At 47.6% G+C, this 57671-nt stretch carries 52 protein-coding genes, 4 tRNA genes, 1 rRNA gene and 3 pseudogenes (1 of these 60 running past the window's edge); 45 read left to right on the top strand and 15 right to left on the bottom strand.

Annotation, left to right across the window (positions count from 1 at the left end):
- The 6 genes from AC2TDN_RS18675 to AC2TDN_RS18700 all read left to right on the top strand — a co-directional run.
- Nucleotides 1-113, top strand: a 23S ribosomal RNA gene (locus tag AC2TDN_RS18675); the annotation flags it as partial.
- 119 nt (nucleotides 114-232) lie between these two features.
- Nucleotides 233-309, top strand: a tRNA-Met gene (locus tag AC2TDN_RS18680).
- A gap of 40 nt (nucleotides 310-349) precedes the next feature.
- A tRNA-Asp gene (locus AC2TDN_RS18685) sits at nucleotides 350-426 on the top strand.
- Between the two features lie 30 nt (nucleotides 427-456).
- Nucleotides 457-531: transfer RNA gene (locus AC2TDN_RS18690), tRNA-Gln, on the top strand.
- Between the two features lie 7 nt (nucleotides 532-538).
- Nucleotides 539-613: transfer RNA gene (locus AC2TDN_RS18695), tRNA-Gly, on the top strand.
- Nucleotides 614-694: 81 nt separating this feature from the next.
- Complete coding sequence (locus tag AC2TDN_RS18700; RefSeq protein ID WP_484689694.1) at nucleotides 695-1288, top strand: P-loop nucleotide/nucleoside kinase family protein; 594 nt, start codon at nucleotides 695-697, stop codon at nucleotides 1286-1288.
- Nucleotides 1289-1299: 11 nt separating this feature from the next.
- On the opposite strand, the gene AC2TDN_RS18705 is transcribed toward AC2TDN_RS18700, so the two are convergent.
- Complete coding sequence (locus tag AC2TDN_RS18705; RefSeq protein WP_484689695.1) at nucleotides 1300-2682, bottom strand: DUF5808 domain-containing protein; 1383 nt, start codon at nucleotides 2680-2682, stop codon at nucleotides 1300-1302.
- A 10-nt stretch (nucleotides 2683-2692) separates the two neighbouring features.
- Nucleotides 2693-3088 carry a GntR family transcriptional regulator gene (locus AC2TDN_RS18710; RefSeq protein WP_482067698.1) on the bottom strand — a complete coding sequence of 132 codons (396 nt, stop codon included), beginning with the start codon at nucleotides 3086-3088 and terminating at the stop codon, nucleotides 2693-2695.
- Nucleotides 3089-3284: 196 nt separating this feature from the next.
- Here AC2TDN_RS18710 and AC2TDN_RS18715 point away from each other — a divergent pair, with 196 nt between their 5' ends.
- From AC2TDN_RS18715 to AC2TDN_RS18755, 9 genes and pseudogenes are all read left to right on the top strand, one after another.
- Nucleotides 3285-4289: a Gfo/Idh/MocA family protein gene (locus AC2TDN_RS18715; protein WP_484689697.1), complete on the top strand. Its 1005-nt coding sequence runs from the start codon at nucleotides 3285-3287 to the stop codon at nucleotides 4287-4289.
- 304 nt (nucleotides 4290-4593) lie between these two features.
- Nucleotides 4594-5803: pseudogene (locus AC2TDN_RS18720) on the top strand (RtcB family protein).
- A gap of 257 nt (nucleotides 5804-6060) precedes the next feature.
- On the top strand, nucleotides 6061-6861 hold the full coding sequence (locus AC2TDN_RS18725) for a nucleotidyltransferase domain-containing protein (RefSeq protein ID WP_484689699.1): 801 nt from the start codon (nucleotides 6061-6063) through the stop codon (nucleotides 6859-6861).
- 13 nt (nucleotides 6862-6874) lie between these two features.
- Nucleotides 6875-8140, top strand: a complete 1266-nt coding sequence (locus tag AC2TDN_RS18730) for a class I SAM-dependent methyltransferase (protein ID WP_484689701.1) — start codon at nucleotides 6875-6877, stop codon at nucleotides 8138-8140.
- 5 nt (nucleotides 8141-8145) lie between these two features.
- Nucleotides 8146-10731 (top strand): metallophosphoesterase, encoded by a 2586-nt coding sequence (locus AC2TDN_RS18735; protein WP_484689702.1) that lies wholly within the window; start codon nucleotides 8146-8148, stop codon nucleotides 10729-10731.
- Nucleotides 10732-10764: 33 nt separating this feature from the next.
- Nucleotides 10765-10944, top strand: a pseudogene (locus tag AC2TDN_RS18740) (EAL domain-containing protein); the annotation flags it as partial.
- A gap of 272 nt (nucleotides 10945-11216) precedes the next feature.
- Complete coding sequence (locus AC2TDN_RS18745) at nucleotides 11217-11495, top strand: hypothetical protein (protein WP_482067692.1); 279 nt, start codon at nucleotides 11217-11219, stop codon at nucleotides 11493-11495.
- Between the two features lie 134 nt (nucleotides 11496-11629).
- Nucleotides 11630-12439, top strand: coding sequence for an adenosylmethionine decarboxylase (gene speD / locus AC2TDN_RS18750; protein WP_482067691.1), 810 nt, complete (start codon nucleotides 11630-11632; stop codon nucleotides 12437-12439).
- Nucleotides 12440-12472: 33 nt separating this feature from the next.
- Nucleotides 12473-12616: pseudogene (locus tag AC2TDN_RS18755) on the top strand (NAD(P)-dependent oxidoreductase); the annotation flags it as partial.
- Nucleotides 12617-12691: 75 nt separating this feature from the next.
- Here AC2TDN_RS18755 and AC2TDN_RS18760 read toward each other — a convergent pair.
- Nucleotides 12692-13576 carry an SDR family oxidoreductase gene (locus AC2TDN_RS18760; protein WP_482067690.1) on the bottom strand — a complete coding sequence of 295 codons (885 nt, stop codon included), beginning with the start codon at nucleotides 13574-13576 and terminating at the stop codon, nucleotides 12692-12694.
- A 138-nt stretch (nucleotides 13577-13714) separates the two neighbouring features.
- On the opposite strand from AC2TDN_RS18760, the gene AC2TDN_RS18765 reads away from it, so the two are divergent.
- The 6 genes from AC2TDN_RS18765 (at nucleotide 13715) to AC2TDN_RS18790 (ending at nucleotide 20894) form a co-directional block, all read left to right on the top strand.
- The gene (locus AC2TDN_RS18765) at nucleotides 13715-14668 is read left to right on the top strand and encodes a helix-turn-helix transcriptional regulator (protein ID WP_484689705.1); all 954 of its coding nucleotides are present in this window, start codon (nucleotides 13715-13717) and stop codon (nucleotides 14666-14668) included.
- Nucleotides 14669-14816: 148 nt separating this feature from the next.
- Nucleotides 14817-16049, top strand: a complete 1233-nt coding sequence (locus AC2TDN_RS18770) for an aminopeptidase (RefSeq protein ID WP_484689707.1) — start codon at nucleotides 14817-14819, stop codon at nucleotides 16047-16049.
- A 248-nt stretch (nucleotides 16050-16297) separates the two neighbouring features.
- Nucleotides 16298-17359 carry a Delta(5) desaturase DesA gene (desA, locus tag AC2TDN_RS18775; protein ID WP_484689708.1) on the top strand — a complete coding sequence of 354 codons (1062 nt, stop codon included), beginning with the start codon at nucleotides 16298-16300 and terminating at the stop codon, nucleotides 17357-17359.
- Nucleotides 17360-17510: 151 nt separating this feature from the next.
- Nucleotides 17511-18629 carry a sensor histidine kinase gene (locus tag AC2TDN_RS18780; RefSeq protein WP_482067686.1) on the top strand — a complete coding sequence of 373 codons (1119 nt, stop codon included), beginning with the start codon at nucleotides 17511-17513 and terminating at the stop codon, nucleotides 18627-18629.
- Between the two features lie 28 nt (nucleotides 18630-18657).
- Complete coding sequence (locus AC2TDN_RS18785) at nucleotides 18658-19257, top strand: response regulator (protein ID WP_482067685.1); 600 nt, start codon at nucleotides 18658-18660, stop codon at nucleotides 19255-19257.
- 194 nt (nucleotides 19258-19451) lie between these two features.
- A complete protein-coding gene (locus AC2TDN_RS18790) occupies nucleotides 19452-20894 on the top strand; it encodes a nicotinate phosphoribosyltransferase (protein WP_482067684.1) in 1443 nt (480 codons plus the stop codon).
- A 610-nt stretch (nucleotides 20895-21504) separates the two neighbouring features.
- Here the strand turns inward: AC2TDN_RS18790 and AC2TDN_RS18795 are convergent.
- A complete protein-coding gene (locus AC2TDN_RS18795; protein WP_484689711.1) occupies nucleotides 21505-22470 on the bottom strand; it encodes an acetylxylan esterase in 966 nt (321 codons plus the stop codon).
- A gap of 131 nt (nucleotides 22471-22601) precedes the next feature.
- On the bottom strand, nucleotides 22602-23039 hold the full coding sequence (locus AC2TDN_RS18800) for an Lrp/AsnC family transcriptional regulator (protein WP_484689713.1): 438 nt from the start codon (nucleotides 23037-23039) through the stop codon (nucleotides 22602-22604).
- Between the two features lie 158 nt (nucleotides 23040-23197).
- Here AC2TDN_RS18800 and namA point away from each other — a divergent pair, with 158 nt between their 5' ends.
- Nucleotides 23198-24226 (top strand): NADPH dehydrogenase NamA, encoded by a 1029-nt coding sequence (gene namA, locus AC2TDN_RS18805; RefSeq protein ID WP_484689714.1) that lies wholly within the window; start codon nucleotides 23198-23200, stop codon nucleotides 24224-24226.
- 104 nt (nucleotides 24227-24330) lie between these two features.
- On the opposite strand, the gene AC2TDN_RS18810 is transcribed toward namA, so the two are convergent.
- The 3 genes from AC2TDN_RS18810 to AC2TDN_RS18820 form a co-directional block, all read right to left on the bottom strand.
- Nucleotides 24331-26787 carry a beta-propeller domain-containing protein gene (locus AC2TDN_RS18810; RefSeq protein WP_484689716.1) on the bottom strand — a complete coding sequence of 819 codons (2457 nt, stop codon included), beginning with the start codon at nucleotides 26785-26787 and terminating at the stop codon, nucleotides 24331-24333.
- Between the two features lie 149 nt (nucleotides 26788-26936).
- Complete coding sequence (locus tag AC2TDN_RS18815) at nucleotides 26937-27131, bottom strand: hypothetical protein (RefSeq protein ID WP_484689717.1); 195 nt, start codon at nucleotides 27129-27131, stop codon at nucleotides 26937-26939.
- A gap of 148 nt (nucleotides 27132-27279) precedes the next feature.
- The gene (locus AC2TDN_RS18820) at nucleotides 27280-28326 is read right to left on the bottom strand and encodes a SepM family pheromone-processing serine protease (protein ID WP_484689719.1); all 1047 of its coding nucleotides are present in this window, start codon (nucleotides 28324-28326) and stop codon (nucleotides 27280-27282) included.
- Between the two features lie 163 nt (nucleotides 28327-28489).
- On the opposite strand from AC2TDN_RS18820, the gene AC2TDN_RS18825 reads away from it, so the two are divergent.
- The 5 genes from AC2TDN_RS18825 (at nucleotide 28490) to AC2TDN_RS18845 (ending at nucleotide 34931) form a co-directional block, all read left to right on the top strand.
- On the top strand, nucleotides 28490-28873 hold the full coding sequence (locus tag AC2TDN_RS18825) for a (deoxy)nucleoside triphosphate pyrophosphohydrolase (protein ID WP_482067676.1): 384 nt from the start codon (nucleotides 28490-28492) through the stop codon (nucleotides 28871-28873).
- Between the two features lie 23 nt (nucleotides 28874-28896).
- The gene (locus AC2TDN_RS18830; RefSeq protein ID WP_484689720.1) at nucleotides 28897-29808 is read left to right on the top strand and encodes a Gfo/Idh/MocA family protein; all 912 of its coding nucleotides are present in this window, start codon (nucleotides 28897-28899) and stop codon (nucleotides 29806-29808) included.
- Between the two features lie 16 nt (nucleotides 29809-29824).
- Entirely contained in the window at nucleotides 29825-30619 is a 795-nt protein-coding gene (locus AC2TDN_RS18835) for an alpha/beta hydrolase (protein WP_484689722.1), read from the top strand.
- Nucleotides 30620-31065: 446 nt separating this feature from the next.
- The gene (locus AC2TDN_RS18840) at nucleotides 31066-32751 is read left to right on the top strand and encodes an ATP-binding protein (protein WP_484689724.1); all 1686 of its coding nucleotides are present in this window, start codon (nucleotides 31066-31068) and stop codon (nucleotides 32749-32751) included.
- Nucleotides 32752-33026: 275 nt separating this feature from the next.
- A complete protein-coding gene (locus tag AC2TDN_RS18845; RefSeq protein ID WP_484689726.1) occupies nucleotides 33027-34931 on the top strand; it encodes an ATP-binding protein in 1905 nt (634 codons plus the stop codon).
- Nucleotides 34932-34964: 33 nt separating this feature from the next.
- Here the strand turns inward: AC2TDN_RS18845 and AC2TDN_RS18850 are convergent, their stop codons facing one another.
- Both AC2TDN_RS18850 and AC2TDN_RS18855 read right to left on the bottom strand, forming a co-directional pair.
- Nucleotides 34965-35213, bottom strand: a complete 249-nt coding sequence (locus AC2TDN_RS18850) for an NHLP leader peptide family RiPP precursor (RefSeq protein WP_482067671.1) — start codon at nucleotides 35211-35213, stop codon at nucleotides 34965-34967.
- Between the two features lie 115 nt (nucleotides 35214-35328).
- Nucleotides 35329-36261, bottom strand: a complete 933-nt coding sequence (locus AC2TDN_RS18855) for a hypothetical protein (protein WP_482067670.1) — start codon at nucleotides 36259-36261, stop codon at nucleotides 35329-35331.
- Nucleotides 36262-36636: 375 nt separating this feature from the next.
- On the opposite strand from AC2TDN_RS18855, the gene AC2TDN_RS18860 reads away from it, so the two are divergent.
- From AC2TDN_RS18860 to trhA, 8 genes are all read left to right on the top strand, one after another.
- A complete protein-coding gene (locus AC2TDN_RS18860) occupies nucleotides 36637-37206 on the top strand; it encodes a hypothetical protein (protein ID WP_484689727.1) in 570 nt (189 codons plus the stop codon).
- 81 nt (nucleotides 37207-37287) lie between these two features.
- The gene (locus AC2TDN_RS18865) at nucleotides 37288-38370 is read left to right on the top strand and encodes a Gfo/Idh/MocA family protein (protein ID WP_484689729.1); all 1083 of its coding nucleotides are present in this window, start codon (nucleotides 37288-37290) and stop codon (nucleotides 38368-38370) included.
- 285 nt (nucleotides 38371-38655) lie between these two features.
- Nucleotides 38656-39369 (top strand): hypothetical protein, encoded by a 714-nt coding sequence (locus AC2TDN_RS18870; protein WP_482067667.1) that lies wholly within the window; start codon nucleotides 38656-38658, stop codon nucleotides 39367-39369.
- A gap of 185 nt (nucleotides 39370-39554) precedes the next feature.
- Entirely contained in the window at nucleotides 39555-39884 is a 330-nt protein-coding gene (locus AC2TDN_RS18875; RefSeq protein ID WP_484689730.1) for a LapA family protein, read from the top strand.
- 25 nt (nucleotides 39885-39909) lie between these two features.
- On the top strand, nucleotides 39910-40833 hold the full coding sequence (locus AC2TDN_RS18880) for a TRM11 family SAM-dependent methyltransferase (RefSeq protein ID WP_484689732.1): 924 nt from the start codon (nucleotides 39910-39912) through the stop codon (nucleotides 40831-40833).
- A 32-nt stretch (nucleotides 40834-40865) separates the two neighbouring features.
- Nucleotides 40866-41069: a hypothetical protein gene (locus tag AC2TDN_RS18885; protein WP_169087202.1), complete on the top strand. Its 204-nt coding sequence runs from the start codon at nucleotides 40866-40868 to the stop codon at nucleotides 41067-41069.
- A 391-nt stretch (nucleotides 41070-41460) separates the two neighbouring features.
- On the top strand, nucleotides 41461-42156 hold the full coding sequence (locus tag AC2TDN_RS18890) for a lipase family protein (RefSeq protein ID WP_482067663.1): 696 nt from the start codon (nucleotides 41461-41463) through the stop codon (nucleotides 42154-42156).
- Nucleotides 42157-42235: 79 nt separating this feature from the next.
- Complete coding sequence (trhA, locus tag AC2TDN_RS18895; protein ID WP_484689734.1) at nucleotides 42236-42880, top strand: PAQR family membrane homeostasis protein TrhA; 645 nt, start codon at nucleotides 42236-42238, stop codon at nucleotides 42878-42880.
- 115 nt (nucleotides 42881-42995) lie between these two features.
- Here trhA and AC2TDN_RS18900 read toward each other — a convergent pair whose 3' ends face one another.
- Complete coding sequence (locus AC2TDN_RS18900) at nucleotides 42996-43811, bottom strand: lipase family protein (RefSeq protein ID WP_484689736.1); 816 nt, start codon at nucleotides 43809-43811, stop codon at nucleotides 42996-42998.
- Between the two features lie 147 nt (nucleotides 43812-43958).
- On the opposite strand from AC2TDN_RS18900, the gene AC2TDN_RS18905 reads away from it, so the two are divergent.
- Nucleotides 43959-44927 carry a Gfo/Idh/MocA family protein gene (locus tag AC2TDN_RS18905; protein ID WP_484689738.1) on the top strand — a complete coding sequence of 323 codons (969 nt, stop codon included), beginning with the start codon at nucleotides 43959-43961 and terminating at the stop codon, nucleotides 44925-44927.
- A gap of 502 nt (nucleotides 44928-45429) precedes the next feature.
- Here AC2TDN_RS18905 and AC2TDN_RS18910 read toward each other — a convergent pair.
- Nucleotides 45430-46602 carry a magnesium transporter CorA family protein gene (locus AC2TDN_RS18910; RefSeq protein ID WP_484689739.1) on the bottom strand — a complete coding sequence of 391 codons (1173 nt, stop codon included), beginning with the start codon at nucleotides 46600-46602 and terminating at the stop codon, nucleotides 45430-45432.
- Between the two features lie 255 nt (nucleotides 46603-46857).
- Between AC2TDN_RS18910 and AC2TDN_RS18915 the strand changes: the two genes are divergently transcribed.
- A complete protein-coding gene (locus AC2TDN_RS18915; protein ID WP_482067658.1) occupies nucleotides 46858-47412 on the top strand; it encodes a hypothetical protein in 555 nt (184 codons plus the stop codon).
- Nucleotides 47413-47511: 99 nt separating this feature from the next.
- Here the strand turns inward: AC2TDN_RS18915 and AC2TDN_RS18920 are convergent, their stop codons facing one another.
- Both AC2TDN_RS18920 and AC2TDN_RS18925 read right to left on the bottom strand, forming a co-directional pair.
- A complete protein-coding gene (locus AC2TDN_RS18920) occupies nucleotides 47512-48738 on the bottom strand; it encodes an NAD(P)/FAD-dependent oxidoreductase (RefSeq protein WP_484689741.1) in 1227 nt (408 codons plus the stop codon).
- 78 nt (nucleotides 48739-48816) lie between these two features.
- The gene (locus AC2TDN_RS18925) at nucleotides 48817-49686 is read right to left on the bottom strand and encodes an AraC family transcriptional regulator (protein ID WP_484689743.1); all 870 of its coding nucleotides are present in this window, start codon (nucleotides 49684-49686) and stop codon (nucleotides 48817-48819) included.
- A 204-nt stretch (nucleotides 49687-49890) separates the two neighbouring features.
- On the opposite strand from AC2TDN_RS18925, the gene AC2TDN_RS18930 reads away from it, so the two are divergent.
- From AC2TDN_RS18930 to AC2TDN_RS18945, 4 genes are all read left to right on the top strand, one after another.
- Nucleotides 49891-51063: a galactokinase gene (locus AC2TDN_RS18930; protein ID WP_482067655.1), complete on the top strand. Its 1173-nt coding sequence runs from the start codon at nucleotides 49891-49893 to the stop codon at nucleotides 51061-51063.
- 46 nt (nucleotides 51064-51109) lie between these two features.
- Nucleotides 51110-52096, top strand: a complete 987-nt coding sequence (galE, locus tag AC2TDN_RS18935; RefSeq protein ID WP_482067654.1) for a UDP-glucose 4-epimerase GalE — start codon at nucleotides 51110-51112, stop codon at nucleotides 52094-52096.
- Between the two features lie 32 nt (nucleotides 52097-52128).
- Nucleotides 52129-53718, top strand: a complete 1590-nt coding sequence (locus AC2TDN_RS18940; RefSeq protein WP_484689746.1) for a UDP-glucose--hexose-1-phosphate uridylyltransferase — start codon at nucleotides 52129-52131, stop codon at nucleotides 53716-53718.
- Nucleotides 53719-53938: 220 nt separating this feature from the next.
- Nucleotides 53939-54388, top strand: coding sequence for a hypothetical protein (locus AC2TDN_RS18945; protein ID WP_482067652.1), 450 nt, complete (start codon nucleotides 53939-53941; stop codon nucleotides 54386-54388).
- A 116-nt stretch (nucleotides 54389-54504) separates the two neighbouring features.
- Here the strand turns inward: AC2TDN_RS18945 and AC2TDN_RS18950 are convergent, their stop codons facing one another.
- Nucleotides 54505-54732: a DUF1128 domain-containing protein gene (locus AC2TDN_RS18950; protein ID WP_482067651.1), complete on the bottom strand. Its 228-nt coding sequence runs from the start codon at nucleotides 54730-54732 to the stop codon at nucleotides 54505-54507.
- A 152-nt stretch (nucleotides 54733-54884) separates the two neighbouring features.
- Between AC2TDN_RS18950 and yyaC the strand changes: the two genes are divergently transcribed.
- From yyaC to AC2TDN_RS18970, 4 genes are all read left to right on the top strand, one after another.
- Nucleotides 54885-55466, top strand: coding sequence for a spore protease YyaC (gene yyaC, locus AC2TDN_RS18955; RefSeq protein ID WP_482067650.1), 582 nt, complete (start codon nucleotides 54885-54887; stop codon nucleotides 55464-55466).
- Nucleotides 55467-55481: 15 nt separating this feature from the next.
- Nucleotides 55482-56339: an alpha/beta fold hydrolase gene (locus AC2TDN_RS18960; RefSeq protein ID WP_484689749.1), complete on the top strand. Its 858-nt coding sequence runs from the start codon at nucleotides 55482-55484 to the stop codon at nucleotides 56337-56339.
- Between the two features lie 25 nt (nucleotides 56340-56364).
- Complete coding sequence (locus AC2TDN_RS18965) at nucleotides 56365-57000, top strand: DUF6483 family protein (protein WP_482067648.1); 636 nt, start codon at nucleotides 56365-56367, stop codon at nucleotides 56998-57000.
- 85 nt (nucleotides 57001-57085) lie between these two features.
- A protein-coding gene (locus tag AC2TDN_RS18970; protein ID WP_484689750.1) for a class I SAM-dependent methyltransferase crosses the window boundary here: on the top strand, nucleotides 57086-57671 show its start. 620 nt of this gene lie beyond the right edge of the window; only the first 586 of its 1206 coding nucleotides appear in the window; its start codon is at nucleotides 57086-57088; its stop codon lies off the right edge, out of view.

Here is a 57671-nt window from a genome sequence, read left to right on the forward strand (position 1 = left end):
TGAGATTTCCCAGTATGTAAGACCCCTTGAAGACGACGAGGTTGATAGGTTCGGGGTGGAAGCACAGCAATGTGTGTAGCTGACGAATACTAATCGGTCGAGGGCTTATCCTAAAAGGTTTGCATGGACCCATACATCCGGCAGACAACAGTTAAAAAGGTTTTCAGCAAACCTAATCTTTCGTATCCAGTTTTCAGGGCGCAAGTTTGTTCTGAGTATATGCTTAAATTGACGCGGGGTGGAGCAGCCCGGTAGCTCGTCGGGCTCATAACCCGAAGGCCGCAGGTTCAAATCCTGCCCCCGCAACCAAACCAAGGTTTCACCTTCGGATTTATCCGAGCTTACATATGGAGCTGTGGTGTAGTGGCCCAACATGCCTGCCTGTCACGCAGGAGACCGCGGGTTCGAATCCCGTCAGCTCCGCCATTTTAACTAAAAAGCACGAAAAATAGATGTTGGGGATTAGCCAAGCGGTAAGGCAACGGACTTTGACTCCGTCATTCTCAGGTTCGATCCCTGAATCCCCAGCCATTCATTTGCGGAAGTGGCTCAGCGGTAGAGCATCGCCTTGCCAAGGCGAGGGTCGCGGGTTCGATTCCCGTCTTCCGCTCCAATTAACACATCCAAAACACCTTGCGCTGCGAGGTGTTTTTTTGTTATGTATAAGAGAATACGGTTGATGAGGGAGGTTGCCATGCGTAAATTAGTATTTTTTGTAGGAGGAGCTGGAGCAGGCAAGACGACGCTCGCGAAGGCAGTAGCGAAGAGGAGAGGCGTGGCCATTCTCGATATGGATACGGTGTTGCGGCCGGCTGCAGTAGCACTCATGACGCAAGCTGGTCTTGATCCGAGCGACCGGGACTCCATCGCCTACAAAACGCTTTGCCGAAATTTAGGCTACCGGATTACGATGGATGCTGCGCTAGAGAACATCGCTAATGACGGGGATATATTTGTTATTGGACCCTTTACGAAGGAAACAGAAACCCCGAATTGGATCGAGCAGGAGCTCGCTGCAATAGGGGCCTCGTTATTAGATGTTGATGTGAAGGTTGTTTTCGTTTATCTGCGGGATGATAAGCTCCATTTCGATCGAATCGTTCAGAGAGGCTCAGCTTTGGACCAGTACAAGTTGGACAACTGGAATGAGTTTAGCCGTTCATTAGTTAGAAGAGAGCTGAAATGGAATCTTCCAGCGTCTTCCGTTCTTTATTTTGACAACTCAAATGGACTAGATGAGCAATCGCTGGCAGAGCTGGAGCGGTTCGTATACGATGGCTCCTGCTAGCCTGCTGATGGTTAAGGCTTGCGAGCAGCGAGCTCATCGTAGAGCGCTTGAGTCTTAGCGGCGTCCTTCTCATTAAAAATAACGTATAGATCGTCCAGCTGGACGAAAATGTACGGCGGTGAGTTTTTGAATACATATAGCTTGGCTGCGCCAAGCTTCTCTAATGAGAAGCTGCCTCTGGCATATTCGGCCGTTGCCGTGCCATTTGTACGGAAGCCGCTAGGGAGCTCGTTCTCAAGCGTCAGCCCCTTCACAGCGCTCATATCGAAGCTGTAATTGTACAACGGGTATTCAATCGAAACGTTGCCGCTCTCTTCAATCGTAAGCGCTGGGGACGTATGGTCGGACTGCACGGCAAACGCGGCGAGCGGAATGATGATAACAAGAGCAAGAACGATCCCGCCGTATTGAATCCATTTTCCGCCACGGGTGGCCATGTTGACAGTCGTCCCGATGCCGATGCGTTTTGGCACCATGACCGCTTTATCATCCGGGTTAAAATAGGTGAAGCCGTTGATCCAATAGGCATCATCATCGCTTAGAATAGCCTCGCCATCGGTCTCCGCCAGATTCACCTCTAAAGCACGCACCTTATTATGTACGAAAAATATGATGCCGAGGGGAACCAGCGACACCATGATGATTCCAATGATCCATTGGGTAAAGCTAAGGAAGCTGCCTTGCGTCAAAATTGTATAAGCGACAAAGGCGTTGATGCTCTCAAAAATAGCGAGGCTAGGCCATAGAATGGACCAATAGCGTCTTGCTGCGCTGTTGATAGCGGCATTAATATCCTGATTTTCGCTATACTCTTTTGTTTTCATATTGCCGAAAGCAGCGTATATGGCGTATAAAATAACGGTCATCGCAAGTGATGCGAACCCGGTCAATTTTAAGAGCGGATCTGATTTAATAAAGGACAAAATAATGGGGACGACGGATAAGAGAGCGGGAATCAAGAACCAATAAGGAGAAGCAAGCGTTGATTTTTTCAAAAGCGATACTTTGGTATCGATGCGGATAATCCGTTTTTCTCCGACAAACCATTGCTTTTCGCGTTTGAGGGCTGCGGCTTTATGATGGGTTTTGTTAAAGGGAAGCTTTGATGAATAAAGAAAAGCGGCAAACCAAAGAAACATATAGCTGAGGGCTAATGAGAAGTATTCGCCTATCAGGAAGAATGGCGCAAAGGTAATCAACACGATGATCCCGTATATGGCGTACGCTTTTTTGTATTCGGACTGCAGCTGCTTGATCGCGGCATCCTCAAGAGCATCTGAAGGAAGTGTCACGCCGAATAAAATATGGTTGCTTGGTTGTGCTTGCTTCAGAAACATCACCATAATGAGGATATAAACGATTGCGGCTGGAATGATCAAAAAAAGATTGTTCATGAAAACACTCCTATTCTGGCAGGGGATGTTGTTTGCTGGCTGCGGCAGTAAAGATGTTGGAGCAAATTTGCATAAATTCCTCTCGTCCTACACCCTTCAGGCTGGCCTCCGAAATGACAAGCTTTAATTCACGCTCAAGCTTCTGGATGAAGTCGGCTTGCTTGCCCCATATCGTGGACACTTTGGCGCCATGTCTTCGATCAATGGATATGAACCCCTCGTTTTTCAAAATGGCATAAGCTTTGTTCACCGTCATCGCATTAACGCCTAAATCATCGGCGAGCTGCCTTACGGTTGGCAATTTCTCGCCATACTCAAGCCCGCCTACGCCAATGCCGATGACGATTTGGTTGCGGAGCTGGACGTAGATCGGTATTTCGCTGTTGTAATCAAGCTTCAAAATCATCGGATCACCCCATCTAACAAAGTATTATTTGTATTAGAAATACTAATACATATCATCCGGGTTGTCAAAAATTTAAGCGGCTTATCTTGGACACGCAAACCCTAAAATAGCTATAATAAGCAGAAGCGAATTTTCTTATCCAATGATTAAAAGCCTAAAGCTTTCATCTAATAAATGACCGCAAGGAGAGACCTTAATGACGACCACCATACGATTTGGCATTATCGGAACGAACTGGATTACCGAGCAATTTATCGATGCGGCAAGAGAGGTTGAAGGTTTTAAGCTTTCGGCCGTCTATTCGCGCTCATCAGAAACGGCAGAAGCCTTCGCAGCGAAGCATGGCATTGCTGCTGCCTATACGGACATAGAGGAGATGGCGGCTAGCGGACAGATCGATGCGATCTATATTGCGAGCCCTAACTCGTTCCACGCCGGACAAGCGATTGCTTGCATGAGTCATGGGATACATGTGCTCTGTGAGAAGCCAATCGCTTCAAACGCCTATGAGCTGCGTCAAATGATTGCCGCAGCCAAGGAAAACGGCGTACTTCTGATGGAGGCGCTCAAGTCGACGCTGCTTCCGAGCTTCAAGGCGGTGCAGGACAATCTGCATAAGCTTGGAGATGTACGGCGCTATTTTGCAAACTATTGCCAATACTCCTCGAGATACGATGCTTACAAGGCCGGTACGGTGCTTAACGCCTTTAATCCGGTATTCTCCAATGGAGCGCTAATGGATCTTGGCATTTACTGCATCTATCCGCTTGCAGCATTGTTCGGCAAGCCGGACGCGATTAAAGCAACGGGCGTTATGCTCGAATCCGGTGTTGACGGCGAAGGCAGTATCGTGCTGCAATATGCAAGCATGGATGCGGTCATTATGTATTCGAAAATTACCCACTCCTCGCTGCCATCCGAAATCCAAGGGGAAAGCGGAAGCATCGTTATCGATAAAATCAGCGAGCCAGCGAAGATTGAGATCCAGTACCGCAGTGGATCGGCAGAAGACATTTCACAGCCGATAAACAGCAAATCGATGTACTATGAGGCGAAGGAATTTATTGAGCTCATAAAAGCAGGACGTACGGAGTCTTCTGTAAATACTTTTGAAAACTCGCTAGTGACGATGGAAATTATGGATGAGGCGCGTAAGCAAATCGGACTTGTATACCCGGCGGATGCAGCGGCATCCAAATAAGGAAAACGACAAGTTTTATTGGAAAAATTCTAAAAAGGTTAACAGATGCTGGGTGACGGGCGTATTATGATGTAAATCAAATGAAGGGAGGCCGATGAACATGCACGAACAAAATTTAGCATTTAACGCAGCTTCAAATAGCAAGTCCATTTCACCGGCCTCTGCGGGCCCTGTGACTGTTTTCTAAAATTTGCACCTGTAACGGCAAGCAAGGTTTAGGAAACAAAGGCGCAAGTAAAGCCATGGACATGTTGAGGTCCATGGCTTTTTTGTGTTCATTTGAATGTAAGGAGTTTTAACAACCATGAAAGAAACCTATTATCAAAAAGTTCAGCTGCCCTCGGGGCAGGTGCATGTTTATGCAGGACCGGAGTTATTCGCGTCCTTAGATTATAAAGTGTTTGAAATGGCGAACAACAATTTGCAAATTCCGAATCAAGTTTATATGAGCTATACACCTGACGTTCATGTCGGTGTAGGCACTTGCATCGGGACAACTGCGGTGTGGAACACAAGCGACGGCTTCGTATCACCCTCGATCGTAGGCAGCGACATTGGCTGCGGGATGCGCGTACAGCTTACGAATCTCCATAAGGACGATTTGAAGGAGGTAAAGCTGCGCCGAAAGCTGGTGAGAGCGATTGAGAAGTTTTTGCCGGTGGAGGAGCATGCAAGAGGCTATTTCTCGGATATTAGACTTGAGAATGTGGTGAAGAAAGGGCTGCACGGCTTGCCGAAAAAATATATTCCCGATTCTCGACGGTCAGGTCGTCATTATGATCCATTCCGGCTCGCGTGCCTGGGGCGGCGCGGTCAGTCAATACTGCAGCACCGATATCGCCAAAATGATGCGTCATGAAGGAATCGGCACCGCTGATCCTAAGCTGCTTTACGCTCCGCTTTCCCATCCGCTTGGGCAAACCTATGTGAATCTCATGTACTCCGCGCTCAACTATGCGGTCGTGAACCGTCATTTGATCGCTTATGCAGTCCGCGAGGCGGGCAAGGATGTATTTGGCTCCAAATTCGAGCTAAGGACGTTGTATGATCTCATGCATAACTATGCGTGGGAGGAAGAGCAGGATGAGCAAGCGTACTTCGTTCATCGCAAAGGTGCGACAAGAGCGCTCCCGGCGGGACATCCGGACAATCCAGAGCCGTACCGCAGTACAGGGCATCCCGCACTTATTCCCGGCTCGATGGGAACCGCTTCGTATATGATGGTCGGCAGCCCGGAAGGGAAAGCAAATCATTATTCCATCTGTCATGGTGCTGGGCGCATACGCTCACGCAACGCGACGAAGCAGCTGGTATCCGTAGAAGAGGTAGTCGCTGCGATGCGCGTAGGGACAGATGATGAAATTGTTGTGAATCAGCGCTCTATGGAATCGCTGGTCGATGAATCGCCGCAGGCATACAAGGATGTTGATCAAATTATTGAGAGCGTCGTAGGCGCGGGGCTTGCGCAGGTTGTTGCGAAGTGCAAGCCGCTTGCTGCAGTAAAAGGAGTTTAACAAAAAGGTATTGAGGGGGTCCGAGGAGAATGGTTAACAATCAACTAGAAAATCAGCCATTAAATGGGAGTAAACGGATTAACTATTTCCACTCCAAAAGTGAATATTGCTTCTCATCGGACCCATTGTACGGAAGTTGAAGGGAGGCGTGTGCGGGCTTCACGTTAGCCGCATCGCCAGCTATTCATCATGACTGACCATGGACGATTATGTCCATGGTCTTTTTTATGTTCAAGCTAAAGAAGGGAGCATTTAGAATGACTAATATACGAGCTGATATTTTCGAGGAGCTGGACCGAATCGAGCGCGAAGAGCAGGTGCGCATTCTGTATGCCTGCGAATCGGGAAGCAGGGCGTGGGGGTTTCCGTCAAAGGATAGCGATTATGATGTTCGGTTCCTCTACGTCAGGCCAGTGGAATGGTATTTATCGATCTTCAATAAGCGGGATGTCATTGAGCGCCCTATCAGCCATTTACTCGATATTAACGGCTGGGATTTGCGCAAGGCGCTAAATCTGTTTCGCAAATCGAATCCACCTCTGCTGGAATGGCTGCAATCGCCAATGCCTTATTACACGAAATACACGGTGGCAGAGCAAATTCGCAGCATTTCACCGTTAGCTTTTTCGCCTAAATCATGTATGTATCATTATCTCAATATGGCGAAGGGGAACTATCGGGAGTATCTGCAAGGCGAGCAAGTGAAAATAAAAAAATACTTTTATGTGCTGCGGCCGATTCTAGCATGCGAATGGATTGAAACCTACCAAACGATGCCACCGATAGAGTTTGATCAATTAGTTGAAGTGTTTATACCGGCAAGAAGCGAGCTCAGTGCAGCGATTGAGCAATTGCTGCGGCGGAAGAAGGCGGGGGAGGAGCTTGACTTGGAGCCTAGGCTTCATCCGATCAATGATTATTTGGAGGATCGCATTGCCTATTTCGAAAGAACGGCCATGGTGTTTGGGGATGGGAAGGAAGCGTGGGATGAGCAGCTTGATGACCTGTTCCGCAGCGCTTTAAATGAGGTTTGGGGTAAAGGTGTAGTTTATAGGTGAGGGGAAGGTAAAGATGGCAATTTTGCAAGTGAAATCAACGAACCCGAGCTTTTCGTTCGTTATCAAAAAGAATCCGCATTCCGGCATGCTGCTGCGCGCCGTTCGCAAAGGGATGGCGTATGGCTGGTATACGGATGAAGGGACATTTAACGTTTATTTCAAGGATGCAGACAACGAGGTTTCTTATAAACAGCATAGACAGGATCAATTTGAGTATCTCAATGTATCCCGGTATAATACGCCGTTGTTTGTGCTAGGAGCGATAAACGAATTTTTTGCTGCTCCGCTCAAAGCTCAGGACACACGGGATACGGAGCAATATGAGCATGTCTTCCATATCAATATGATCCATATTGAGCTTCTGCGGTATATTCATTTTTTTGAAAAGCATCTTGCGGATTACTCGTTTGAAGCGGTACATCTAGCGCATAAAAGCTATTCGCTGACGATCAAGACGCAGAAATCACTTTATGAGCTTATGCATGTCGTAAGTGTGCTTTGCTTGTTTCTGTCGATGTTCAGCGATGAATATATTGATATTTCCGATGATATTTTGATCAAATATGTGAAGAGCATTCAAATTATAGATGCACCGTTCTATCTCCGAAGCTTATTTGCCCGCAACTTTCTGGCATCTAGAGACCGCTTCAAAAAATACAAGGAGGAGCTTGAGAAGACGGAGCGTTATTCGATCCAATTGGCCTTTGGCGGTACGGCGCAGCAGCGAAGAAGCTATATCAGAAGCGTGCTTCCATTCGATAAATCGATAGTGGACGTAGGCTGTGGAGAGGGCTATTATGCGATCCCGTTTGCGTCCAAGATCGAAGCCAGCTATTATGCGATTGATATAAGCGAGCCATTGCTAGAGGTGGTACAAAGAAAGGCGGCTGCGAAGGAGCTGGAAAACATCGCAACGTTTCCTTCCATTGATCACTTTATTGAGCAGTATAACGGCGAGCAGGTGGATGTTGTTTTGACAGAGGTTATTGAGCATATGAGTCTGGACGAGGCTAGTGCGCTTATACGGCAAATATGCGGGCAGATCGATTTTGATCATTTTGTGCTGACCACTCCCAATGCGGAATTCAACGCGTATTATGAGCTGGACGATTTCCGTCATGATGACCATAAATGGGAGCTTGGGAGAGCAGAGTTTCAAGAATGGCTGCTAGCAACATTGGGTGATCAAAACGTTGAAACGAAATTTGTAGCAATCGGCGATGGCGTGAATGGCATTCAGACGACGCAGGGAGCTATTTTGAGGAAAAGGAGGGAATAGCGGAAATGGAGATTAGAACAAAAGTTCATACGATATTTATGCTGATCGGCTCGACGGAATGCGGGAAAACGACGTTTGCGAACGAGGTTCTTATTCCGCAGCTGCGGTTTAGTGATGAAGCCAAGGGAGTAAACGCCAATGTGCAGTATATTTCCTCCGATAGCATTCGGCAGGAGCTGCTGGGCTTTGAATATGATAAATATGACCAAGTGATGCTGGAATCGAGCGATCAAGCTTTTCGCCTCCTGTTCGAGAAGCTGCGACTGGTCACATCTTATCCTATAAATGCGGAATTTGTTGTCGTGGACACAACCGGCTTGGCTGAGGATTTCCGGGCGAAGGTGAAGGATATTGCAAATGAAAACAACTACAATCTTGAGGTTGTGCTGTTCGATTACCGGAAGCGGGATGATTATTACGCATCGGAGCGCTCGAAGAAGCTCATTACGAGTCATATCAACCGGCTACGCAAAGAGGTGCTGGGGTCATTAGCGAGGGAGCGCTACTCCAAAATCCATAAGGTTCGCGCTAAGGACTTTTATTCACCTTCTGCTGGAATAGCAAATGCGGATTATAAGGTCATTATTGAGGATGCAGACGACTATTTGGATGCTATTTTGCCGCTTGATCAGAAGACGATTATAGTAGGCGACGTTCACGAATGCGTGGATGAGCTGAGAGGTTTGCTCGTTGGCCATGGCTTTCAAGTGGAAGGCGACCAGTTGATAGAAACGGAGAAGGTGAAAGGAACGAAGGTGCTGCTTGTTGGGGATTGGATCGACAAGGGCGGCCGTACGAAGGAAATAATAAATTTTCTGTATAGGAATCAGGATCATTTTTTGTTCGTGTTAGGCAACCATGAGAACTTCGTTTCTAAATATATGCGCGGTGAGATTAACGGGGTTGAAGAGGAGCTGCTGCATGCGTACTTTGATTCAACTGAGGTGCTTCGTCATGATGCAGAGCTGCTTCAGCGGTTTAATCATCTGGTGTCGCTATCGAAGCCATTCTATCGGATGGTAGGCAAAAGAGGAACGTCGTTCTATGTCACGCACGCGCCATGCGCGAATAAATATTTGGGCAAGCTAGACCCGAACTCGGTTAGGCATCAGCGGAACTTCCGAATTGACCGCTCAGCGCCGCTTGAAGAGCAGCTTATGTTCTTGAAGCGGGAAGCGGCTTTTAATCAGCCTTATCATGTATTTGGACATATCGCAGCCAAAAACGCTTTCCGAATCAAAAATAAAATTCATCTGGATTCCGGTGCGGTGCACGGCAATGCGCTTACCTCGGTCATACTTTCGGCGAAGCCGATGTTTAAATCGCAAAAATCAGAGCAAGCGATTATGACTGATGAGCTGCACACGCTGTTCAAGGAAGAGCGCAAGGTGTCGCTGCAGGAGCTAGGTGATGATGAAGCACGCAGACTGCAGTACTGCTCGGGCAATAAGGTTAACTTTATTTCTGGGACGATGGCGCCAGCGGATAAGGATGAAGCTGCGCAGGAGCTTGAGTCGCTGAAGAAAGGGCTGGACTATTTTGCAGGGCATGGTGTAAAAGAGGTTGTGCTCCAGCCGAAATATATGGGATCAAGATGTAATGTTTATTTGCATGCGGAGCTGGAGCAATGTTTTGCGGTTAGCCGCAATGGTTATAAGATCAATAAGATTGATCTAACGTCCGTATATGAGAGACTACAGCAAAGACTAGGAAGCTACATGAAGGAAAACGGCATTGCAATGCTTCTTCTCGACGGTGAATTGCTGCCTTGGCAGGCGCTTGGAGAAGGCCTCATTGAAAAGCAGTTTAAACCGATTGAAAAGGCGCTTGAGTCTGAGCTTGCCTTCCTTGAGGCGAATGGGTTCGAGGCAGCATTCGATAAGCTTGCGCTTGAATACAAGGAAAGCGGCTTTGAGAAGGATCAATTCCATCTGTCCAAAGGGGCGCTTAATGAAAAATATGGTCTGAGCGTCTACCAAAGCTACAAGTATGTGCATTCGATTTTGGAGAAGCATATGCCTCTTGCCGATCATGTGAATGCCTACGGCACGTACAAAAAGCAGCTCGAGCTGTATGCTGAGGCTGGCGAACTGGAATACAAACCGTTTTCGCTGCTCAAAATCATATATGAGGATGGCAGGGAAACACTGCCGGATTGGAAGACATCGGAGATGTATAGCTTCCTCTCTGACGACGTGTTCCTTACGCTCAATCTATCAGCAGAAGACTGCAATGAGCAAGCGGAGCAGTATTTCTTAACCCTTACGGTGGATAATCATATGGAGGGAGTCGTTATTAAGCCTGAATACGCAGAGCCGCATACCGTTCCTTATATGAAGGTACGCAATGCGAACTATATGTCGATTATTTATGGCTATGATTATCGCTTCCCGCATAAGTACAACAAGCTCATTAGACAGAAGAGTATTCATCTGAAGCTTCGTACCTCTTTAAATGAGCACCGGCTCGGACAGAATATGCTGGCGATTCCTTTTGCCGAAATTGCGCCGGACAACGCAGCGTATAAAGCTGCTGCTGCGAATCTATTGTTTGAGGTTGCTAAAGAGAAGGAAATCGATCCACGCTTGTAACGATTCAAGCGAATTTTTTTGGCTCTAACGATGGAGATTGTTGGCGTTGAGGCGCTGCTGCGGTGGAATCATCCGGATTGATGGCTGGTGTCCCCGGCGGAATTTATTCCGATCGCAGAAGAGACAGGACTTATCGTCCCGATAGGGGAATGGGTGCTGCGCGAAGCATGCTTGCAAAGCAAACGATGGCAGGGCATGGGCTTGCCTCCAATTACGAATCAAATGTACGTGCTATATGGGTTTATAGTCTGGTACAATGAACTGGACAATGATATTTATGAATATGGCGTGCAATTTCAAATGAAAGAGACGGAGCATGAAGAGCTAGTCAATGCGCTTAATTTGCTAGCCATTAGGTAGCGCGACGGCATTTTGCCCCAAACTCAAGTATACGTGGGCGACCCTATACTCCGAATAAAGGAATTGAAAAAGCTTAATTAATAATGAAATACGTTGTTAGCGGATAAGGATCGGAGGAGTAGAGCATGAACATAGATATCGTAAACAAATTTTGCGTCAAAACATTTGGTTCCTCGAACTTGGTGACGGAGATCGGCAAAGTAACGAAGGTAGCCAGCAGAACGATTCATGTCGATTGGGGCATGAAGAAGTACGTTTACCAAAACAAGGATTTCAGATGGATTCCGCTTACGAAAGAGGAAGTGGAGAAGAAATATCCGAAATCAAAATTTACAGAGGATTCGCTGAAGCGGGCACTGGCGTTTGGTCTGGAGATCAAGGGCGTAAAGCCTGTTTCTGAATAAGGCTGGGTATAAAAAACATTTTGCAATCGGCTAAAACCGAATGTGAAATGCTTTTTTTATTTCATATTGCGGTTTTGTCGGATTGCTCTTTGGGTAAAAGGAAATAATAGTTATGGAGAAAGGGGATGTGCGCTTTGAAGCTAACGCCGGAACAGCGAATTCAATTGCACGGCTTCAATAACTTAACGAAGTCGCTTAGCTTTAATATGTATGATGTGTGCTATACGCGTACGAGAGAAGAACGCGAAGCTTATATTGCCTATATTGACGAGCAATACAATTCGGATAGGCTGACGAAAATTTTAAACACCGTATCAGAAATTATTGGCGCGCATGTGCTTAACATTGCCAAGCAGGACTATGAGCCGCAAGGCGCCAGCGTGACCTTGCTCGTATCGGAAGGTCCTATCGTTGGAGGGCCAAATGAATCGTTTGAGGAATCTCCCGGCCCGTTGCCTGATTCAGTTGTTATGCATTTGGATAAAAGCCATATAACGGTTCATACGTATCCGGAGTATCATCCGAATGAAGGAATCAGCACCTTTCGGGCTGACATCGACGTGTCTACCTGCGGCGAGATTTCGCCTCTGAAAGCGTTGAATTACTTAATTCATTCTTTTGATACCGACATTATGACGCTTGATTACCGTGTGCGCGGCTTCACGCGAGACATTAACGGCCACAAGCTGTTTATTGATCATGACATTAATTCGATTCAAAATTACATACCGAAGGAAGAATGCCTTTTGTATGACATGATCGACGTTAATATTTATCAAGAGAATGTGTTTCATACCAAGTGCAAGCTGAAACAATTTGATTTGAACAATTATTTGTTCGGCTACACGAAGGACTCGCTGTCAACGAAAGAGCAAGAGGAAATAACGAGTAGACTGAAGACGGAGATGGACGAAATCTTTTATGGGAAAAACATAAGGAGCTGATTTTAATATGCCAATTCCGCATTCCAAAAACCAATTAACCCGCCCCAGCATCAAAATCGCCAGCCAGGCATCGAAGCTGAAATGAACCCGCTTCCGATCTCTGACTCTTATAAGGCAGCAGGGAAGCTAAAGGGCAAGACTGCTATTATTACCGGAGGAGACAGCGGCATCGGACGTGTCCTTTTGCCATCGTCTCGTTTACGCGCGCGCTCTCGGTCAATTTGGCGGAGCAGGGCATTTGGATAAGTACCGTTACAGGAAGCCGTGCTGCTTCGCGTAATTTCCCCAGTGCGGCTGTCTGCCGTCAACATCCGCGATGTTGAACTCATCGGACAGCTGCCAGCTTGGGAATACTTGTCCTGATCTCTCTAAGAGGCCACTGCTTGCTGCAAGCGCAGCAATTCCGCGGCCGACGAAATAAGGCGTTTCCGATTGGCTGAAATGCTCGGCATCTGGCTTGCCGCCTTGAACTGCATCAAACCAGTTGTCCTCCGTCACGCCAAAATGGTCGAGCATCTCCTCCGAGCGAAGAAAACCGGGCGTTACCGCAACAGCGGAAACCTCAAACGGCTTCAGATCGGCTGCCATAGCTGTGGCAAGATGGATCGGCGATATTTTCGCTAAACTATAAAATAAACTTCCGCGATAGCGGTAATCGATCCCATCGGTTACTTCAATGATGAGACCCTTCCTCCTCTTTACCATCAGTGGAGCTCCGTAATGACTCGTAATAAGATGCGCCTTCACCGCGCGCTCCTGCATTAACAGCCCCTTGCTGAGCGAATGCTCCCAAAATGGCTTTTTCCATTCCGTTAACTGCTCTCCGCCCCAAATGTTATTGACAAGCACATCAAGCTGGCCGTTTTGCTCCATGTTGATTCGTTCGAATAACGCTTGTACTTCCGCTTCTACCGTATGATCAACCTTGACCGGAATGCCTACACCGCCGCGTGCTGTGACAAGCTCAGCTGTTTCTTCGATGGTTTCCGCCCTGTTCAGGTCAGAGGCAAGGCCGCGAATACTTCTTCCTGTGCAATATACCGTCGCCCCTGCTTCTCCAAGACTTGCTGCGATACCGCGGCCAGCTCCGCGTGTGGCCCCCGCAACGACTGCTATTTTCCCATGCAATGGTTTCATCCGAATCTCTCCATTCGTGGTTCTAAGGTTTACTCTTTGTCAGTTTAGCAAACAATATACGACAGCTACTGTCATATATTCATGCTATTATGAAATAAAGGGTTTAATCGGATTGAATGGGCTAAGGAGGAATGGCGCATGAGAGCGGGACGGCTGATCGCTATCGTATTGTTGATGCAGAACAACGGAAAAATGACGTCCAAGGCGTTGGCGGAAAAGCTGGAGGTGTCCGAGCGGACGATTATTCGCGATATGGAATCGTTAAGCGAGGCGGGCGTTCCGGTGTACGCGGAGAGAGGGCTGCATGGGGGCTGGGTGTTGTCCGAGGGCTATCGGACGAACCTTACCGGCATGCATACCGATGAGCTTGTATCTGTACTTATCGCCAGTCATTCAGCGCTGCTCGGCGATTTAGGTATTGAGGGTCAGTACGATGCGGCCGTCCAGAAGCTGCTCGCTGCTTCTCCCGCGGAAGTGAGCAGGGGCGCAGCTCTCGCCAGGCAAAAGATTCATATCGACGGAGCGGGCTGGCACCAGATGCAGGAGTCGAACCCATTCTTGTCTATCGTGCAGGAGGCTGTATGGGAGGAACGCCTATTGCGGCTGCGCTACCAGCGGGAGGATGGCGAAGTCGAGAGAATCATCCGACCGTTAGGCCTCATTGCCAAGCGCAGCGTATGGTATGTGGTCGGTGATGTGGAGGGGGAGATGCGAACCTATCGCATCTCGCGCCTATTGGAAGCCGAAGTGCTGGAGGAGAGGTTTGAACGGCCATATGACTTCGATTTGGCAGCCTACTGGGAGCAGTCAATGGGCGAGTTCAAGCAGCGATTGCCGCAATATCCCGCGACAGTGAGGCTGGACGAATCGGTACTAGCACGGCTGTCCAAGGAGCGATATGTCAAAGTAATCGAGAGCAAGCCATCCGAGCGGCAGGGCTGGCTGACGGCAGAGGTTGAATTTCAAATGCTGTCGTCCGCCTGCGAAATTATTCTGAGCTATGGCTCGCGCATACAAGCGGTTGAACCAGATGAGCTGAGGGCAAAGGTTATGACGGAAGTGAAAGCAATGAACGAGCATTATGGCGTGTGAACAGAATGACAGACGTTCATTGTATGACGCTGACGCAGCTCCGCGTTGCGTCATTTGACTATGGGCTTCCTAATTCGATACAATTTAGGCTATAACATGTATTTACATGCTGTACCTAGTCGTTATCATGGAAGGGAGAATAAGAATCATGAGTGGATTTGAACATCATTTAGATAAGTATGCGGAACTAATCGTAAAAATCGGTGTGAACGTTCAGCAAGGGCAAGAGGTTTTTGTAACAGGGGCTGTCGATAATGCGGCGCTCGTTCGCCTTGTGGCTAGCAAAGCCTATGCAGCAGGAGCGAGCAACGTGCATGTCGATTGGACTGACGATTCGTTGTCTAGATTGAAATATGAGAAAGCAGCGGATGAGGTGTTCACGCGGTTCCCTGAATGGGAGACAGGCAAGCGTAATTCATTCGTAGAGCGCGGCGCAGCTTTTATCTCCATCGTGTCCTCAAGCCCTGATTTGCTGAAAGGGATCGATTCGGGCCGAATCTCGAGCTTCCAGAAGGCTTCGGGCCAAGGGTTAAAGGAATTCCGCAGAGCGATTCAGTCCGATAAAGTAAGCTGGACAGTCGTTGCTGCCGCCAGCAAGCAATGGGCGACGAAGGTTTTCCCTAAAGCAGGGGAAGAGGAAGCGGTTGAGCTGCTATGGAAGTCGATCTTCGATTCCGTCAGATTGCATGCGGAAGATCCCGTTAAAGCATGGGAAGAGCACAACGAGAACTTACATAGCAAAGGCGAGACGCTGAACAAGAACCGTTTCCACAAATTGCATTACACCGCTCCCGGCACCGATCTTACGATTGAATTGCCTGAGTCGCATATCTGGGTCGCAGCGGGGAGCACGAATGTAAGCAACGTTCCATTCATGGCGAACATGCCTACGGAGGAAGTATTTACAGTGCCGCTCAAAACAGGCGTGAACGGCTACGTTTCAAGCACGAAGCCATTAAGCTACGGCGGCAACATTATCGATCGTTTCAAGCTGACGTTCGAGAATGGCCGGATCGTGAAGGTAGAGGCAGAGGAAGGACAAGAGATTTTGCAGCAGCTGGTTGATATCGACGAGGGCTCGCATTACCTTGGAGAAGTCGCGCTCGTACCGCATGAGTCGCCGATTTCGCAATCTAATATTTTGTTCTACAATACGCTGTTTGACGAGAATGCGTCGAACCACCTTGCAATAGGGAGCGGCTATGCCTTCAACATTGAGGGCGGCAAAACGATGTCTCCGGAAGAGCTTGAGGCGCATGGCGTTAACGCAAGCATTACGCATAACGATTTCATGATCGGCTCGGCAGAGATGGATATCGACGGAATTACGAAGGACGGCACCAGTGTACCGATCTTCCGTAAAGGGAATTGGGCGATTTAGGTCAGAAGCTATGAATAAGGGCTATCTGGAAGAGGCGAAAGCTTCTTTTGAATAGCCCTTTATTGTTTATTTCTGGGACTTGTTACATATACCCGGTAACTTTCCATCTCGCTATATGACATATGTCATGCATTCGTATTGACGTTTATGACTGTGAGAACCTAACACTTTTCTTTACAATAAAGTTAGAATACTGCGTTAGACGTCCGGGATACACTCCAAGCGTCATATTGAGGAGGAAGAATGCGATGACAGAACCGAAATTAGCTCACTTGAAGAAAGAAGTTGCCCCATTTGAGAAAACAGATTTAAAGTCGAGCATCAGACAGCTTATCAACACCTTAGTACCACTTGTTCTGCTCTGGTATGCCGCTTACTATAGTCTCTCGATATCGTACTGGCTTACTATCCCTTTGGTGCTGCTTACTTCTGGCTTCGTGATTCGGACGTTCATCATCTTCCATGACTGCTGCCACGGTTCGTTCTTCAAAAGCAAAAAGGCTAATGACATATTTGGTACCATTACAGGCGTGTTGACGCTTGTTCCTTATAGACAGTGGAAAAACTCTCATTCCATTCATCACGCAACGAGCAGTAATCTCGATAAACGCGGCACTGGCGATTTGTGGATTCTTACCATAGAAGAATATGCAGCAGCTCCTTTGATGCGCCGCATCGCATACCGGATGTATCGTCATCCCCTCGTTATGTTTGGTCTTGGCCCGATTGGGGTATTTCTAATTCAATATCGTTTTAACGTGAAAGGCGCTAGACGCAAAGAACGGATGAATACTTATATAACGAATGTTTCGATCGTAGGTTTGTACGCTTTGCTTGTATGGGCGATCGGTTGGCAAGCATTCCTGCTTGTGCAAGGCCCTGTGTTCTTTGTATCGGGTCTGCTCGGCATCTGGTTGTTCTATGTACAGCACCAATTCGAGGATTCATATTTTGAAAATGAGGACGAATGGAGCTACGTGAAGGCTGCCGTTGACGGAAGCTCTTACTATAAGCTGCCTAAAGTGCTGCAATGGATTACAGGCAACATCGGCTTCCACCATGTCCATCATTTAAGCCCGAAAGTGCCGAATTATAACTTGGAAAAAGCGCATAATGCGACGCCGCCGCTTCACAAAGCGACGACGATTACGATAAGCGAAAGCTTGGAATCGCTCCAATTCCGCCTATGGGATGAAACCGAGAAGAAGTTTGTCAGCTTCAAAGGGGTCAAGCAGCGTCTTCGGAAAATAGAATCCGCTTCAGAGAAGCTTAAAGCAACGCAACCAAGCTTGAAGTTTAAGAAAATATAGCAATGATTTACAGAAGCCATGCCTTTAAAGGCTGGCTTCTGGCATTTTTGGCGCTTACTAGGAAAATAAATACTTCGACAATCGTATATGCTAAAATGATAATAACGATAAACGCAAACAGAGTATGGCATAGAAAAAAGGGTGGATGACCATGAACAAATGGTATCAGATTTTTCATAAGCAAACAGGCCTGAGCCCTTATGTATGGGTAGTCTTCTGTATTCTGCCTTTTTACTTTATTTTCAGGTCGTCCTCGCCCTATGAGGCCGTCTCCGGCATTATTATGATTATCCTGTTCTTTATTTGTTATCGGTTGTCCTTCATTTCCAAAGGATGGCTCGTATACTTCTGGACGAGTGTGCAAATCGTCATATCGATTGCGATGACGATGTTGTTCAGCTACGTCTATTTTTCGATTTTTTTGGCTTTCTTTATCGGAAACATTCAGAATCGAGCCGGTTTCTTCACCCTGTATACGATTCATATCGTAAGTACGTTCGTTACAGTCAATTATGGCTTTGCTACTCAAAACTCATTGTTTTTCACGCAGTTTCCATTCATTCTGATTAGCTTGATCGTCGTTATTCTGCTTCCTTTCAATACGTACAGCAGAAATAAGCAGGGGCAGCTTGAAGGTCAGCTTGAGGATGCGAATAAGCGAATATCGGAGCTTGTTAAGCTCGAAGAGAGGCAGCGGATCGCACGTGACTTGCATGATACGCTCGGACAGAAGCTTTCGCTTATCGGCCTAAAGAGCGATCTGGCTGGCAAGCTGATGGTTAAAAATCCGGCGCAGGCGCAGGCTGAAATTAATGACGTGCGGCAGACGGCGAGAACGGCATTAAAGGAAGTGCGGGAATTGGTTACGCAGATGCGCGGCACGAGGCTTGAGGACGAAATGTTTCGGATAAAGCAGATTTTGAAGGCGGCAGAAATCGAGTTTGAGCTCGAAGGCGACTTGAGGCTGGGCCAAACGGATCTATTGACTGAAAATGTGCTCAGCATGTGCTTGAAGGAAGCGGTCACGAATGTCGTGAAGCATAGCGGAGCATCCGCCTGCACCGTAACGATTGACTCGTTGCGAACCGATTTTCTGCTCAAGGTGAAGGATAATGGCGTCGGCATTCCCGATTCGGCTAGAAATTTCGGCGGGCATGGGCTTCAAGGCATGAGAGAGCGGCTTGAATTTGTAAACGGTAGCTTGGATATCGTGAATGATGACGGGGCGACCCTCGTGATTAAAGTGCCGAATGTGATTAAACAAAACTAACGCTTAGCGAACGAAGGGATTGAGGGTTATGATTCGAATCGTCATTGCCGAGGATCAACGCATGCTGCTGGGCGCTCTCGCCTCGCTGCTTGATTTGGAAGAGGACATGAAGGTCGTCGGTAGAGCGAGCAATGGAGAAGACGCCATAGGTTTAGTGCATCAGCATAAGCCAGACATTTGTATTATGGATATCGAGATGCCGGCTAAGACGGGGCTCGATGCTGCCGAGGAGCTGAAGGGGCAAGGCTGCAAGGTCATTATATTGACGACATTTGCAAGGTCGGGTTATTTTGAACGAGCGCTCAAGGCAGGCGTGAGCGGCTACTTGCTGAAGGACAGCCCAAGCGAGGAGCTTGCCAATTTGATTCGAAGCGTCATGGCGGGAAGGCGCATCTTCGCCTCGGAGTTGGTCGATGAGGCATACGGCCAGGAGAATCCATTAACGGAGCGGGAGAAGGAAGTGCTTGTACTCGTTGCCGATGGGAAAAACACGAAGGAAATAGCGAGCGAGCTATTCATTACAACTGGAACGGTTCGCAACTATATTTCCGTCATTCTCGATAAGCTTGACGTCAGCAATCGTATTGAAGCAATTACGCGTTTCAAGGAGAAGGGCTGGTTCAAATGAAAGTCCATGACTTTGAAGCGGTTTTGGTGAAGCCCGCTGTGGTCGGTCGTGGACTTTTATCAGAAAGAATACGTCAGTTGAAATTATAATGCGCCATCGAGACGGCTATGACGCTCTCAAAGGCGTATTTTTTGTTTTTTTTGAGTGATCGATTCGACTTAAGGAAAGAGTACTAGAGGAAGGGAGTTAATGGGATGAGCTATAATAATTTGACACTTCATACCGACAAATACCAAATCAATATGATGTACGCGCACTGGCTGCAAGGAACGATGAATGAGAAAGCGGTATTTGAAACGTATTTTCGTAAGCTTCCATTCGGAAACGGCTTTGCCGTATTTGCGGGACTAGAGAGAATTGTGGACTATATCCGCTCGCTCCATTTTGGCGATGAGGAAATTGCCTATTTGCGTACCCAGGAGGAGAATTACAAGGAAGAGTTTCTGGATGCGCTGCGCGAGTTTTGTTTTACGGGCAATATTTATTCGGTGGAGGAAGGAACGCTTGTTTTTCCCGGCGAGCCGCTGCTTTGCGTGGAGGCACGCATTTTTGAAGCGCAGCTTGTAGAGACCGCGATTCTTAACGTCATGAACTATCAAACGCTGATCGCAACGAAGGCTGCACGTATTAGGCAGGTTGCGCCGGATGATGTGCTGCTAGAATTCGGGACGAGGCGCGCGCAGGAGGCTGATGCTGCCATTTGGGGAGCAAGGGCCACTTATATTGCCGGCTTCCATGCGACTTCCAATATGCGGGCGGGCATGCTCTTTGGCATTCCTGCCAAAGGAACGCATGCTCATTCTTGGATACAGGGACATGACACAGAGGAGGATGCTTTCCGCGCCTATGCAGAATCGCTGCCTGACTATGTGACGCTGCTGGTTGATACCTATAATACGCTCAAAAGCGGGGTTCCGAACGCAATAAAAATTGCCCATGAATTAGAGAAACAAGGAAAACGGATGAATGCGATCCGTCTGGATAGCGGCGACCTCGCGTATTTGTCGCAAATGGCGCGGAAGATGCTGGATGAGGCAGGGTTGTCCTACGTGCAAATCGTTGCTTCCAATGATTTGGATGAGGCGATTATCGCTAATCTCAAATCACAGGGCGCAAAGATTGATGTATGGGGCGTTGGGACGAAGCTGATTACCGCTACGGATCAGCCGTCGCTCGGCGGTGTGTACAAGCTGGTCGCGCGTGAGAAGAACGGCAGCTACGAACCGGTTATAAAAATTTCGGCTAACCCGGAAAAGGTATCGACTCCAGGCTTCAAGGAGCTGTACCGAATTGTGAATACACAAACCGGCAAGGCCGAGGCGGATTATATTACGCTTAAAGAGGAGACGCAGCTTGAACGGAGAGAGCGAATTAAGCTTTTTGATCCCATTCATCCTTATATTCATAAATACATTGAACACTATGAAGCGATACCGTTATTAAAACCTATATTTATGCAGGGTGAATTGGTGTACAAGCTGCCAAGCTTGGACCAGATTCGCAGCTATCATCTGGGGCAGTTCGAGCTGTTTTGGCCGCAATATTTGCGGAAGCTGAACGCTGAAGCGTACCGCGTCAATTTAAGTGAAGCGTTATGGGAGCTGAAGAGGGATTTGATTCAGCGGCATCAGATGTAGAGATTTCATTTAATGGGACTCTGGAATCACATCCATTTGTTGGCTATAAGAGCATATGCGTTCTTATCGCGGCCTCTAGCGGTTTCTGATACGCCAATTCGATGCTTTAAGCGCATATATGTGCTTACAGCTAATGGAAAAACATCCATTTGTTGGCTATAAGAGCATATGCGTTCTTATCGCGGCCTTTAGCGGATTCTAGTACGCCAATTCGATGCTTTAAGCGCATATGTGCGCTTAAAGCACACAAAACACATCCATTTGTTGGCTATAAGAGCATATGCGTTCTTATCGCGGCCTTTAGTGGATTCTAGTACGCCTATTCGATGCTATAAGCGCATATGTGCGCTTAAAGCACACAAAACACATCCATTTGTTGGCTATAAGAGCATATGCGTTCTTATCGCGGCTTTTAGCGGATTCTGTGATACACCTTGGCAAAGGGTCTTCCGGGAATTTTGTAGCTCCGCATAAAAATGCGGCTGAAAAAGCAAGTAAAGCCTCCAACTCCACTTTTAAAGTGGGTGTGGAGGCTTTTTCGATTGATATATGGGACTGTCCTATTCAGCAATGTCCTTTTTGATACAGTCTTTTTGTCGTTCAAGGCGCTCTAGCTTTGCAAGTAGTCCATAAATAATTGCAGGCGCGGCGCAATCGAGCCAGGTACAAGCTCATGCCCGAAGTAACGGTAAACGGCGATGTCCTTCTCGCAGGCTAAATGGTTGAAGACTGAAAAAATTGTGGACGGTGGCGTAATATCGTCGATGAGCCCGATGGTCAGCCATGAGTAGCAGCGAATTCGCGGTGCTAGATTCATAATATCGAAATAGCTTAGTGTTTCCTTCGCGTTGGTCTCAATTGCCGGGCTGCCTGAATGGCGGCGGAAGTAATCGTTCAGCTCGCTGTATGGCCCGCGCGGCGTTACGTCGATTGCGCGCTCAAAATCCGATAAGTAAGGGTGATCAGCAACAGCAAGCTTAGGCACGTCCGATAGCGCAGCTGCAGCGAGCGTAATCGCTCCGCCTTGGCTGCCGCCGGTTACCGCGATTCGACTAGCGTCAACCTCCGGCATAGCAGCTAATACATCGATGGCGCGCACAGCATCCATATAGACGGCACGGTAATAATATTCCTCTTTGTTCTGGATGCCCTTGGCCATCCAGCCTGCAACATGACCATTGGATGAAATGACATTATCCTGGCTCTCTCCGTGCTGGCCGCGACAGAACATTTTTAGAACGGCATAGCCCTTCAAGGCTAGGTTAACCGTGTCGTGTATATCGCCGTCAACACACCAATTGTAGCCGTGGTAGGATACGATGCCCGGCAGCGGCTCGGACTGGTCTGGCAGAGCAAGAATCGCTTCGATTTTTGCATCATTAAAGCCTTGGTAGAATACGCGGTAAACCTTCAAGCCCTTCACCGGATAGCTCAGTTCAGAACGCTCGTAAGCAAGCGGTACATTGGCCAACTCGGCTAGCGTCGCAGTCCAAAAATCCTCAAAGTCATCTCGACGCGTCAAAGCCGGTTTATATGCACGTAATTGATCAAGGGGCAAATCATAGGGCTGTGCCATTGTGCAAACCGCCTTTTTATTGGAATAGTATAACGTTTGGTAAATACTAGGATGATGATAACAACTGTGATAAAAATGTGCAACCATGATTTTTGGCGCTGAGGTAGTCTAAAAAATAAAAGAACTAAACATTATTCCCCAAGGAGAGGAATAAGCGGCTTGAAGTTAATAGGGGTAGACATGACGATCATCGTCGTAGAGTCGCCGAATTTGCCGCATGCGTTGATAAAAGCCTCCAGCGATTGCATGGATTCCGTTACGACCTTCAGCAAGTAGTTGTATTGCCCGCTTATCCGATGGCATTCGATTAAATCGTCAGCTTGCTTGCAAAATTCGACAAGTCCTTCGCAATTTTTAGTATGAAAGAGCAGAAATGCGGTCATCGTTTTATTGATCTTTTGTGCGGGGACAACTGCGCGGTACTGGCTGATGATTTCTTTTTCCTCAAGTCTTCGAACCCTTTCCGTAACGGCAGGCTGAGAGAGCCCGACTAATTTGCCTAATTCCGTCAGTGAAATTCTTCCTTGCTCCTGCATGATGGCAATGATTTTTTGGTCAAGCTGGTCCATTTTAACCTCTCCTTTAAAAACATAAGTAAGAGTGATATTTTATGATGAAAATAAAGATGAACTGAGAATAAGTCCGTTGTTATTCCATTCAATACTTGGAAATTATCATATAAAATAAAGATACGTTTTGTAAAGGATTATGAGAGGAGAGAACCGATATGAGTTTGTTGTTCACGCCATTTACCATTCGCAACGTGGAGCTCAAAAATCGCATCATGATGTCCCCTATGGGAATGGTGTCCGCAGGCGAGGATGGAATAGCGACAGATTGGCATAAGCTGCATTATGGAGCAAGAGCGCTGGGGCAGGTTGCTTTAATCATGCTGGAAGTAAGCGCGGTGATGGAGCAGGGGAGAGACAGCGGTTCACTTGGCATTTGGAGTGACAAGCACATTCCCAAGCTGAAGGAATTGACGGAGCTATTGCAAGCACATGGATCAAAGGCAGGTATCCAGCTATGGCTGGCCGGACGGAAAACGAACAGGCAGGGAATGGCGGTATCCGCCTCGGAAATCGCGGTAAATGGAAAGCTGCCAAGGGCGCTTACAATAGAAGAGGTGCAGGAAGTTGTTCATGCGTTTAAGGCAGCAACCTTACGTGCGGCAGCAGCCGGATTCGATGTTATTGAGCTTCATGCCGCGCACGGCTATTTGCTTAACGATTTTCTCTCGCCATATACGAACAAGAGGGACGATCAGTACGGGGGCACAAGGGAAAAAAGATTTCGACTTCTGCAGGAGGTCATTACAGAAATCCGCAGCGTCTGGCAGGGTCCCTTGTTTGTGCGGGTATCGGCTGAAGAGTACGGACCCGAGGGGAATCGCGCAGAGGACTATGTTTATTATGCGCTGCGGATGAAAGAGCTGGGCGTCGATTTGATTGATGTCAGCAGCGGAGGCGTGTATCCGGACAAACCTAAGGTTTATCCCGGATATCAGGTGCCCTATTCGGAGCAGATCCGGCGCGGCTCAGGTCTTCCAACTGCGGCGGTCGGGCTGATCACATCTGGATTGCAAGCGGAAGAAATTTTGCAAAACGGGCGTGCAGATCTGATCGCGGTTGGCAGGGAGCTGCTGCGGAATCCTTTTTGGCCGCGGGCAGCGGCTGAGCAGCTCGGAATTAAAATAGATGAACCTGCTCCTTATCGCGGCCACTGGTTTGATTACAGATATGCCGTATCGGAGTAATGGATCGATCGTTCATCGAAATAGCAAAAGATCGCCCGCGAGCTACCCTCTTTAGGATAGACGCGGGCGATCTTTTGTTCAAGCGGCGAGCTATGAAAGGATGATTATTCGGTAATCAGCACAGGCTGTACTTGCCGCCCATCTGGATATACGGTGTTCTCCTTCGGCTTAGCCGGGTAGGCGAGCGATCCGCTTTCCTTTAAGCTCGACAGATTGTTTGCTTTCAGCATATGATCGGACAGCGTATACAGGGTATCTCCTGCATAGAGGATGCGCCGTACCGCTTTTTCGTAATCGTAACCATATTGCCCGCTCTTTGCGAAATCCTCGGTTGTCAGATGTGTAATACGGCTGCGCAGCGTGAAGCCCTTCTTCAAGTCAATGCCATACACATAGGCTCCTTGATAAGTGAACTCCCCGTAAGCGAGAGAGTCAGTAGGCTTAAGCGTTTCTTTGTTTTTGATTTCAAGCAGCTCAACCGGAAAAGCGAGAAGCCCTTTTTCCTTGGAGAAGAGAAGAGCCTTATGATCATGAAGAAGCTCAGAATTCGTACCGCGATCACCGATGGTTTCTTTGAATTTTTCCTTCGGATGACTAACGTCAGAGACGTCGAACAGGGCAATTTTCATCCCTTGGTAAAAGGCCATCGTCTGGTCTGCGCCCATCCCCTTCGACGGAATTTCGACCGTTTCCTTGCCGAAGCCAATAATATGGTTCTCGTCATAAGGATGCAGATAGTCGCTGTAGCCGGGAATTTTCAGCTGTCCAAGAACAGCGGGCTTAACCGGATTGTTTAGATCAATGGCAAACAGCGGATCAACGTTGCGGAAGGTAACCATATAAGCGCGGCCGCCCATGAAGCGGACGGAGTAAATGCGCTCGCCCGGCGCTAAGCCTTCCAGCTTTCCGACCGTGTTCAGCTTCTCATCCAGCACAAAAAGATTGTTTGTTGAGCCGTCTTTGCCCCTTGCCCACATATCGCCCTTCGTCAAGGCAATCCGGAAGTAGCCCTCGTGCTCATCCATGGAGAACTGGTTCAAAATCGTGCCGGGAACCGAGCCTTCGCCAATATAGACGATTCGTCCTTGATCAAGACGGAATTTATAAATCTGCGTCTCCTGCTTATAGGCGTCTCCATCGGCCGTATATTTGGAGATCGCAACGTACAAATGCTTTTCCGAGGCATAAATGGTCTGGCTTGAACCGAGATATGCAGATAATTGCAAAGGCTGGTCAGCGGCATCAAGATCGATCGCGCCAACGAGCAGCATATTCGCATCAGGCGATTCAGGGAAATAACGAATCGAATCAAGCGGCAGCGACTTCAGCTCTTTGGATACCGCCGAATCGCTATACATGGGCTGAAAGGAGGCAGCGAGCTGATCTTTTGCACCATTGCCGCCGTCTTTGCCCGTATCATATAGCGGATACGTAAAGTTATTTTTGTTGGTTACGACATACAAGGCGCTGCCGATTTTGCGTGAGGAGCTGTAGCTGCCCTCCTGCTCGGTCTCGCGCCCAAGCTTAGGCTGCCCCGCTTCATTCAGCTCGTAAATAAACGTTTTCACAGTCGAGAGCATCGGTATGGGCATCCATATTCCTCGCTTTGCATCGGAAGGGGCTTCAACTGCAAGTCCGCTCTCTCTGCTGGCGGCACCGCCGGGTACAGGTTGGTCACCTTCAGTTACAGTATTATAAGGCAGTCTGACTTGACGCTGTCCAATGACGACTAATCGCTTGTCATCAACATATAGTTCCTGCGGGGTAAAGCCGTCCTTTGCCGGATAGTCGAGCGTTGCGGCAAGCTTCGGCTTCGCGGAATCTGCAATGTCTGAAATGAGGACGCGCGAGCCGCTAAGCTGGTAGATGAAACGGCCATCGGTTTTGGCCCAGTCTGCCTCATCTACTCCACCAACCTGTACATTCGTTTGCGAATAGTCGCTGCTGCTTTTTGATTCATCAGAGGCGGGAGCGGAGGCTTCAGCGCTTTCTTCCCTGCTGATTCCATATACCACAACTCCTGATCTGTTTAACAGCTGATTATGAGCGCCCATCGTTTCCATGAGCTCGCGGAGCTTCTCTTCCGAGCCAACAGCCGGCAGCTCTATTGGATCGTCAATCGATATGATTCGCTTCGAAGCATCCCAAGCTACGACCGTGCCCAGCGACTCGGAAATCGCACGAAGCGGAACCATCGTTACGTCATGATGGAGCCGAGCGGGTGCATCTAATCGAATGCTCTTGCCGTTAGCGGTCATGACGGCGGAGCCGATCGTAAGCGAAGCGGTGCGGTCATTACGCTTCAACGTTATGATTTGCTTGTCGTTTGTTCCGGTTTCATAGCTGACCTCCGCTCCCAGCGCTTCCGAAATTTCTCGCAAAGGAACGACGGTATTGCCATTCTCGATAAAAGCATCGGTAGATAAAGTCAGCTCCGTACCTCGCACGACAAGATGAATATCAGCTTCCGCGGAAACCAGCTTCTTGAACGGTCCCCCGGCGGCGGGAGCAAACAGCAGTAACACTGCCAACATCAACGCAGCAGCCCCTTTTCTTCGCATCCATAATCCTCCCCTTCAGTATCCTAATGTTGTTTTTTATGCATGGTCTAATTATCCTCATAAACGCAAGGTTTGCTTTAATAGTTGCGTGAATTGAAGGGCTTTAACAAAAAATTAATACTCGTCCAGAAGCGGAAGCTTCTGTACCGCTAATAGTGCTTACAAGATTTGTTCGCAAATAGCTGCTCTCCATGATCGTCTCGCTCCACTAACCGACGTCTACGCTCGCTTGCTGGATCGCGCAGCTCCGTATGTTTAACAATCCACTCCCGATCTGCTCGCTCGGATTCGCCCCAGCCAGCAGCTCCATCCATGCCGCCAAACATTATTCGATTTTCCATCATTCTTATCCGCTCCAATCTCCTGAAAATAAAAAAACACCGCCCGTTCTTCGGACGATAGTCCAGAGAACAAGCGGTGTGCTTCACCTAAAGTTATTGTAGCGGAGATGTAAGCAGATGTCATCAACATACATTTTTATTTTGCGATGGGTTAGTTGTCGGCACGCTCCAACGCTCGCACCGCTTCCTCAAGCGTGCGAACGGGGATAATCGTAATCTTATAGCCTCTCTCGCGAGCTTCATCCAATATATCCTTCTCATTGGTGTCGCTAGCCAGCACATCGGCAGGACAAAAGAATATATCTACGCCAGCATGCGCGGCGGCAATGATCTTATCGCGGATACCGCCTATTTGTCCGATGCGACCGCTCGCATCAATTGTCCCTGTGCCTGCGATAAACTTGCCATTTGTCAGCTCCCCCTCGGTTAACTGATCGAGTATTTCCAGTGAAAACATAAGTCCTGCAGACGGGCCGCCAATTTCCGATTCGGTATAGGAGACTTTCACAGGCGACTCAAACGTATAAATGTCGTCTGTAACAATTCCAATTCGCAGGACATTCTCAGCTGTACCTGGTGAAGATTCATAGAGTTGAATCTTGAGATTGATCCGCTCTCCGCTCCGTTGCACAACTAATTCAAGCGTTTCGTCTGCTTGCTTTCTAGCTGTCAAAATCGCAGCAATGTCGCTCAGTCGCTTCACCGCTTTGCCCTCTGCCTCGACGATCACGTCGCCCGGAAAAAGCACGCCCGCTGCCTTGGAGCCGGGAAGCAGCGCCTGCACAAAGACGCCGTTATACGTTAAGGAAACGGGTTTTCCAGCCTTGCTGAGCGCAGCAACAACCGCGTTGCTTTGCGAGCTTTTCATCATATGGTTCATCAGTGCGCCGTACTGGGCATCCGTGAGCGTTCCGCGCACATGATCCGACTTTCTAATCTCAGAATCCTTCGTAATCAAGCCGTAGATCATCGTCATCGCATTATTTACTTTTAAGGAATAGACGGTCGTTAGGTTGAAGCTGCCATTGCTCGAGGCGTTGCCGCTCTGAACAGCGACATAGTCCGAAAGCTTCTCGACCGTACCGGGCTGATAGATATAGTAGGGCAAAGGAATTAAAGTCATGGCAGCCAAAAAAATAATCAAAACAAGTAGCGTAAGCAGTCTTTTTCTGTAACTAGGGTTCGTCCTTTTTGTCATCAAACAAGTCCTCTTTCTGATCGTTTCAATAGCCTAAGCATATATTTTACCAGAAAAAGGAGAGCTGTGAGCATAGGAGTCGTTTTAATCTTGCTTGCAAAATTCATTCATGAACACCAAAATGGACACATAAGGAGTTTGCAGATGGAGGATGTGTGTCTGATTGATTCGGGTAGCAGCAGCTATAATCGAGAACGAGCAACGATTGTTGCTAATTGCTAGGCGTAGAATAGAGAAATCGCAGGGCGGTCTTTGGGAGTTTCCCGGCGGGAAGCTGGAGGAGAAGGAGTCGCCTGAGGCATGTCTGCGCAGAGAGCTGATGGAGGAAATGAGCATCGAGATCGACGTGTTAGCGTATTTTGGCATGAATGAGCATTGGTACGGTAATACCCTTATCCAATTGATTGCTTATCGTGCAAAGTTTATTGCTGGCGTAATTTCGCTAATTGATCATGATGAGTATCGCTGGGTTCGTCCGGAACAGTTGGCCGATTATTCATTCGCTCCCGCGGATATAAAGTTTGTTAATATGCTTTTGCAAGGCTAAAAAAATGAAAAGGTGGCAGTGTGATGAATAAGCTTCGTATAGGAATGGTTGGACTTGGTGGTATCGCTCAAAAGGTGTATTTGCCCCTATTATCGCGAGCCACGGATTGGACGTTTGTGGGCGCTTACTCTCCGAGCGCGGAGAAGCGAGTGGCCATTTGCGGCGAGTATCGAATCGGATCGTTCGATAGCTTGACTGAGCTGGCTCGAAGCTGTGATGCGGTATTTGTACATAGCTCGACAGATTCACATTTTGAAGTCGTATCTACGCTCCTTGATTTGGGCAAGGATGTATATGTAGATAAGCCGCTTACCGCCACTCTAAATGAGGCAGAGCAGCTTGCGGAGCTGAGCGCGAGACTTGGCCGAAAGCTGATGGTTGGCTTCAACCGCCGATTCGCGCCGCTATACGTGCAGGCGAAGCAGCGCATGTCGCAGGCAGCATGGATTCGTATGGAGAAGCACCGTACGAATTCGATTGGTCCGCATACGGTAGATTTTACGATGCTGGATGATTATTTGCATCTGGTAGATACGGCAAGGTGGCTGGCTGATGGCGGAGCGTCTTTGCAGAACGGGATCGTTCGGATCAACGAGGAGAATCAACTGCTGCATGCCCAGCATCATTACAGCACACCAGACGGTTATGCCGTAACGACTGCCATGCACCGCAATGCCGGAACGAGCTTAGAGCAGCTTGAGATCATCGCAGCAGGCGAGATTATTCGCGTGAAAAACATGAGTTTGCTAGAGGTGGAGCGGGATGATAAGCTGACAACAACCTTTCCGCCGTCTTGGCAGACGATATTGAAGCAGCGCGGCTTCGAGGATGCCGTACATCATTTTGTGGATTGCATCCTTCAGGATAAGAAAGTCGCCGTAGATGGCGAGGAGGCTTTGAAATCACAGCAACTGTTGATGAGTATGCTGAATTAAAGGAAGTGTGTATGAAATGAGTCAAGATTCAGCAGCATTGCCAAAACCAAAACAGAGCCGGGGCAGAAAGGTGCTGATTTGGACGGCAGGCATTGTATTGGCATTATTATTAACGGTCGTTATCGTGTATCAAATCATGGTTTATTCGCCGTCGCCAGAAGCTAAAGCAGCGATGAAAAGCGACGAGCAGGTAACGGTCAGCATTGGACAAGCCGGCTATCGTTTTGAACCTTCTGCGGGTGAGGCAGCAGTTATACAGCCTAATGTTGTATTTTATCCTGGAGGGTTGGTTGACCCGAAGAGCTATGCACCGCTTGCGCGTGAACTGGCAGAGGCAGGTCACCGCGTTTATATCGCAAGCATGCCGATCAATCTTGCTTTTATGGGACCAAACAAAGCGGATGCCTTCATTGCTGAGCACCCTGACGAGAGTTACGTCATAGGCGGGCACTCGCTTGGCGGTGTTTTTGCTTCAAGGTATGCTGCGGAGCATCTGGATCAAATCAACGGTATTTTCTTCTTGGCGGCTTATGCCGAAAAGGCAGGAAGCCTCGCCGATGCCAAGCTTTCGGTATTGCAAATTACGGCGTCTAACGACGGTGTGCTGAACCGGGAGGAGTGGGGCAAGGGAAAGGCGTTCATGCCTAGCGATACCCAATATGTCACGATCGAAGGCGGCAACCATGGTCAATTCGGCTCCTACGGCGCTCAAAAGGGTGATAAACAAGCCGCTATTACTGCACAGGAACAATTGGATCAGGTTAGCCGCGAGCTGCTCGGCTGGATGAAGGGCATTCAAGCAAGCGAATAATGCGCAATGCAGTTTGGCATGCTCTTGCTTTGCTTCGCATAAAGTAAGGACAAGAAGCTGTCTCATGGGGTCAATGACCGAATGAGGCGGCTTTTTTATTTTGATCAAACGGTTTGCTGGAATGACAGTCCTTTTTAGAAAATAGTGGAATGTTTGAAGGAGGCTTATCAAAGGCTGTCGAATCATAGTAGAAAAGAAAGAAATTTATTTTTTACATTCTGAGGTGTTCAATGAAAGCTATGCATAAATTTGTATGGGTTCTCGTCATAATTATATTAATAGCCATTCCGCTTCTTCCCTCTACTTCCTATGCGTTATCGACTTCTACGAGTGACGTTATAACAGAGTGGGAAATGATGTGGGAGGACAATTCACAACCTACCGTTCAGAACGCTGCTTCAAATAGGCTGTCGAGCAAATGGCAAACCTTCACTTATGAGGACGGTTTGCCTGAGAAGCCAGCTAATATTCAAGCTGCTTGGCTAAGGTTTAAGCTGCCGGAATATGATTTCGCACGGCCTGTCTTATTAATAAGCAAGTTGATTGCCAAAGATGTCTCGATATTTATCAATAATAAGCTCGTTTATGAGTCGCATCGGAATTATGCTTATAATAAAAACGAAATTCTTTTGTCTATTTCAGAAAACGAAGCTAATCATATGGTATATATTCTTTTGCATACTGATTCAGACTGGTTGGGTCTAAAAAAACCGATCATTATTGGCGAAGGACAGATTCTTAGTAAAGCTTTTATGAAGCAGGAAATGTTCGATGTAGCAATTGGAGCAACGCTTTTATTTGTATCGCTGGGCATGTTGCTATGCTTTTTGTTTTTGAATAAATCTTATTTGTCCGGTTTGAGCTCCCTTTCTGTCTTTATTTTTTCAATCGGAGTCATGCTTCTCTCTCTTTCTCCATATGTGCATACGGTATATAAGGAATACGGATTTTTCATTTATTATATGTTCGATATTAGCTCTAATCTAGTGATGCCTTCTATTTTTATCTTTTTTGAGAAAATATTTGGAAGAGGTCCCTACGGATTAATAACTCGCTTTAGAAAGGTGCAGGTCGTTGTTTCAACGATTTCATTCATATGGCTGCTTGCTTCATTTATATCGGATGAAATTGAAAAATATTATGCCGTTGTCATGTTGGCTGCTTTTGCCGGAACGGTCATTATTGGCAATATGGTGCTGATTGGCTGTTTTATCAAGTATTGTCTGCAAAAGAATAGAGAAGCCATTATTATCACAATAGGATTCGGCATATTTGCAATGATAGCAGTCATAGAAATCAGCTTGTATTTTATTCAAAATGCGAATTATGATTTGATATACTGGAAGTGGGGCATTTTTAGTTTTATTTCATCCTTAATTCTTATACTGGCAAGAAGAGTTTTGTTGAATTATGAACAGGTTGTAAGCTACTCCAAACAGCTAGATGTATTTAATAATGAGCTTCAACGTTCTGAAAAAATGGATATTATCAGCCAGTTGGCTGCCTCGGTTGCGCATGAGGTTCGAAATCCGCTGCAAGTGACAAGAGGCTTCCTTCAACTGCTCAGCGAGAAATCAACGAATGATAAAGAGAAAGGATTTATGGGGATGGCTATAGATGAACTGGATCGAGCCTCTGATATTATTACCGACTTTTTAACGTTCGCTAAACCCCAGCTTGAAGAGATGTCGCTGTTGAATGTTGCTGAGGAGCTCAAAAAAATTGAGGGGATACTGGTGCCTTTAGCGAATATGCAAGGTGGTGTCATCAAGACGGATTTATCACCTTATTTATACGTTCGCGGCGATTCATCGAAGCTAAAGCAGGCAATTATCAATATTATCAAAAACAGCATTGAAGCATTAAACAAAGATGGGACAATATTAATCCGAGCCTATCAGGATGATTCCAACAATGTGGTTATTGCGATCAAAGACAATGGGGAAGGAATGAATGAGGCAGACCTGAAGAGACTAGGCGAGCCTTATTACTCCAAGAAATCGAAAGGAACCGGATTAGGATTGATGGTAACTTTTCGAATTATTGAGGTGATGGATGGAAAAATTGAGTTTAGCAGTAAAAAAGGTGTGGGCACAGAAGCCATCATTCACATTCCTTCAGCAAAAAACTAGTGCTTGCTGCTCCTTAAGGAGTGGATAAGCACTTTTTTTGTCATTTTTTTGCTTCATGCGATGCCCGTTTAATTTCTAATATTCGACATAGTATATGCTATTGTGCCTTTTCGCTAAAGGGAATAAACTGGAATTAGATTAATTATCCATTATATTGCTTCTGATGCGTTGTTTATTTTGAAAAAATGGAAATGCTAGAAGGTTCCAAATCGAAGATTGTCGAAATATAGAACTATATATGGTGGAATTGTAATTCTTACAATATGGGGTGTCCAATGAAGAAATTACATAAATATATAATTGTCTTCGTCCTATCGCTAGCTATTATTAGCTCTTTTCTGGCTATTCCATCCTATGCACAGCCGTCTTCAACAACAACCACTATTACGGAATGGGAAATGATGTGGGAGGAAGATCCTGATAGTACGGTTCAGGAAGCTTCTTCTAAGGAAAGGGCAGAGGATTGGATTTCCAACTCTGAGAACGACGATTTATCTAATAAGTCTGCTGACATGCAAGTCGCCTGGATAAGAATAAAATTGCCTAAATTCGATTTGGCTAGGCCAGCATTATCCATAAACAACTTATCTGCCAAAGATGTAACGATTTATATTAATGAAAATATCGTTTATGAATCCTATCGGAATTACTCGTTTAATAAAAATGAAATCATATTGCCGCTTTTACCTCAAGAAGCTAATCAATCGATATATCTGAAGCTGACAACTAGTACAGGCCCAATCGGAATAAAAGGAAAACTAATGCTTGGTGATTATCAAATTCTAGATAAAAGCTATATGAAGTATGAATTTCTAGATATTATTTTGGGTGCTGCCCTTGTTTTTATTGCAGTAGGGTTGCTTCTTTGTTTCTTATTTATAAAAAAAATATATTTAGCAGCGGCTAACTCATTAATGATAATTATCCTTTCGGTTGGATTAATGATAATTTCTCATTCCTCCTTTTTACATAGGTTTTATCCTCAATTAGGTACTACAGCTTATTATTCATTTGACCTTGCAACAACATTACTTATGCCTGCCTTATTTCTCTTTTTTGAGAAGGTTTTCGGTAAAGGGCCTTATCAATTAATTACTCGATTTAGAAAACTTCATATTTGGTATGCTTTTATAAATATTGGGTTCTTTGCTGCTGGATTTTTATTAGATGGGGTAAGAGAGTGGTATTCTATTTATGGTTCAGCCGTTTTTGCTGTCTTTATACTCATAAGCAACCTACTTCTAATTGTTCTGCTTATTAATTTTTGTAGACAAAAAAATACAGAAGCCATAATATTGGCTACTGGCTTTAGTATGTTCGCTGCAATAGGGGGAGGGGAGCTGGTCTGGTATTACATAAATAATATGAATTACTTTATGTTTGTGTGGAAATGGGGTATTCTCTGTTTTCTAAGTTCATTAGTCATTATTCTTGCTCTTCGAAGCATTCAAAATTATGAACAGTTATTGAAGTATTCGAAGCAAATGGAAATATTCAATCTTGAGCTTCAACGCTCTGAGAAGATGGATATCATTAGCCAGCTTGCTGCCTCAGTTGCGCATGAGGTGCGAAACCCACTGCAAGTAACGCGAGGGTTTTTACAAATAATCGGGGAAAAAGCGAGTAATGACAAAGATAAAACCTTTATGCTGCTTGCCATTGAAGAGCTGGATCGCGCAGCAGAAATTATTACCGATTTTCTGACCTTCGCCAAGCCTCAGATGGAGCAATCAACTATACTTAACATTGGAGAAGAGCTGCAGCAAATAGAAGGTATTCTCATTCCCTTAACGACCATGCAAGGCGGAGTAATTACGGTGGATTTGGAATCAGAGCTATATGTTCGGGGAAATTCGTCGAAATTTAAGCAAGCGCTTATTAATATCATAAAAAATAGCATTGAGGCTTTAGGGCAAGATGGAGCTATTCATATTCGAGCATATGAACATGAGAGTACTAAAAATGTAATGATTCAAATTAAAGATAACGGTGAAGGAATGAATGAGGCTGATTTGAAGAGGCTAGGCGAACCGTATTATTCGAATAAAACGAAGGGCACAGGGCTTGGGCTTATGGTTACCTTCCGGATCATTGAGGTCATGAATGGTACGCTGCATTTTTCTAGTAAAAAGGGGTTCGGTACTGAAGCATTAATCGAATTCCCGCAAGAGAAGAAATAAAGCCCCTTACCATATGGTAAAGGGCTTATTTTTTTATTCAGTAGGCCACATCGGAATGCCAACTTGGACGTCATCGTTGTTCTCTGCAGGATTCACGGGAAGAACGAAATAAAATTTATTCGCCGACTCCTCTACTACCTCTACTTCGATTGTATCCGGTACATCAACGCCAAAAGCGTCTTTAACGGCAGCTTTCGGATTGGCTAGAAGCTGTTTTTTGAATTCGGCATCTTCCCATGCCTTTTGAATAATTTGTTCTTGCAATGATTGCTTTGAGGACACAATGATCACCCTTCCGAATATGTATAAGTTTACCATACTTAGTTTAACATGACCTTTCGACAAATTCCAAATATAAATTCAAATATTCGACAAATAATAGAATCTTTTGGACCTATCAAGTCGTTTGAGTAACCAAAAAATGGTTAAAACCACCCTTGAATAAGAGACACTTGTTTAATTCTATCGCCTCATGAATCTGGTTCAAACGATTCACTATAAAAGCATGAAACTCTACCAGCTCTACCGCTCCCGCTTCCATAGCCACTATCAACGCATGATTATCTTCGACGAGCTGCACATACGGCTTTAGGCACCCACGTATATAGATGGCATTTTCTGCGTCCTTTTCAGTTAAGGGGCTGTCTGAGGCACGATCAGCAGCAATCATCGCCAGCAGGCCGTTATAGCTGCCATCCGCCAAATCTTCCTTCCAGTCCGCGTAGTCGTCTGCCATCTGAAGCGTCATTAATACGATGTCGATTGTACGCTCCAGCTTTGCTATTAACTCCGTACGTCCCGACAAAAGCAATGCACCCGTACTTGCGATTTTGACTGGCCCGGCTTTGCCAGCCGTGCGGATTGGCTCATTAATGAAGTAATCCTGGCGATCCTCATTCACGACACTGTCCGCCCATGTTGTCACATAACGATGATAATAGTTCCAAAACACGGAATCAGAAGGGAATAGCTCGCGAAAGAGGCTGAACATTTCAAGCTGCAGCAAATTGCCGAGCGCAAGCTTCTCCTTCCAACGAGAAGAGGGCTTGCTATCCATCACATCATCCTGGATAAAAAAATAGAGCATTCCATATACATTAGCTAATCCGAGTTTCTCACACTGGGCGTTGCTAATACCGCTCGGCTCCTTGACCCAGAAGGGGAGCAGGCTGCATATGTAATCCTTGCCGCTATCCTGCTTCACAGGGTTGAACTTTTCAGAGTAAGTATGACCAATAGCGTTTAGCGGCTCTGGAAAAGCAGCGATACGGCGCTCAGCTTCCATATAAACCTGCTCCAGCTGATTTTTGTAACGGGTATACCATTCCATTGCGAAGTCCTCCGTGACCATCCATATGATTTGAAAAGACTATACTAAATTGTAATTTTGCAGCATATATATAGTAAATGAACGATGTCATTATTTTCCTACTATATCATCTTTCAAATAAGCAAATGTTAACATTTTTTTAAGCAAGAGGGAAAAAAGGCGAACAACCTTATTGAGTATAAGGAGAAAATCCAGTAAAATAAAGAAAAGCTATGTAAAGATGAATGATTGGTAGAAGACCCTCTGTCACAAAATGTTTACAAAACTGGACTAAGGTCGAGGACATTCCTATTACCTGAGCAGGTTTAGAATTTTGTTCTCCTGCATTAAAGTTAATACGAAGATGAGAGTTCTTTAATGTGGAGGTAGTACGGCATGAATAGAGATGTTGAAATTTATGTGCTCTTGACGAATACGGGTACATTATTCTCAAAGACTATTAGATGGTATACGAAAAATATGTTAAACCATGCATCAATAGCATTTGACAGCGATTTGAATGAAGTGTACAGCTTTGGGAGAAAGAATCCGAACAACCCATTTTTTGCGGGATTTGTGAAAGAGGATGTACGCGGCGAGTTTTTCGAGCATTCAACCTGCGCTTTATACCGATGCACGATCAGTCATAGCTCTTATATTAATATCAGAAATCAGATCCATTATATGGAGAAAAACCGGGATCAATACAAATACAATCTGCTTGGCATGTTTGGCATTATGCTTAATATTGAGATGAAACGAGAATACGCTTACTTCTGCTCGCAGTTTGTCGCTTCGGTGTTCGAGGAGAGCGGAGTGAATTTGGTCAATAAGCCATCATTATTCGTAACGCCTGCTGATCTGGAGAATACGGCATTGCTGGAATTAGTATACCACGGCAAGCTGCATGCCTATACGGGCTGCAAAGAGGAAATTAAAGCGACGGGCACTTTCCGAACAGCTTAAAGAAGATCTCACACGCGGAGATCTTTTTCTTTTTAAATAAAAGCAGGGAACAAACCATTGATTGGGGAGGCTGGTTTTAAAATGTCCACTATCAGTTTTGGCATTGTCGGCGGAGGTTGGCGCGCAGAATTTTACATAAGGATTGCGAAAGCGCTGCCTGAGCGATTTCACATTCATACCATACTTGTACGAGACGAGGAGAAGGGGAGGGCGCTCGAAGCAAAATGGGGCATTCGAACCGTTCGCAATGTTGAGCAGTTTGTGGAAGAAGCAGCGAATATTAGTTTTGCTGTTGTGTCTGTGCCTCGAACGGCAGCTCCTGATCTAATCCGCCAATTAACCGAACATCGAATTCCGGTACTGGCAGAGACGCCGCCGGCGGCTGATTTGGCTGGGCTTACTGATTTATATGACTCTTTGCCAAAGGATGCGTTGGTACAGGTTGCGGAGCAGTATTTGTTTCAGCCGATGCATGCTGCCCGTATTCAGCTCGCCCGCTCCGGCAAGCTTGGCGAGGTGAAGCATGCACAGGTTTCGGCTGCCCATGATTATCATGGCATCAGCCTTATTAGACAGCTGCTTGGCGTCGGCTTCGAGCATGCCGCTATTTGCGGCCAGCAATTTGAATCGACGATTATGCAAGGGCCTAGCAGGCAAGGCGATCCCCTCGAAGAGCGTATCGTACAATCCGTGCAGCGGATCGCGACGTTTCGCTTTGGCGACAAGCTGGCTGTGTATGATTTTACGGGCGATCAATATTTCTCTTGGATACGGCGCAGCAGAGTGCTTGTAAGAGGCAGCAAAGGCGAGCTTGTGGACATGGAAGTCAGCTACTTAAAGGATTATGCTACTCCCATTCATACAGAGCTTCGCAGGGTGGATACCGGTCATCACGGCAATTTGGAGGGCTATTACCATCGTGGTGTCACCGCTGACGGAGACTTTGTGTATCAAAATCCGGTCGCTCCCGCAAGGTTAAGCGATGACGAAATTGCGATAGCTACGTGCTTGCTGCGTATGGGAGATTACGCGTCAGGGAAGGGAACATCTTTCTATAGCATCGCTGAAGCGGCACATGACCATTATTTGGCGCTGTTGATGGGACAAGCGATAGAATCAGGACTGACTATCCATACTGAAAAGCAAGTTTGGATGAATAAATAAGACATTTAGTATACAAAATTGGTGCTATTTACATACAGGAGTTATTCATGCCCTATGATAAAATATGCTTAAACTGCAACGACTCTAATTCACATTTAATGTGATTGAGTCGTTTTTTGTTTTCTGGAGTCGAATTGTACGGAAATTGTAAAGAGAAGTGGGATATACATGCGTAAAAGAATTGCTTTTATCGGCTAAAATCAGGAATGCGATCAATACCTCCTTTGACGGGGCGATCGACACCTTTTAGGTTATTTATGAACAGCGTATAAGGAGGATTATGGATTGATTAGGAACCGGAAGATGTATCTAACGGTCAGTTTGCTTGTTTTGTTTATAGGCGCTGCTGTGGGCTACGACAAGCTGCCATCTCCTGAGAAAGAAAAGGGGCAGACTTCTGAGCTATCCGCTTGGCTGGCGGATTGGCAATGGCAAAACGGGCTTGAGAATGTGGAGATATTGAAGGAAGGCTTAACAAGCCAGCCGATGTTTGCTGCTTATTTCGATCAGTCGGACAGCCTCTATTTTACGGAAGATTATTATGAGGCAATGCTTGAAGTTCTAAAGCTCTATGAGCAGAGTGGGCTTGATCACTTCTATTTGACGGTTGTGAATGATCAAATCCTGCCGAGCGGTGAATCGCTTCAGAAGAACCCGGCTTTAATAAAGCGCCTGATGAGCTCGGAGGAGAGCCGCAGGAAGCATGCGGATGAATTGATAGCCGTTGCCGAGCAGTTCGGTTTCGGTGGCGTTGAACTAGACTATGAGAGAGTCGCGGATGAGGATTGGGATAAGTTTTTGCTGTTTATCTCCGACCTATATTCGCGTCTGCAGGATAAAGGGAAGTCGCTTCGCGTCGTGCTGGAGACTCGGGCCAAGATCGAGGAGCTTAAGCTGCCGGAGGGGCCTGACTATGTCATGATGAGTGGCGATACGGAGACTTGGCGAATTGCAAAGGTCTTCTCTCGATTTTTTGAAGCAGTATGCAGGGTGAAATAAGGGTAATAGGGACTTTCGCAAATGCGTCCAGCATCTGCGAAAGTCCCTTTCTTTTCCTCTAAAACATTCGAACAACAATTAAGGCAATTGCTTTTTTTGAATGGGAAAGGGTAGAGCCTGGCGCAGGGAAGATAGGCGAACCGATGAGGTTTGTGGTATTATTTTTGGAAAAGGGAGGGAACGGCATGAAGGGACAAGGTGTACTTATTTCCGCGTTAGTGTTCGCGCTTCTTATCGCGATATTTGCTGTAATCAATGTCGATTCCGTACAGGTCAACTTCTTTTTTGCGAAAACAACGCTTCCGCTTATTCTTGTGATACTGGTATCGACGCTTCTCGGAGGCGTAACGGTCGGGCTGCTCGGCATGATTCGCCAGATCCGCCTGCAGCGGACGATCAAATCTTTGGAGAAGCAGCTTGCTTCGCTGACGGCTGAAGCTGAGCGGCTTGGCATATCGCTGTCGCCACTAGGTTCTGAGCCAAAGCAAGCGGCTCCAGCAACTCCAGTCGAATAACTCAACTTAGATAGCGAGGCCAATGATGTTTATTTATACGTATGCATGTCACGAGGATGAGGCAAACTTATGCCAGCTTGAGCTGCAAACGCTGTTTGGGCACAAGGTTGATAGCGGAGGCGGGATGATCGACAGCTCGTATGAGCTGCCGGTAGATCGCAGTCCGTTCGTGAAACAGCGAATATCCGTTATGCTTTCGGCAAACAGCTTTGAGGAGCTTGTCTTGCAGCTTCCAGCCATAGAGCTCGAAGGTAAAACGTTTAAAGTGCTGTTTAGTCAAGGCGACGAGACTTTTACTTACGAGGAGCGGCGCCAGCTGGAGCGGGCAGCCGGCGCAGTCATTCGCGGCAAGGCGGACATGCGGAGAGCGGAACGACTCTTTGGCTTGACGAAGCTGAACGGACGCTGGTATTTCGGGCCATGCGAGGAGAATAGTGCGCTCTGGCTAAAGCATCAGAGCAAGCCGCAAAATTATTCGACGGCGCTCCCGACAAGAGCGGCGCGTGCGATCGTTAATGTTGCGGCAGGGCCAGCGCCTATGCAGCTGCGGCTTATCGATCCGTGCTGCGGAATGGGCACGGTCCTTATTGAAGCAATGTCGATGGGCATCGACATTGAAGGGATGGATATCAATCCGCTTGCGGTGAGGGGCGCGCGCCTTAATCTGGTTCATTTTGGCTATCCAGGCGTTGTCAGGCTGGGTGATATGAGGCTTCTTGAAGGGCAATACGATGCGGCAATCGTGGATATGCCTTACAATTTATGCTCGGTGCTGACTCAGGAAGAGCAGCTTGATATGCTTCAATCCATAAGGAAATTTGCGAAGCGAGCGGTTATTGTAACGACTGCTCCGATCGATTTACAGCTGGCAAAGGCGTCTTGGAACATAACGAAAAGCGCAACCCTGAGCAAAGCCTCTTTTACCAGATATATAAGTGTAGTAGAATAAGAAGTATGTAGCGCATGAAACGAGGTGAACCTATGTCTACAATTGATCAAAACCAATCCGAAGAGCAGCCGAAGCAGCTGACTCAAGCGGAGAAAGCGAAGCAACTGCTCGCTCAGAAGAAGCAAGCGAAAGCAGGCGGAGGACCCGGCCAAACGCATCTATCCACAGGGACGCAGGCACTGAAGAGCCAAAACACGAAGAAGGTAAACAATCAACGTAAAAAAATGGGTGTATAGCTGCTGGAGTGTTATTTTTAGCCGCAGATATAGCAACGAAGATGAGCGCCGGCTGGCAACAGCTGAGCGCTCTTTCTTTTGTGCCAAGGCCGATTAGTGGATGGCAAGGACGGCACGAAGGTTACGATGGCACCAGTCAAGGTCTTGCAACGTAAAATATGGACGGGGACATAAACGAGAGATCAGCAGCATGTTTATCGCAATGTCCGAGCATTGCCGCTTAAGCAGACAACAGCAGGCATCGGAAACGAGGTAAATCTATACGGCAATTACATTTATATACAAGAATGAATCAAGCAGCAATCCCACATAATGAATATACGACAATGATTCACCCATACATGCAAAAACGCTTCACCTTTATTACGAAATAATTACGGAGGGATTCGTTATGACGGCAACAAAACCATCACGAATGAGCATTTATTTGCTTGCCGGTGTCGCAACATCCAACAGTATATTTACGGAATGCAAAATAAAACTCGAAAAAATGTTTCAATCTGACGGAATTGATCCGGTTATTCATGTCATCTTCCCTTATGGGGATGCCAGCAGAAGCGTGGTTAGGCAAGTGCTTGAGGTAAAGAGCGATTTGTCCAACCGTCTTACGGCTGGACGTATTGGCGGGCAGCTTGCGCTGAACAAAATCAAGGAAACATTAACGAGTGAACGCTTGCTGTTGATCGGACACAGCGGAGGCGGAGCGGCAGCCTACCAAGCGGCGAAGATGCTCTTTGAACAAGATAAAATCGAGGATTTTCGAATCGTGCAGGTCGGATCGCCTAGAACGCCGATTGAGCCGAAATTGCAGGAACGCGTTAGTTATTTTCATTCGATCGACCGCTTAGGCAAGCTTAATGATCCGATTAGCCGTATCGGCACATGGGGCGGTTGGAGCAGAAGTGGATTTACGATGCCAAAATGGAATCGCATGAAGTATGCGCCAGGCTATGTGGAAGGCATTCCAACAGTAGGGGGACATGCCGATTATTTTCGCCATACGGAGGACTATACCGACCAAGAGGCTGTATGCAATCTCGACAAAACGATCGATCGCATGCGCGGCTGGTTGAAAGGGTGGGTCTGATCCTTTACACTAGGGGGAGAGGAAGCAGCGCTTGAAAGTCATTCGAGCGATTGCTTGCGACTTAGGAGGTGAGTGGCCTATGGCAAATACCCATACGTACTCCAAGAAGGAAGAATTAGCGAATGCGATCACGCATGGCATCGGGGCAGGGCTAAGCGTTGCAGCATTAGTTGTGCTTATCGTATTCGCTGCAACGAAGGGAACGCCTTTTCATGTCGTAAGCTTCACTATATATGGAACAGCGATGCTGCTGCTTTATGCGGCCTCTACGCTCGTACATAGTTTTCCAGAGGGGAAAGCGAAGCGAGTATTTGAATCATTGGATCATTCCTTTATTTATGTATTTATTGCCGGGACATATACGCCGATCCTATTCCATATTGTGCAAGGGAAGCTTGGCTGGGTGCTGTTTGGCATCGTTTGGGGAGCTGCCGTTGTCGGAGTGGCGTTCAAAGCATTCTTCGCCTCGCGCTTTCTGTTTACGTCAACCCTTGTTTATATCGCGATGGGCTGGATTATCGTTTTTGCTTGGAAGCCGTTGACTGCGCATCTCGCACCTGGCGGCGTACAATTGCTCGTAACAGGCGGATTGCTGTATACGTTTGGCACCGTGTTTTATATGTGGCGCAGCTTCCCTTATCATCATGCGGTATGGCATTTGTTCGTGCTCGGCGGATCGATTGTTCATTTTTTCGCGATACTGCTATATGTGCTGCCGGCGTAAAGAAGCTGTATAAGAAATCATTCAAAAATAGTGAAGGTAACCTTACTCGCCATGAAGCTGGCTTCTTGGTAAATAGGATTGCCTTCACTATTATTTTGTTTGGGGAAGACATAGGCTAAAGCTCAATCGCCGGGCACCAGCCAGGGGGTTCAGAGCAAACGGACAGCGCAAAGTCGGGTTCCTCATTAACAAGATCAGCAAAATAGCTGGATAAGATGTGGTTGCCGGAAACCGAGCCCAGCCGGAAGGAGCGCTTAACCTCGCCCTTTACGTGCATATAGTAATAGGTCTGTTTCGTATTTGGCGATTGATAGACGAGTGTAGGCAGATGGGGGACAATATCGAATTCATTTTGAAAACGCCAATGTGTCGCTACGGTTGAATTGTAGCTGTTCACAAACTTCGGATCACCGACTCTCGGAGCGCCGAAAGTGTATACAATTGGAGCAGTAAATGCGGAGTTGTTGGCCAGATCGATGGATGCGAGCGTAGCAAGCGCCCCGCCAAGGCTGTGTCCGGTTATGAATAATGGCCTATCCGGCGGAAGCTGCTTTATAATTTCAAGTATTTGAGAGCGGGCGGACATGTAAATGTCAGTAAAGCCCTTATGGGTGAGACCCGTATTTTTGACCGGTCGGTAAGTTGTCTGCTGAGCGATGAAATCCGATACCCAATCGACAGCCGAGCCGCTTCCGCGAAAAGCAAGCACAGACGCACGCTCCGAGGTCAGCACAAAGCCAAATCTCTCATCGCTGTTGTCATAGGCTCTTGCTGTAAACTCGCTTACTAAGCTGTATGTTCTGGGTACAAGAAACAGTCCGTCCTTGTTATTGTATTGCAGATACGTTTGTCCGCAAACCGCAGCCAAAAACAAGGCAGTTCGAAGATCGAGTTCTTGCGATGCAACCGTGCTTCTCGTTTTTGTTCTCATATCATCCCTCCGCTCATACCTCTCCGGCCATACTGATGTTGTATTGTATGACGGTATGGGCGGATGGGTACCTGCGTATAAAATGGACTTTACGCTGTTGCTCCAAGTATAATCTTGGGTAAACCCATTATGAAAGGGGATTCATACATGACTCTTCAAATAGGAATTGTTGGAACAGGCTGGTTTGGCATGATGCACGCGGAGAAGCTTGCTAAGCTGGCTGGCGTTAAGGTAGCGGCTTTCGTTGCGACGAGTCAGCAAAAAGCGGATTTGGCAGCACAGCGCTTCGACGGAGCAAGCGGTTACGAATCTATACATCATATGCTGGATGATCGGAAGCTCGATGCGGTGTACATATGCGTCCCGCCGTTCGCGCATGGAGAAATCGAGCGTGCGCTCATTGAACGCGGCATTCCTTTCTTGGTGGAGAAGCCGATTGGCGTAGACGAGGAGCTGCCTACAAAGATTTTGCAGGGCATTGAAGGGAAGAAACTGATCACATCAGTTGGCTATCATTTCCGCTATATGGACGGCACAGACCGCGCAAGAGAGTTGCTTCGTGATCGAACGGCACTCATGGCGCTTGGCTACTGGATGGGATCGATGCCTGGCGTTAGCTGGTGGCGTAAAATGGAAGGCTCAGGCGGACAATTTGTTGAGCAAACGACTCATATCGTCGACTTGCTAAGATATACGTTAGGTGAAGTGAGTGAGGTTTATGCCGCCTATGGCGACCGTTACATGAGCAGCGTGAAGGAGGGAGTTTCCGTTCCCGATGTTGGAACCGTCACATTAAAGCTAGCGGGTGGCGCTGTGGCGACGATCAGCAACACATGCGCCATTCCTGCTGGTGAACGTGCTGGACTGCATATATACACGAATAAAGGCGTGCTTGAGCTGGCGCATGGCGGGCTAATCGATACGGAAGCGGGACGCAGGACGGAATATGCCAATGAAACTGATCCTTACGAGCGTGAGAACGAAGCTTTCCTTCATGCGGTTAAGACGGGTGATTCCTCGCGAATTCGCTCAACCTATGCGGATGCGGTGCTTACCCATCAAGTGACGATTGCTGCGAATGAATCAGCTCGCACGGGGTTGCCGGTGAAGCTGTAAGCAGCTGCAATAACGCAGAAGGGGCTGTCCCAAAAATAGATGCTCGCTGGGAAGATAGCTCGCTTTGAATGGATTGTTGGAAGACATGAAAAAATAGCGGTACAGGGGGGCTATTCCTGTACCGCTATTTTTCTATTCAGGTCTATGGTTGCTTGGCTTTATGAGTTTGTGGGAAAGGAAAGAGAAAGTCTCTCCGCCTCCAGGCTTAACTATGCCAAGCCACGAAGCAGGATTCGGCGGAATCCCCGGTTCTGTAGTCTCGGATTCAATCATTCAAGGGGCTGAGCCCTCTTGAGTCAGTAAACGGGAAAAACTCCCGTTATTTCAAGTGTTTTTTTTGCAAAAATCAGGTTTAGATGGATTTTCTCCTGTTCATTCCACAAAACTGAAATGATTTGAGATAGTATTTTATTTCAAACTTAACGAGCTGAATTGGGATGTTCCCATTCCGTGCGAGCACTTTTGGTACAGCCCCTTTTTTTCTATATTATTCCTGCACGTCTTATCTTCGTCTTCTTGGAGGGTGCGTTTGCTCGTCTGCAGCAGCCGATGCTGCTTGCTCCGAACGGCTGGCCTTTTTGCGCTGAGATCTTTTTAATAGGGAGACGGAATCGTCCGCGACAATTTCTTTCGGATTGCGTCCATTGAGCAAGTCGCCGGTCCAGCCCTTCTTCCAGAGCCAAAAGTACATAAAAACCGTAATGATAGCTATTAAGGATATCATCGCGGTAAAGCTCCATTTGTTTTCTTTAAAGGGAATCTCGAAGTTTACTCCCAATATGCCGCCAATGATTGTAGCAGGAAGGAAGAGCACCGTAAATATCGTCAGCGTCTTCATAATATCATTGCCGCGGAAGTTTGAGATCGCGTCATCCATCGAAATGAGTGTATCGATCTCCAAGGCATAATGCTTCAGCAGCGCCTCGATTCTCTCGAGCTTATGCGTAATCCGCTTGAAGGTGTCCGTCTCGGTAAGCTCTTCCATGAAAGCTTCCTTAGCGGCACTGTGCACCTCTCGCACCGGGATAAACAAATGGCTCCAATGGAGCAAATCATAGCGTCTCTCAAAAATAGTATCGATAAGACCGGTCCGGTTCTCATTGCGCATCGTTGTTTCGAGCTCGCCGAGCCTGGTCTCGAAGCCGTCGAGTCCAGTGTGGAATGTCTTTAAAATGATGCTGAGCATAATAAATAGAGATTCTGGCGCACTCTTACAGCCCTCAAGCTTAGGAACATGCTCAATCGATTGAAGCCGCAAGGGCAAGCGCATATCTTCATGCATCGTAATCATACGGTTCTTGGTCAGCCAAAAATGAAAGGGCTGAACATCCGTTTGATCCTCTGATACTTGAAACATGAGCGTACCGTATAACAGCTTCTCGCCGTTCGATAAATCGCCAACCGATATATTATTTGTCCGTCTCCCAGCGCATTCATCGATCCAGGAAGCGCACTCTGGATAAAGCTGCTTCAACTCATCCGTTTGATGCTCTATGCTATCCTGCTCTATTTTTGAAATGGCCTTGACGGCTCTTTGTTCTTCGCGTGAAGACGTGGTCTGTCTTTGTGTGTTTTTTCTGCTTGGCAAGGGTTCTTTCCTAACAACTTGCCCCCTCGCTTGCTGAAGCACATGCCATTCCCATCCTGCGGGATAGCGAAGCATCCGATGGATCATCGCTTTGCCTCCTGCTTGTCCGATTTTCCAATATCTATTTCTCCATCATACCGCGAACAGAAGGGTTGCACAACCTGCTCAGCGGAATAGACAAATCCTTTACACGTTAATGTCCTAAACGAACAAAATACGACTTATTCAATCAAAAACAGGGCATACCAAGATTAGCATGTCTCTTAAGACAGCTTACGCCTGCCAAGCGGCCGCATGCAAATTCGCTTTTGCATTCGCAAAGGCTCTCAGGAGGGAACATTCATGGCAAGAAAAATAGCAATATTCGATACAGAACGGCAAGCAATAACGGCAATTGAGCAGCTGGAGCAGGCCGGATTCGTCAAAGGCGAGCTAAAGGTGCTGGCGAAGGATTCCTATCATTCCCGTCGCATAGAAGCAGAGAGCGACGTCCATGTCGACGAGATCGGCGAGCTTGAGGATATGCCGGATCGTCAAGGGCTTGGAGTCCTAGGCATGGCTGCAGCATCCGGATTTGGCGGAGCTGGCGTTAATGCTGTTTATGGAGCAGCAGGCTATGGATCAGCACCCTATGTTGCAGGGGGTTATCCATTTGCAGCAGCTATGCTGCTTGGTGAGGACGAGCATAGCGATACGCTGCAGGCGCTGGGTCTTGACGACAATGAAGCAAAGGTATGCAGTCAGGCGCTGCAAAGCGGATCATTAATCGTAATCGTAGAAACCGATGAAAGCAAATCGTTGCTCGATAAGGACGGCGGACCCGATTTATCGAGACTGGGCGCGGCAGAGGCCGTCTTTCGCACATGCAACGCTTCTTCCATAGCTGACGGAGCCTAGAGTCCCGCATTCCGCACACGCGCACACATAATAGGAAGAAGCCTCATTTTTCGCGCAGTGAATTCCGTGCGACTGGATGGAGGCTTCTTATTTTATACACTAGTGAGCGAGCGAACCGCGATCCAGCTTAACGACATCCGTTAAAGAATGGGTATTTCCGCGAATAAGGTCACGGAGCAGTTGGGCTGCGATCATGCCATACACAGAACCGTTTCCCCCATATCCTAAGCTGTAATAGACGTTCTTCCATGCCGGGTCGACGCCTATAAAAGGCAAATTGTCTCGCGACTCCCCAAAGGTGGCGCTCCATTCGAATGCAATAGGAGCTTGCAGATCGGGAAACAAATCCATTAAACGCTCGTGCAGCTTAATTGACCGTTTGGCTCTTTCTTGTTCACTCCGCAGCGGCATTTCCGAATCCTCATCCAAGCCTCCGATAACGACACGTCCGTCAATTGTCGTGCGCATGTATAAATAAGGACGAGCTGTTTCCCATATCAGAAATCGGTCATGCCAGCTTTGGAGATTTGACTGTACGCCGGTGACAAGCGCGAAGGAACGGTTTAATTCCGCCTTGATAAGCTTTCCGCGAAGCTCCTCTGGTTCATAGCCGACGGCATATACGACATGCTCTGCCTCAATCTCATAGCCATCCGCGGTGCGGAGACGATGAAGGCCGTTTGGCAGCGTATCATGCACGACGATATCAGTTTGCTCATGGATCTCAAGTCCTGCATAAGCGGCGGCATTCGCAACACCGTTAACAAATTGATAAGGATTCACCTCGGCATCGCCGTGTGTAACGATAGCGCCTGATTTTCGGAACGGAAAATGCTTCATGATGTCATCCGGCGACCAAAATTCAACATCTAGGCCGCAAGCCTTAAGCGCTTCGTATTCCTTTTTAAGCTTGGGCAAATCCTGCTCGGTCGAAGCATAATAGAGACTGCTTCTTCTTCTGAAACCGACATCGATCGAGAGTGAATCTGCTGTCTTCGCGAGCATATTGACGGCATCCTTGCATGCTCTGTAGAAGGCTTGCGCATCCCGCTCCCCGATTTGATCGATTAAATCACAAAGCATAATATCGTTGGAAAACTGAAGCAACCCGGTATTCGCAGAGGTGCTTCCGCCTGCTACCTGACCGCGTTCAAGCACGATAGTCGAGAGTCCGCTGCTATTGAAAACTGAGCCGCAGATCGTTCCTGACATGCCTCCTCCGATAATGGCCACCTGAGTTTTTTTGTTTTGCCGCAGAGGTTCGAATTCCCTGGTATTGCCCAGAGTATCCGGCCAATAAAGGTTGCCGGTATGCAGCTCTTTCATAGGTCATCACTCCCTACGATAGTATTACCCGAATTTACGAATATGAAGCGATGCTTTGTTGATACTAACTGAGCTTTGTTATTCCCCAAAACCTCTCATCGCCTCGCGATAGGATGTGGGAGACTGGCCATGGAAACGGCGGAATTGCTTGGAGAAATAAAGAGCATCCTGCAGCCCCACTGATGCGGAAATTTGTTCAATCGTCAGCTCAGGGCGCTCGCGAAGCATGCGGCGCGCTTTGTCGATACGGAGCTTGAGCAGAAAAGTGACAGGCGAGACGCCGATTCGCTGCTTGAACAAGCGCGACAAATACGCTCTATTGTAGCCTAGTGATTCTGCCATTTGCTCAATGGAGACAGGGTGGGCATACTGCGTCGATAAGTAGTGTACGACCTGCTGGAGCAGGAGGTCGCTCTCTGCCTGTGCAGTACGGAGCGAGCTGCCGCTATGGGCATGCAGCACACTTTTGTATTCGGCCAGCAGCAGATGCAAGTAACCAGCTGCCTTCATATCCGCCGCCGGGCCACCATGCCGAAACGTTTCGTAAATCTGGCTGAAGAGGACGGCGGCCCGCCGCTTATCCGAGCTGAAGACGACCTGCTGTTCCGCTGCAAAGCCCGCTGAAGAGACGAGCTTTGCTGACTGCATGCCATTAAAGGCGACCCAGCGATACCGCCATGGCACATCGCTATCGGACTCATAGCTGATCAACTGCTCCGGCTCGATCAGAAACGTGTGACCCTCGCGCAGCTCATGTCTCATGCCATCGCAAATAAAGAGGCCTTTGCCGCTCAGCACGATATGCATCAAATAGAAATCGTAAACCTTTGGGCCAAGCCGGTGGAACGGCTTCGTTTGGCTCTCGCCCGCGAACAATACATTAAGAGGTGCACTATCGTCATTGCTGATAATCGGATTGGAGGCTACCGTATACATATCCAGTTGCATTTTACTTTACACCTGCTTTATATTTGAATGGAAAAGGGGTCAAATGTAGCGTTTGCACTATCATAGCATGTCCTATGGTCGTGAGTTAAGTCACATTAATCCATATAATAAGCACTTAGCGCCATTTCGTTTTGCAGTTGGCTGCCTTATACTGAAGTTGAAAACAAACCATACCAAATTAACAAAAAAGGAACGTGATAGCAAATGGCAAACATTGACGCGCTAACACAGCAATTTATACAACAATACGGCGGAGACGCGAGCGACATCGCTGTATTCCATGCTCCAGGCCGCGTAAACCTGATCGGCGAGCACACCGACTATAATGGCGGTTACGTATTTCCGGCTGCATTAACTTTTGGTACGACGCTGCTAATCCGCAAGCGCTCCGACAATCAGTTGGGACTATCGACGACCAACTTCCCGGCTTCGAAGAGCTTTTCACTGGACACGATCGTATATGACGATGCTGACGACTGGATGAACTATCCGAAGGGCATCGTTCATGAGCTTCAGCAAAGCGGCGTGCAATTCAGCAGCGGCTACGATCTGCTTTATCATGGCGAAATTCCTAACGGCGCCGGACTATCCTCCTCGGCTTCCATTGAAGTCGTAACGGCTTATGCGCTTCAATCGCTTGAAGGGCTGCCGACAGATACGGTGAAAATCGCATTGCTTTCGCAAAAATCCGAAAATGAGTTCAACGGCGTGAAATGCGGCATCATGGATCAATTCGCGGTTGCAAACGGCAAAAAGGATCATGCGATTTTACTTATGTGCGATACGCTTGAGTATGAGCTTGTTCCATTCGATTCGGGAAGCTACAAGCTTGTGATCGGCAATACGAACAAGCGCCGCGGCCTAGTTGACTCCGCCTATAACGAGCGCCGTGCGCAGTGCGAGCAAGCCGTAGTGGATTTACAAGAAGCTTTCCCAGAGATCACGCTGCTTGGTCAAATCAATTTGGAGCAATTCAATTCCGCGAAGCACTTGATCAAGGATGAAACGGTTAGAAAACGCGCTGAGCATGTCGTGGAAGAAATCGACCGCGTTCTGCAATCGATCAAAGCACTGAAAGAGAATGATCTCGCGCAATTCGGACAGCTGATGAATGGATCGCATGATTCACTGCGCGATCTTTACGAAGTGACGGGCGCTGAGCTTGATGCGATGGTTGCGGCAGCTCGCCTTGTTCCGGGCGTGCTTGGCTCACGTATGACAGGCGCAGGCTTTGGAGGGTGTACCGTTTCCCTTGTCCATGAGGATAGTGTTGAAGCGTTCCAGGAAGAGGTTGGACGGAAATACAACGAAGCGACCGGTTTAACGGCTGATTTCTACGTATGCACGATCGGCAATGGCGTAGAACGTCTTGTATAATAAAACAAACAAAAAGCAATAACCATATGGAGAGGGGAAATGAAACATGGCAGTATTGGTAACTGGGGGAGCAGGCTATATTGGTTCTCATGCCGTAGCAGCATTGCAGGAGCGCGGCGAGGAGATTGTAATCGTCGACAATTTGCAGCAGGGGCACCGCGAGGCTTTGCTTGGAGGCAAGCTGTATGTGGGCGATCTTCGTGACGCAGCCTTCATGGATACCGTCTTTCAAGAAAATGAGATTGATGCAGTCATTCACTTTGCGGCGAACTCACTCGTCGGCGAGAGCATGAAGGATCCCGGCAAATATTATCACAACAACGTATTCGGCACGCTTTGCCTGCTTGAGAAAATGAATGAATACAATGTTCGAAAAATCGTCTTCTCGTCGACAGCTGCAACCTACGGCGAGCCGGAAAATGTACCCATCGACGAGTATGACCGCACGCTTCCGACCAATGCTTATGGCGAGACGAAGCTGGCGATGGAAAAAATGATGAAATGGTTTGATGTCGCCCATAACATCAAGTTCGTATCGCTGCGTTATTTCAATGCGGCAGGCGCGCATGAGAGCGGCAAAATCGGCGAGGACCACAGCCCGGAGACACATCTGATTCCAATCGTGCTGCAAGCAGCGCTTGGCCAGCGTCCGCATATCTCGGTATTCGGAGAAGATTACGAAACGCCGGATGGCACCTGCATCCGTGACTACATTCATGTGAGCGACCTCGCAGATGCGCATGTGCTTGCGGTGGATCGTCTACGCAGCGGCGCGGAAAGCGCCGTATACAATTTAGGGAACGGAACGGGCTTCTCCGTGAAGCAAGTCATCGATATCGCGCGCGCCGTTACCGGCAAAGAAATACCGGCCGTGTTCGAAGCACGCCGTGCCGGCGACCCTGCCATCCTTGTAGCATCATCGGATCGCGCCCGCAAGGAGCTTGGCTGGAATCCGAAGCGCGACAAGCTGGAGGACATTATAAAGAGCGCATGGGGCTGGCATGAGGCTAACCCAAAAGGCTATAACGGCTAAAGTCGCCGTTTAACGGAAAGGAGCTGCATCACGTGGCAAATGAACAACAAGTAACATCAGCAAACGATGCGCTGATTCTAATAGAACGGCTATTGCAATTCGCATTGCAGCGCAAGCTGCTGAACGACCCGCTGGATACGCATGCAGCCAGAAACGAGCTGCTCAGCTTATTCGGCTTCACAGAGCCCTGCGAGGGCGAGGTAGCGGACGAGAGGCTGGACAGCGCTGTTCCGCTGCTTGAGCCTTTGCTCGACTACGGCTATGCAATCGGCTTGATTCCAGATAATACGACGACTTACCGCGATTTGCTCGATGCCCGCATTATGGGCTTGTTATTGCCAAGGCCATCAGAAGCAAGCGCAGCCTTCTCGCGTCAAGTGAAGGAGGAAGGGCTGCAAGCGGCAACGAATGCCTTCTACAACCTTAGCATCGATTCCAATTACATCCGTATGGATCGTATCCGCAAAAACCTATACTGGCTGCATGAGACGAAATTCGGCAGCCTCGAGATTACGATCAACCTATCGAAGCCCGAGAAGGACCCGAAGGAAATCGCACTGCTCAAAACGATGCCGCAGGCGAAGTACCCGAAGTGCTTGCTGTGCGTCGAAAATGTGGGCTATGCCGGTCGTCCCGATCATCCTGCACGGCAAAACCTGCGCGTATTGCCGCTGACGCTGCAAAATGAGCAATGGTTTTTCCAATATTCGCCATACGTGTATTACAATGAGCACAGCATTATTTTCAAAGGCGCACATGAACCAATGGTTATTTCCCGTTCCTCCTTTGCGCGCCTGCTTGACTTTGTTGAGCAATTTCCGCATTATTTCATCGGATCTAATGCCGATTTGCCGATCGTTGGCGGCTCGATTCTAAGCCATGACCATTTCCAAGGCGGTCGCCATTTGTTTCCGATGGAGGCTGCTTCAACAGATACGCGATTTGTTGATGCCAACCTTCCGGGCATTCGTTTTGGCATCGTCAATTGGCCGATGTCAGTCGTTCGGATCAACGGCACTTCCAAGGCCGACGTTCTTAGCGCTGCTTGCCGTATTCTGGATGAATGGCGCGCTTACAGCGATGCATCTGCGGAAGTTCTGGCCTTCACCGAGCAATCTGACGGCACCCTTGTACCGCATAACACGATTACTCCGATTGCACGGCTGCGGGATAACGGCGAGTACGAGATTGATTTGGTGCTTCGCAACAACCGTACGAGCAAAGAGCATCCGGACGGTATTTTCCATCCTCATCAGCATTTGCATCATGTGAAGAAAGAAAACATCGGCTTGATCGAAGTGATGGGCCTTGCGGTATTGCCAGGCCGCTTGAAGGATGAGCTGGAGCAAATTGCAGCTTATTTGACCGGCGCATCGTCGGCTGCTGCAGAGGAGCTCCAGGATGCCTCGCATCCTCTCCATAAGCATGAGGCTTGGATCTTGTCGCTTACCGAGCGCTTCGGTACAGCGAACACGGCTGAGCAGGCAAAAACGATCGTAGAATCCGAAACCGGAAGCAAGTTTATTGAGGTGCTGAAGGATGCAGGCGTGTACAAGCGCACGGCAGCCGGCGCCGAAGCCTTTGAACGGTTCTTGACGTCGATTGGGCTTAAGCGAGCATAACAGCATCAAAAAGCAGAGCCTCCATCACCGCTGAACGCAAAGCGGACGAATGGGGGTTTTCTGTTGGTCGGCTCACTTTTTATAAAATGAATGATAAATCGCATTGTGAAATTATATTAATTTGTAAACAGTCAAAATTTATGGTATTTTTTATATGATATAAAAATCTTTTTGAATTATTATTTCATTACTCTATAAACTATTTTGCGGAGGGGTCAAGATGTCCGAAAAAATGCTGCCGCTGGACGATTTCCTGCAGTTGAGCACAGATGAGCAAGTAGAAAAATTAAAGCGCTGGAAGATGGATTACACGCTTAAAGACATTCGGGAAGCATGGAATTTTAAGCATTCCGCTCAATATTACATGCTGCTGAAGAAGCTGCGTATTTACGAAAGAGTCGTGAATAAATCCGATAAGTTTTATCCTGTCCAAGAGCAGTTGCTCGCTAGAGCGAATGCGGGCGGAGATCGAGCGTGGGGCGGCCAGAACGCTTATTCGGAACGCAGGCTGACCGACAGCTTCGATTATCATTTAAATACGACGCTGAGCGGGCCTGAGCTTGCGGATAAGCTGGAAAGAATCGCGCATTTCCTCAAGGGAGAGCTTAAGGATGTTACGATTAAGCTATCCATAGAAGCTGCAGAAGTAGAGGCTGAAGAGCAGGAATAGGCCACTCGCCAAACAAATAAGAACCGAGCTAGGCTAAGTTGCCAGGCTCGGTTCTTATTTTGTAGAATAATGAAAAGAAATGTCTGATACTGGAATAATTTTCTTAAATAAAAACTTTATTGAATTCGCAGCTTACCGAGCTCGGATACGAGTGCTTCGACTTCACTGATGCTGAATTTATCCTTCGATGCAACGACCTCGTACAGGTCTTTTATATCCTCGTATTTATTGAGGTCGAAGTTTGCAGCCTGCATGGCTGCGGCAGAAGCCATTTTTAGCTTTGTTTTGATAACTTCAATCATAAACTCCACATTTTCTTGCGTTTGCAAATGTAAATTGTTCATAGAGTGCCTCCTAAATTTTTTGCGAGCCGAAAGCGGCCTCGAAAGCATAGGCTTATTCGTACGTTTTGCATTGGTGCAATTGTACCATGATTCAAATATGAATGCCCACAAATTGAACACGATCTTGAAATTGGATACAATTAAAAGAAGAAATGAACCGCAATCGATCACAGGGCAGGTGCAGAGCAACGGAACAAGCAGCGAATAGTGATATAGAATCGTTTTTTGAAACGATTGCAGAGAGGCATAGCAGTCGCGGCAGCATTGTATTTATTTGCATCGGGAGCGATCGTTCTACGGGAGATTCCTTTGGTCCGCTAGTGGGTACCATGTTGCAAGAGGGCGGATGGCCGAACGTAATCGGCACATTAGAGAAGCCCTGCGATGCGCATGCCGTTGAGCGGGCTGCTCAAGCGATAGATAAGGATGCGATCGTCATTGCGATCGATGCATGCCTTGGCAAGCCAACATCGGTTGGGCGGTTTATCGCAGCCGAAGGACCGATTCAGCCAGGAAAGGCGATTGGGAGAAGGCTGCCGGCAATCGGACATTACAGTGTTGCAGGCGTTGTGAATGCAAATGGTCCGAAGGCATATTGGATGCTGCAGACCACTTCCCTTTATCATGTGATGCGAATGGCCAAAGTGATTGCGGGAGCAATTGACTCAGCATGGAGCAAGACTGAGGGTTCGCAGACGACACGTAAAGATTATTTTCAAATCCAAAATGGATAGAGGAGCGTGCAGCAAATGAAAGAAGCAAACGTCGAGAAGATTTCGATTGCGCAGCGGAAACTATTTATGAATAACGGATTAGAGCTTGCTTATTATGATTCCCATCCGGATGACGGAGGCGCAGCGGATGGCATTACCGAGGTTGTCGTCTTGCTTCACGGTTATTGCGGAAGCTCTGCTTATTGGGAGCCTATCATAGATGAGCTTGAGCAATATGTGCGCATTATAGCACCAGATGTTCGCGGGCATGGCAGAAGCTCTGCGCCGAGCGACGACATCTATACGATGGAAATGCATGCGGAGGATGTTGCTCAATTGCTCATCAGCCTGCAAATTCATAATGCGGTGCTTCTTGGACACTCCTTGGGCGGTTATATTACGCTTGCGCTTGCCGAAAAGTATGCGAAGAAGCTGTCGGGCTTTGGGTTAATTCATTCGACAGCGCTCGAAGACAGCGATGCGGCCAAAGAAAATCGCGATAAAGCGGTTGCTGCGCTAGAGCAAAGCGGCGTTCAGCCATTCGTCGACGGACTTATTCCAAAGCTGTTTGCACCGGCGAATGCGGAGGCTATGTCTGATGAGGTTGAGCGTGGGAAACAAATCGGATACGGAACGGCGCTGCAAGGAGCGATCGGAACGGCAAGAGGCATGAAGATCCGTGCCAACCGCACGCATATTATCGAGCAATCCGAGCTTCCCGTGCTGCTCGTAAGCGGTGCAAGCGATAAAGTGATTCCAACCGAAAGCACATTTGCAGCCGTAAACGGATCAACAGTAAAGGCAGTGCTGGACGGCGCAGGCCATATGGGGATGGTCGAGCAGCCGAAGGAATTGATCACTGCTATACGCAGCTTCATGAAATCAAAGCGGTAGGGCGGCAAGCGGGGAGGAGAGTCATATGTTTCAGCGGGATTATTTCATGAGAATGATTGAGCAGATGACGGAGGCAGTCGGTCAAATTATGAATTTGAGGCGCGAGCGCAAGCATGAGGAAGCGCTGCTCTTCATTGACGAGCTGCTTGATAAGCGTTTCCGGCTTAGCAGCAAGCTTATTCGTTCCTTATCTGACGAGGATTTAATGAGAATGATGACGACAAATGGCTTACTTGAAACCGATCATATGCAGGCTATCGCGATATTGATGAAGCAAGAGGCAGAGCTGAGCGGCGACCTGGGCCGTGAGGACGAGAGCTTCTTCGCCTATGTGAAATCATTGCATTTGTTTTTGCGATTATCGCTTGTAGATGCCGAGCCAACGATTGTGGAGCCTCGCGGCCAAATCAAGGAGCTGCTTGAGCGGCTCCTGCCTTATGAGCTCCCTTTGCCAACCAAGCGGCTGCTAATGGAATGGCATGAGGCTGAGGGTCAATACGATTTAGTGGAAAATGTGATGCACGAGCTGCTTGGCGATAACGCCCTAAGCTCAGCTGCGGCAGAGGACATTTATAGACGGATGCTGCTGCAGCATGATGAGCGTCTTGTGGCGGGCGGCTTGCCGCGCGAGGAAATCGAGCAGGCGCTTAATGCCCTTTAGAAGGGATAGACCAGATTCAAGCATAAGACTTGCGAAAGCAAGCATGGCTCCATAATACTTTTTTTTTAGGAGTGAGAGGTACAGCATGACGGAACAATGGCAGCTGGATATCGCGAATTGGATCGGAAGCGGAGAACTGCTGCAGGCTACACTAAGCCAGCCAAGGCGCAAGGACGACTCGTCTGCGCCGAAAACAATCATTCGCCCAACGAAGCTGAAGAACGGATTGTTTTATCAGTTTGAATATCATTTTGCAAATAAAGTTACCCATGAAAATGTTGCGGAGCCTCAGGCTGCCGAGAGAGTCATCGATCTTCTTCAGGAAAATTACCGGCAAGCGCTGGTGAAGACGCCTGAGGCTGATGTACAGCTGCTCTTCAGCAAGAAGGGCAAGGCTGCTATTTTGAAGAAGCCTCCCACAGGGGGATCGCGTCCAGCAAATCTGGAGCATAACCGGCAAAAGCAGCGCATAATAGCCGAAGGCAAAGCAGCGCCGTTTCTTGTCGAGCTGGGCATCATGACGCCGGAAGGACTCGTCCATGCGAAAAAGCAGGACAAATACCGGCAGATCAATCGCTTTCTTGAGATGGTTACCGATGTGCTTGCTTATTTGCCGACGGAACGGGAGCTTACGATCGTTGATTTTGGCTGCGGAAAATCTTATTTGACGT

It is taken from the genome of Paenibacillus sp. Y660, from assembly GCF_057221575.1.

Bases quoted from the DNA above. Each gene is read 5' to 3' on its own strand.
- AC2TDN_RS18925 (WP_484689743.1), bottom strand. From the start codon at position 49,686: ATGCAACTGGATATGTATACGGTAGCCTCCAATCCGATTATCAGCAAT.
- AC2TDN_RS18810 (WP_484689716.1), bottom strand. From the start codon at position 26,787: ATGCGAAGAAAAGGGGCTGCTGCGTTGATGTTGGCAGTGTTACTGCTG.
- AC2TDN_RS18725 (WP_484689699.1), top strand. From the start codon at position 6,061: ATGACTAATATACGAGCTGATATTTTCGAGGAGCTGGACCGAATCGAG.
- AC2TDN_RS18920 (WP_484689741.1), bottom strand. From the start codon at position 48,738: ATGAAAGAGCTGCATACCGGCAACCTTTATTGGCCGGATACTCTGGGC.
- trhA (WP_484689734.1), top strand. From the start codon at position 42,236: ATGGCAAATACCCATACGTACTCCAAGAAGGAAGAATTAGCGAATGCG.
- galE (WP_482067654.1), top strand. From the start codon at position 51,110: ATGGCAGTATTGGTAACTGGGGGAGCAGGCTATATTGGTTCTCATGCC.
- AC2TDN_RS18730 (WP_484689701.1), top strand. From the start codon at position 6,875: ATGGCAATTTTGCAAGTGAAATCAACGAACCCGAGCTTTTCGTTCGTT.
- AC2TDN_RS18800 (WP_484689713.1), bottom strand. From the start codon at position 23,039: ATGGACCAGCTTGACCAAAAAATCATTGCCATCATGCAGGAGCAAGGA.
- AC2TDN_RS18905 (WP_484689738.1), top strand. From the start codon at position 43,959: ATGACTCTTCAAATAGGAATTGTTGGAACAGGCTGGTTTGGCATGATG.
- AC2TDN_RS18930 (WP_482067655.1), top strand. From the start codon at position 49,891: ATGGCAAACATTGACGCGCTAACACAGCAATTTATACAACAATACGGC.
- AC2TDN_RS18815 (WP_484689717.1), bottom strand. From the start codon at position 27,131: ATGATGGAAAATCGAATAATGTTTGGCGGCATGGATGGAGCTGCTGGC.
- AC2TDN_RS18860 (WP_484689727.1), top strand. From the start codon at position 36,637: ATGAATAGAGATGTTGAAATTTATGTGCTCTTGACGAATACGGGTACA.
- AC2TDN_RS18890 (WP_482067663.1), top strand. From the start codon at position 41,461: ATGACGGCAACAAAACCATCACGAATGAGCATTTATTTGCTTGCCGGT.
- AC2TDN_RS18780 (WP_482067686.1), top strand. From the start codon at position 17,511: ATGAACAAATGGTATCAGATTTTTCATAAGCAAACAGGCCTGAGCCCT.
- AC2TDN_RS18875 (WP_484689730.1), top strand. From the start codon at position 39,555: ATGAAGGGACAAGGTGTACTTATTTCCGCGTTAGTGTTCGCGCTTCTT.
- AC2TDN_RS18945 (WP_482067652.1), top strand. From the start codon at position 53,939: ATGTCCGAAAAAATGCTGCCGCTGGACGATTTCCTGCAGTTGAGCACA.
- AC2TDN_RS18785 (WP_482067685.1), top strand. From the start codon at position 18,658: ATGATTCGAATCGTCATTGCCGAGGATCAACGCATGCTGCTGGGCGCT.
- AC2TDN_RS18900 (WP_484689736.1), bottom strand. From the start codon at position 43,811: ATGAGAACAAAAACGAGAAGCACGGTTGCATCGCAAGAACTCGATCTT.
- AC2TDN_RS18915 (WP_482067658.1), top strand. From the start codon at position 46,858: ATGGCAAGAAAAATAGCAATATTCGATACAGAACGGCAAGCAATAACG.
- AC2TDN_RS18710 (WP_482067698.1), bottom strand. From the start codon at position 3,088: ATGATTTTGAAGCTTGATTACAACAGCGAAATACCGATCTACGTCCAG.
- AC2TDN_RS18705 (WP_484689695.1), bottom strand. From the start codon at position 2,682: ATGAACAATCTTTTTTTGATCATTCCAGCCGCAATCGTTTATATCCTC.
- namA (WP_484689714.1), top strand. From the start codon at position 23,198: ATGAGTTTGTTGTTCACGCCATTTACCATTCGCAACGTGGAGCTCAAA.
- AC2TDN_RS18700 (WP_484689694.1), top strand. From the start codon at position 695: ATGCGTAAATTAGTATTTTTTGTAGGAGGAGCTGGAGCAGGCAAGACG.
- AC2TDN_RS18885 (WP_169087202.1), top strand. From the start codon at position 40,866: ATGTCTACAATTGATCAAAACCAATCCGAAGAGCAGCCGAAGCAGCTG.
- AC2TDN_RS18735 (WP_484689702.1), top strand. From the start codon at position 8,146: ATGGAGATTAGAACAAAAGTTCATACGATATTTATGCTGATCGGCTCG.
- AC2TDN_RS18880 (WP_484689732.1), top strand. From the start codon at position 39,910: ATGTTTATTTATACGTATGCATGTCACGAGGATGAGGCAAACTTATGC.
- AC2TDN_RS18960 (WP_484689749.1), top strand. From the start codon at position 55,482: ATGAAAGAAGCAAACGTCGAGAAGATTTCGATTGCGCAGCGGAAACTA.
- AC2TDN_RS18745 (WP_482067692.1), top strand. From the start codon at position 11,217: ATGAACATAGATATCGTAAACAAATTTTGCGTCAAAACATTTGGTTCC.
- yyaC (WP_482067650.1), top strand. From the start codon at position 54,885: ATGAACCGCAATCGATCACAGGGCAGGTGCAGAGCAACGGAACAAGCA.
- AC2TDN_RS18865 (WP_484689729.1), top strand. From the start codon at position 37,288: ATGTCCACTATCAGTTTTGGCATTGTCGGCGGAGGTTGGCGCGCAGAA.
- AC2TDN_RS18950 (WP_482067651.1), bottom strand. From the start codon at position 54,732: ATGAACAATTTACATTTGCAAACGCAAGAAAATGTGGAGTTTATGATT.
- AC2TDN_RS18965 (WP_482067648.1), top strand. From the start codon at position 56,365: ATGTTTCAGCGGGATTATTTCATGAGAATGATTGAGCAGATGACGGAG.
- AC2TDN_RS18760 (WP_482067690.1), bottom strand. From the start codon at position 13,576: ATGAAACCATTGCATGGGAAAATAGCAGTCGTTGCGGGGGCCACACGC.
- AC2TDN_RS18765 (WP_484689705.1), top strand. From the start codon at position 13,715: ATGAGAGCGGGACGGCTGATCGCTATCGTATTGTTGATGCAGAACAAC.
- AC2TDN_RS18790 (WP_482067684.1), top strand. From the start codon at position 19,452: ATGAGCTATAATAATTTGACACTTCATACCGACAAATACCAAATCAAT.
- AC2TDN_RS18830 (WP_484689720.1), top strand. From the start codon at position 28,897: ATGAATAAGCTTCGTATAGGAATGGTTGGACTTGGTGGTATCGCTCAA.
- AC2TDN_RS18835 (WP_484689722.1), top strand. From the start codon at position 29,825: ATGAGTCAAGATTCAGCAGCATTGCCAAAACCAAAACAGAGCCGGGGC.
- AC2TDN_RS18795 (WP_484689711.1), bottom strand. From the start codon at position 22,470: ATGGCACAGCCCTATGATTTGCCCCTTGATCAATTACGTGCATATAAA.
- AC2TDN_RS18715 (WP_484689697.1), top strand. From the start codon at position 3,285: ATGACGACCACCATACGATTTGGCATTATCGGAACGAACTGGATTACC.
- AC2TDN_RS18820 (WP_484689719.1), bottom strand. From the start codon at position 28,326: ATGACAAAAAGGACGAACCCTAGTTACAGAAAAAGACTGCTTACGCTA.
- AC2TDN_RS18770 (WP_484689707.1), top strand. From the start codon at position 14,817: ATGAGTGGATTTGAACATCATTTAGATAAGTATGCGGAACTAATCGTA.
- AC2TDN_RS18855 (WP_482067670.1), bottom strand. From the start codon at position 36,261: ATGGAATGGTATACCCGTTACAAAAATCAGCTGGAGCAGGTTTATATG.
- desA (WP_484689708.1), top strand. From the start codon at position 16,298: ATGACAGAACCGAAATTAGCTCACTTGAAGAAAGAAGTTGCCCCATTT.
- AC2TDN_RS18845 (WP_484689726.1), top strand. From the start codon at position 33,027: ATGAAGAAATTACATAAATATATAATTGTCTTCGTCCTATCGCTAGCT.
- AC2TDN_RS18910 (WP_484689739.1), bottom strand. From the start codon at position 46,602: ATGATCCATCGGATGCTTCGCTATCCCGCAGGATGGGAATGGCATGTG.